We start from the raw sequence: 51,210 nt of genomic DNA, 5'->3' as shown, positions 1-51,210 counted from the left end.
TTAAAAGTTTTTTTTAGTTATTTAGTAATGCACAAATTTAGGTGTTTGTCAAATTAATTTAGATGCGTTTACCCTGGTTACCGCTGGGGCAAGTTAGACCTTTCGGTGAGAGAAATTGTCTGTATGAATTGCGGCACTCTTCACGACAGAGACGACAACGCCTCAAAAAATATAGAACAAGTCGGGGTAGGGCATATCCACGACTCAAAATGGGCAGGGAGGGAGTGTAAGACCTCAATTGAGGCAGTTCCCGATGAACTGTCAACCCGTCTAAAGTACGAACAGTTAACTCTGTTCGACTGGTAGGGAATCACCGCGCCTTCAGGCCGGTGAGGATGTCAAAAGATTGTTAAGATATCTTAAAGAGCGGATAAATCCTTACCAATGCCAGAATCTCCAGCCACAGAACCAGACTCGCAACCAGAAGCGCGCTGTGTATTGGTTTGCCAGTATCAATCTTGCCTGAAAAATGGTTCAGCAGCAGTGCTAGCTGCTTTTGAAGCTCAACAAGTTGCCGGGGTAAAAGTGGAGGCCTGTAGCTGTCAGGGACAGTGCACCACTGGCCCGACTGTGCGAGTTACCCCAGACGAAATTTGGTATTGTCGAGTTAAACCGAGTGATGTAGTGTTAATTGTGGAAGAGCACCTCAAAGGGGGAAAACCTGTAGAGGCGCTATTTAATCCGAGAATTCATGCGCGTTATTATTATTAATATTGACTTGATTCGGTGAAACTTCCAATATCGGGCGCATCTAATTTTAATAGTTATTGTTAAGGAACTGGCACTTTGAAAATCCAAGGAATTGCGCTTAGTTTGTTAGTGCTGGTGCTTGGGCGTCCGTCGGCGGTTGCTGCTCAAACTTCGGCGGTTGCTGGGGATATTTGTCCTGGGGAATTGGGGGCGCAAGTAGATGCGATCGCCAACCGTCCCGAATTTAGCCGATCGCGCTGGGGCATTTTGATTCAACCTCTATCTTCTACTGCTACTCTCTACAGCCGCGACGCCCAAAAATATTTTATTCCAGCATCAAATGCCAAGCTGCTAACCACAGCCGCTGCTTTGCAGAAACTCGGTGCAGATTTTCGGATTAAGACTTCGGTTTACAGCGGCGAAAATGGCAGTTTGTACGTTGCCGGCAGGGGAGATCCGAGCATTGCTGAGGCTCAGTTGAAATCTTTGGCGCAGCAGTTGAAGCAGCGGGGAATCAGTCAAGTTAACCAGTTGATTGGCGATGACAGCTATTTTCAAGGCAGTGCAGTCAATCCGAATTGGGAATGGGAAGACGCGCAAGCTGGCTACGGCGCGCCGGTTAACAGTTTAATTTTCAATCAAAACGCGATCGACCTTCTTTTGTCCCCGCAGGCTCTGGGGCAACCTCTGAAAGTTACTTTTGCCGAACCAAAGCTGGCAAATCAGTGGCAAGTTCAGAACAATTCAGTAACAGTCGCCCAAAATGAATCTGAGTTTATTGAAATTGGTCGTGAGTTCGATCGACCTATAATTCGAGTCAGCGGACAGTTGCAAGTTGGTGCAGAACCTGAATCAGCTTATGTCGCAGTTGTCAACCCCGCTAATAATTTTTTGCAGTATTTTCAACAAGCCCTGGCGGCTGAGGGAATTCCTGTTAAACAGGCTTTAGTTGCATCGGCTTCTCGCAATTTAAATCAAGAATTAGCGACTGTTGAATCACCGCCGCTGGCGGAATTGGTGAAAGAAACTAATCGCGAAAGCAACAATCTTTATGCAGAAGTTTTATTGAGATTGCTGGGAAAAGTTACAGGCAAGATGCCTGTGCCACAAGAGGATACAGGTGAAAGCGGTTTGAAAGAGTTAAAAACAGCTTTAACTCAATTAGGAGTAAATCCCAACAGCTACAGATTAGCCGACGGTTCCGGCTTGTCTCGGCACAATTTAATTAGTCCCGAAGCCTTGGTGCAAACTTTGAGATTGATGGCCAATTCACCTGCTGCATCTATTTACCGCCAGTCACTGCCGATCGCTGGCGAGAGCGGCACTTTAAAAAATCGCTTTAAGATTACACCAAACCGCGTAAATTTGCAAGCAAAAACAGGAACTATGAGCGGAGTTTCGGCGCTGTCGGGATATATCGAAGTTCCAAATTATGAGCCACTGGTGTTTAGCATTATCGTCAATCAATCTGACCTATCGACTGCAAAAATGCGATCGGCAACGGACGAAATTGTGCTATTATTGAATCGCCTGCGCCGCTGTTAAAACAATACATTTAAGGCGATAAACTTGCAGTCAGTAGTTACACCTAAAAAACCGGACACCCCAAAACCCTACAAGTTTTAAGTTTCATTAGATTGCGCCGACGGGGATCGAAAAGCAGCTACAATAAAAGTAGAAAAATTAACACCATTGGGCCGTTTCAGCCTGCTACCAGTCGGCGGGTTGTGTACTTCCCGAAAATAAGTCTAACTTTCCAACTATGAATTCTTTCGATTCCGAACAGCAACACATCTTTGTCGAAACCAATAACATCCGCCTGCACTGTGTTTCTCAAGGAGAAGGCGAGCTCGTTCTCCTCCTGCATGGGTTTCCAGAGTTTTGGTACTCTTGGCGTCATCAAATCCCTGCTTTAGCGCGTCATTTCAAGGTGGTAGTGCCGGATTTGCGGGGCTACAACGATTCCGACAAGCCGGAAAGCGGCTATGATTTAGATACGCTGAGCGCGGATATTCGCGGTTTGATTTCGAGCCTCGGTTATACAAAAGCTCACGTTGTAGGTCATGATTGGGGAGGGGCGATTGCGTGGCACTTAGCTCAAAAATTCCCCGAACAACTCAACCGCTTGGCAATTTTAAACGCTCCGCACCCGCAGCGATTCGTGCAGGAAATGGCGAGCAATATAGATCAAATCCGCCGCAGTTGGTACGTTTTGGCGTTTCAGGTTCCCGGCATTCCCGAATGGTTGATCCGGCACAACTTAAAAGATTTTGTTCACAATGTTTTCCAAGGACAAGCTGTTCGCAAAGGATCTTTTAGCGCTGAGGAAACTAAGATTTATCAGACTGCTTTAGAAAAGCCGGGAGTATTAGCCGCCGCTATCAATTATTACCGGCAGATGTTTCATCCGCAGAGGCTGTGGCATTTGGCGGAGAAATTAGAACCTGTGACAGTGCCTACTTTGGTGCTTTGGGGAGAAGAAGATGCGTTTTTGAGCCACAAACTTGTAGAAGGTTTAGACAGATTAATTACGGCTCCGTTTAAGTTGAAATTAGTTCCTCACTGCGGTCACTGGATTCAGCAGGAAGCGCCGCAAACGGTGAATCGAGAATTGCTGAGTTTCCTGAGAAATTCTTCTCGTTCTGTGGCTTTGGCATAGAAAAAAATTAACGCTTGCAAATAAGAACGGGCAAGATGCCCGTTCCACAAGAAGATTGAATTTTTGTGGAACGGGCATCTTGCCCGTTCTTAATATCTGACGCACCCTACTTATTGATCAATACGCTTGGGTTAAAACTGTTTATTCCTCGGAGATCCCCCTAAATCCCCCTTAAGAAAGGGGACTTTGAGTAAGTTCTTGTTCCCCCCTTAAGAAGGGGGGCTAGGGGGGATCGGGCTTAACTGAAGCGTATTGACTTATTGATCAGTCCCAGAGCAAATTTTCTTGGATCAGCAGTGCAATCATCGCAGTTCTGGAACAAACACCGAGTTTGATAAAAATCCGCCTCACGTAAGTAGCAACCGTCCAGTGACTGATATTTAAATTTTTGGCAATACATTTGTTGGGCAGCCCTTGGGCTACTAATTGCGCGATCGCTCTTTCGCGTGGACTCAGGCTAATTTCCGGTTTGTAACTTTTGCTTTGCATACTTTTGCAGTGAGGTAACAAGTTAAAATCTAATCAATGAATGGTTGAATTCCGAGTTTTTCTCGATCTTCAGATAAAGGATTTTCCCAATCAGATGCAACGTCCCAATTAATTAACTGAGTGGCTAATTTTCCGTGTTTTAAGCCTTTGATAATTTGTCCGATCGCGCAACTTAACCCGCCGATGGGTCTAACTAACACTAAAATCGCACAAGAAGGACGAAATACTTGAGCGCGAGTAAACGCTTGAAGTACCAATTCATCTTCTGTTGAAGCTGAAAGACCAGTCAGAACCGGTTAAACGTCGTGGTTTCGCACCAATCCAGTCTCCCGATGCGATCGGCTCAAAGCCTTGTTCGTCTAGAAATCGCGCCACTTCGCACCCTAATGTTCCTGCTGGCAGTTGGCGCAATTTTGCCAAGTCTATTTCAAAATGTCGATCGCTCTCAATTTGAGGATTAATTGTTTGAGCCATCTTTAATATAACTCCTAATTGACCGTCAGCCATAATTCATTCTCCCTTCAACAATGATTTAAGTTTCGAGCCAATTAATTTGTGTTTGTCAAGTTCATTTTTGCGCTGAATCAAGACGATTTTTTTTCCCGACTCAGCTTAGAAACCGTACTTTCTGTCACAGCAATTGGCTTTCAGGAGCTTTTACATTTCTTTACAAACATTCTTAGATGTGAAATCTGCTATCTGTAAACATCGCCCTAGTGTTTGGAATCCCAACTTGACCCACCGGGAAGTACCCGTAAAATCTACAGTATTTAGCGGTGATTGGAACTCCCTTACTTACGTATATAAATTTATTCTGCTGCTAATTATTAGAACTTGCAATGAGTCAGAAGTGGAAGCTTGCAGGCATGGTGATGCAGGTGCATACAAGTGAAGAGAGTAGAAGGGAGCTGAAGCAAGGTGAAGTTATGTATAGTTGATGTTTGGCAATTACGCAGTAGTGTCAATCCCCCGTAGTTGCCGAATTTGTAGTCGCAATCATGGGGATGGCCCGTATATAGTTAGAATGTTGCTCAAATGAGTGTCACTCATTTGAGTGACTGGTCAAATATCTTCACCAACAGCTACAAATAAAGTAGAGATTAATATCATACAAGGTGTTGCTGTGAAAAAACTATCCATTTTGTTATCCACAGGAGTTCTGTCATTAATTTGGTGCGGTGCTGCTAGCGCTACGACTTATGTTAATCCCAACGGTAAAACTACTTTAAACCTGTCAGAAAAAGGGAACAATCGCAGAGGTTTTTACTTGACCAAAGTAGGCAATCGGGAATTTTTGGGCAATATTCAAATTACCCGTTCCGAAGGAGCAGCAGGCTCTTACTATTACAATGGGACTTTCAAAGACAGTGCAGCGGGCCCTGGCAGAAAAATGGTTTGTTCTGGGGATATTACCATTGTTAGGCGTCAAGTTAGAAGGAACAGCCAATTGGGAGCCGAAGTTACTTGGAAGGTGAAAGGAGGAGAAAATTGTCCTTCTATTGGCCAGACATTTAAAGTAAATTTAGTCGAATCTTTACCGCGTCCTAATGCAAGTGGCGACTATACTTCTAGCAATTCTAATACTTGGTTGACTGAAACTGCTGGTTCTGGAACTTGGCCTGCTTGGCGAGTCACGTCGCGAGATGGACAACTCAACTGTCGCAAGACTCCAAACGGAGCAATTCAACAAATTTACCGCGCGGATAGAGATACAATTGCTGCTGAACTCAGGGGAGTAAATGCGATTACGATGGCGAACGGTCAACCCTGGTTGCGGACAAGACAAAACTGTTATGTGCGCGCTAATTCTCAATACGTTCAGCCAGTTTCTATGCCTGAGTAAGTGTTTGTAAATTGGGAGCATCTCAATGAAAGCAGCCAGCCCCAAAATTGGAGTTTTGAGGCAAGAGGCAGAAGTCAGAAGGAAGGAGCCAGAAGAAGTGTTTTTACAAATATGAGTTCCTCCCAGTTCCGCTGTCATAGCCACGCGGCTCACGAAAAGACATGAATCCAGTTTACAAGGAGTATTTTGAAAACAATTCTGTTGGGATAAGGAATGAGAATTAAATAACTTCCACTCTTGAAAGTGGGATGGGCCTAAGATCCCGTCCACTCATGACGGGCTATAAGAGCCCATCCCACAATAACAATTAAAATTATAAGTTATTTAATTCGCGATCCTAAGCTGTTGTGGATTTAAATTGTATGTCAAAAAACAATAAAACTCTTGTGGGGAGTAGGGGTTGGGCGTCCCGCCCGCCTCGAATATGCAATTTAAATAAAAAGTCCGCGTTATTTTGTGGCTGCACTACTAAACAATCAATCACTGCATAACAATTGCCATGCAAAGGAGTACCCTCTCATCCCTGTTTATCCTGCAAAACTTACATAGCGTGACAAAAGTTACGCTCGCCCGTTAAATAGAAACTCGCTATCATCATAAAATGAAAATTAAACTGCTCAAAGAATCGCCGACTTTCCTGTTAAACAAAAACACCGCACCATAGCTACAGCCTGCTAAGGAGGATGTCAATCAGAATAGCGGTATCGACAAGAGATAATCGTTAGATACTCGTCATCCACAGCATAAACTAATCGATTCGTATCATCAATTCGCCGCGACCAAAAAGCAGCCAAGTTCTCCCTCAGTGGTTCTGGCTTTCCCATCCCCTCAAACGGCAATCGGATTGTTGCCTCAATTAGCTTGTTAATTCGTTTTAACGTTTTCTTGTCTTGCCCTTGCCAATATAAATAATCGCCCCAAGCCTCATCCGTCCATGCTAACTTTCTAGTCATCCAACAAATTTCGCTCCACCACTTTCCCCTGCTTAAACTGAGCAATAGAACGCTCCAAATGGGCAGCATTGGCGGGAGATTTGAGTAAATGAACTGTTTCCAGCAAACTATTAAATAACTCTAGCGACATCACCACGGCATCCTCCGCATCCCGTCTAGTGATGATGGTATAGTCCGTATCTTCCACTACTCTGTCTAAAACAGCCTTGAGGTTATTTCTCGCTTCGCTAAAAGAAACAATATTCATGTAGTTGACACTTGTACTACTTACTGTACAAGTATAGCAATCCGCAATATATTCGGCAATCCCGATCTCATATGATGTCCGGTCAATTTACTGGTTCTATGGCTGTGTTACTGGTTTAAGCTGTTGTGCATTTAAACTGCACAGTAAAAATTTGGTCAAGTTCTTGTGGGGAGTAGGGGTTGGGCCAGAAAGCCCGCACAAAAAATGCAATTTAGATGTCGAACAGCTTATATCAATTGGGCTCTTCATCGGAATGATATAAACGGAGGACACGGCAATGCCCGTTAGTGTCAACTTAACGTTAAACCCGCAGTCCGACAGGGGTTAAAACCCCTGGCGGACTCGTGGGATGACTAACGGACTTGGCGGGCTTTTACCTTAAGTTGACACCAATGGGCTTTTGGAGTGTCCCTACCACGATCGATTGTAGGGAGACGGCACTGCCGTGTCCTCGCTTGTCATTCCGGTGCTTAGATTTCTTCGTCCAAGCCATCTACATCATCTACATCATCTACATCATCTACATCATCTACATCATCTACATCATCTACCTCAATAGGAGCGACAGAATTAGCAGAAACCAGAGCACCAGTCTCAAGTTTCTTTTTAACTAGCTCCTCAATTTCATTTTTGAAATCGATGTTTTTCTCCATGTGCTGGATCACTTTGTCTCGTCCTTGAGCTATGTTCTCTCCGTTGTAGCTATACCAAGAACCTTTTTTGATGATTACTCCCATTTCGTCGGCCAAGTCAGTCAGACAGCCTAAAGTAGAAATGCCTTTGCCAAATACAATGTCAAATTCGGCAATGCGGAAAGGCGGAGCAACTTTATTTTTAGCAACTTTAACTTTCGTGCGGTTGCCGTATTCTTCTGTACCTTTTTTCAAGCTTTGAATGCGGCGAATATCGAGCCGCACGCTGGCGTAGAACTTGAGTGCGTTACCGCCGGTTGTTGTTTCCGGGTTGCCGTAAGTTATGCCGATTTTCTGCCGCAATTGGTTGAGGAAAATGACGGTACAGCCGGATTTGCCGATGTTGCCGGTGATTTTCCGCAAAGCTTGACTCATCAAGCGGGCTTGCAAACCCATGTGGGAGTCGCCCATGTCGCCTTCGATTTCGGCGCGGGGGACGAGGGCGGCTACGGAGTCAACTACTACGATATCGACGGCGACGGAACGCACGAGTTGATCGACTATTTCTAGGGCCATTTCGCCGGTATCCGGCTGGGAAACTAAGAGATTTTCAATATCGACGCCTAAAGCTGAGGCGTAGGTGGGATCGAGGGCGTGTTCGGCATCGACGAAGGCTGCGATACCGCCGGATTTTTGGACTTCGGAGATCGCGTGGAGAGCTAGAGTGGTTTTACCGGAACTTTCCGGGCCGTAAATTTCAATAACTCGACCTTTTGGCAAACCGCCGCCCAAAGCAATGTCCAGTGTCAGGGCTCCGGTGGGAATGGTTTCTACCTTCATGCGAGTGGAGTCTCCCAATCGGACGATCGCCCCTTTGCCAAAGCTGCGCTCGATTTGGGAGAGTACGGAAGTTAGAGCTTTTTGCTTTTCTGAGTTTTCAGTGGAAGTTTTTGACGCATCTTTGCTTTTTGCCATTTGCGGTACGCGGGTAGACCCCTTGCGGAGCTTGTTGATTAACTGTACAACACGTATGTTAGCAGTTATTTTTGGGGTCTGGAGGTTCTGGGAGCATTTGGTTGAAGATTCTTGATTTTGGGGTGGTTCAGCCTGCTCCAGGCTTCAGAAGGCCCAAGATGTAGAAGATATTTAACTGGTTCCCAGGCTCTGTGTGGGAACCGATGTAAGCGAGGCTCTGCCTCGAAAAGCTTACATTAAAATTGGAGGCAGAGCCTCCGGATCTGTGTTACCAGGAAGAGCCTGGTAACAAGTAATCGCCACAATTAGGACAAGCATGGCATCTACAACACATCAAGACACATCTGTCAATAGCAAAAATTCCGGCTGGTTGATTAACTTATTGGCGATCGGCATTTTACTAGGTATCGGATTTCGGTTTTTTGAGATCGATCGCAAACTGTACTGGCACGACGAAGCTTACACATCAATCCGCGCCGCTGGTTTCACCCGCCAAGAAATCGACGATGAACTATTCCAAAACCGCATTTTTCCCGCACCTGAATTGCAAAAATATCAGCGGATTAAACCGGGAAGTACGGAAGCAGACACAATTCGTTCTTTAGCACTCGAAGACCCGCAGCATCCGCCTTTGTACTTTCTCATGGCTCGTTGGTGGATGCAGCAATTTGGCAGTTCTCTAACAGCATCCCGCACTTTGCCAGCAATATTGAGTTTGCTGTCGCTGCCTTTGATGTACGCTTTAGCTCAGGAACTTTTCGCCTCGAATTTGGCTGCGTTATTAGCAACAGCACTTTTGGCTTTATCTCCCTTTGACATATTGTTTGCTCAGACAGCAAGGCAGTACAGTTTGCTGACAGCCACAGTTATTGGCAGCAGTTGGCTGCTGCTGAGAGCAGTGCGGTTGCGGGATTGGAAAAATTGGGTATTTTACTCGCTGGCGATCGCTCTTGGTTTCTACACTCACCCTTTCTTCAGTTTAACACTCATCGGACACGGAGTTTTTATAATTTCTTACTGGTTGTTTGTCAAAAAAACAAAATTGCGAGGTCATGTAACTAATTCCCAATTTTTTTTAGCAGTAACAGCCGCTTTAATATTGTATTTTCCGTGGATTTACGTGCTGGCAACCAACCTGGAACGAGCATCAGCTACGACTGATTGGACGCGAGTATCTCCGGGTTGGCTGTATCTTGTCAAATTGTGGACACTCAGCTTTACAGCTTTATTTTTTGACTTCGACTTCGGGTTTGATAATATTTGGACTTATCTGCTGAGATTGCCATTTTTGCTGTTAATTGCGGCAGCGATTTACACAATCTGCCGCCGGACTAGCAGTTCAACTTGGCTGTTTATTGTAACATCAATTTTTATACCTTTTTCGATCCTGGCGTTACCGGATCTAATTCTAGGCGGCAAACGTTCTGCCGTCAGCCGCTATCTGATTTCCTGCTTTCCAGGAGTGCAGCTAGCAGTTGCTTACTTGCTCGCTTGTTACCTGAAAACTCAACAGCGGTTTTGGCAAGTCATTTTAGCCTTGGTATTTACAGCAAGTATAGCATCCTGTACGGTCAGCGCTTTTTCTGATACTTGGTGGAGCAAAGACTTGAGCTATTTTAATGCTGAAGTTGCGAAAATTATTAACAAAGAGGCGGTAGCTAATCGATCGATTAAAGATACAATTGTAATTAGCGATCGCGGCAACGACTTTACGAACATGGGAGATTTGCTGTCTCTGAGTTATTTGCTCGACAAAGATGTAAGGCTGATGCTGCTGAGCCATTCGCCCGATATGGAGCTGCTGAACAAATATTCGGCTCCCCTAGTGTTCCGCCCTTCGGAAAAATCGATCTCGGCATTTAAGCGAAATCAACGGCGGTTAGAGCCTATATTGGAATATGCCCGACTTTTTCGAGCGCGGCGAGCTTCTTAGAGCAGATTGGCAGAAATGGACGATCGTCCCGGTATGGTGCGTTAGTGGATTTTAGATTTTAGATTTTAGATTTATTCCACAGATGAATCTGGGAGATTAAACTTTAGTCTAAAATTTTTGGATATTCACAATAGGATTACGTGGCACGGTATCGGTTTTTGGGCGGGAGCAGAAAAAACTGTTTGAATTGCTTCAAATATTTCGACTGACGCACCTTAAATCACTATTTGGGCATTTTTGTCAATTCTCCCGGTAAGGTGCGTCAGACAAAAAACTGTGTGAGTTGTCTCAAATATTGGGGCTGACACACCCGACATCATCAGCAATAATTATTTGAATACTTAGGATAAAATGCAATGCAAGAGTTAAATAATTCATCTTCCGAATCCGCGCAGAAGTTTCGCAATCTTCAGACAGAATTACGGGAACGTTGGCGAGCAGTCGAAGAATTCGACAGCGGAGATTGTGACATTATTATCATTCCTTCTCTCAGCTTAGATCAGCAAGAAATGCAGAAAGTTGAGGGTGCTTACCACTACGAAGAGCGGCATTTATTTTCATTGATTCGGCTCCGAAATCCCCGCACGCGCTTAATTTACATTACCTCGGAGCCCTTGCACCCGATGATTGTGGATTATTACCTGCAATTGCTGCCGGGAATTCCATTTTCTCACGCGCGCGCTCGGCTTGTGCTATTCAGTGCTTACGATGCTTCTGCCAAATCCCTCACCCAGAAAATTTTAGAGCGTCCCCGCTTAATGGAGCGCATTCGTCAAGCAGTGCGGCCGACAAAATCCTATATGGTTTGTTATAACTCGACGCCCTTAGAACGCGAGTTATCTGTTCAATTGGGGATTCCTTTGTGGGCTAGCGATCCCGATCTGTTATACTGGGGAACAAAAAGCGGTAGCAGGCAAATTTTCAAAGAATGTGGCGTGCCTTATCCTGACGGTTCCGAGTTGGTTTGGAATGCGGAAGATTTAGCGGAAGCTGCTGCGGATTTGTGGGCGCGACAGCCGCATTTGCAGCGGATAGTAATTAAGCTAAATGAAGGTTTTTCGGGGGAAGGAAATGCAATTTTAGACTTGAAGCCGATCGCAGGTAAAGCACCTACAGAAAGAGCGAAGGCAATTGGCGAGCACTTGCATAATTTGCGCTTTCAAGCAAAGGGCGAAACCTGGGAAAATTTTAGCAGCCGCATTCCCGAATTAGGGGCAATTGCCGAAGCATTTATCGAAGGAGAAGAAAAGTTCTCGCCCAGTGTTCAAGGCAGAATTGTCCCCAGTGGCGAAGTAGAAATCCTCTCCACTCACGACCAAATTTTAGGAGGCCCAGACGGCCAAATTTTCTTGGGTTGCCGATTTCCAGCGGACGAATCTTACCGGCTGGCGTTGCAAGAATTGGGATGGAAAGTCGGGAAAAATTTAGCCGAAAAAGGTGCTTTAGAGAGATTTGGAGTAGATTTTCTCGCGGTGCGCCAATCAGACGGCAAATGGGATATGCAAGCAATAGAAATTAACTTGCGGAAAGGAGGCACAACTCATCCGTTTATGGCGCTGAAGCTGTTAACAAATGGTCGGTACGAACGTTCGACAGGATTATTTTACAGCCTGCAGGGCCGTCCCAAATATTATGTCGCTTCGGACAATTTAAAAAAAGAGCGCTATCGGGGATTATTACCGAACGATTTGATGGATATTATTGCTGACAATCAACTGCACTTTGACAGCGGTACTGAGACGGGCAGTGTGTTTCATTTAATGGGTTGTTTGTCGGAGTTTGGCAAATTGGGAGTGACAACTATTGGCAATTCGCAGCAAGAAGCTGAGGATATGTATAACAAAGTTGTGAAAGTTCTCGATCGCGAAACGTCAGGCGATTTTAGATTTTAGATTTTAGATTTTAGATTTGATCCAGTCATATCATGTCCGATCGATTAACCATAATATCCCGACCGGGGCGGGTTTTTGAGATTGTCAATTATTGACGATTATGGTTGGTGAACCCGCCCCTACCTAATTTCGGGTGATCGACCGGACATCATATCAGTCAGCTTAGAGCCCCCACTTCGCAGAAGTTGTCGGGGATCTAGCTAATTTTTAGCGGGATAAAGGGGCGTGGGGTCGATCGAACCTGTGCGGTTTAGCGGCCAAAAACGCACAATTGCCCTACCAATGATATTTTGCTTGGGTACAAAGCCCCAGTAATGACTGTCACAGCTTGCGTTGCGGTTGTCGCCGAGCACCAAGTAAGAATTTGGGGCTACAACTACAGGCCCGTAGGGATACTGTGGAATTTCTTCAATATATTTTTCCTGTAGCGGCTGCTTGTTAATAAAAACTTTTCCCTCTCTGACTTCTACAGTGTCCCCTGGAAGTCCGATCACTCGCTTGATATAGGCATCTTTGATCGGTGGTGGCTGTCCCGTGCACAAACTAGCCTGGTCAGGAGGCATAAATACGATAATATCTCCTCGCTGGGGCTCTTGGAATCTATAGCTTACCTTATCTATAATTAATCGATCGTTAATTTGTAGGGTTGGGAGCATCGAGCCGGTGGGAATGTAGCGTGCTTCGGCAACCAGGGTGCGGATACCAAAGGCCAAAAATGCTGCTAAGCCGATCGTCTTAATTCCTTCGATCCAAGGATTTTCGGTGTCTTGCGGAGGTTTTTCGTCGGCTGACTTGTCTAGACGAGTCATAGGGTATTGTAGTGACTGAGCTGGATACGAATTATAAACTTAATAATGCTTCCATGCTAGCACGCTGTTTACTGAATTAAGGATATCTTATGACTACCCAATCAAGTTTGTTAATCCGTCGCGCTCGCATTCTTTTGCCCAATGGTGAGTTTTTGGTAGGAGATGTACAAATATGCGATGGCAAAATTGTCCAAGTTGCTGCGGAAATTGTCGAATCTGGCGATCGAGAAATAGATGCCAAAGGCTTAACTCTGTTGCCCGGAGTAATTGATCCCCAGGTACACTTCCGGGAACCGGGTTTAGAACACAAGGAAGACTTATTTACGGCTAGCTGTGCTTGCGCTAAAGGCGGCGTGACATCGTTTTTGGAAATGCCGAATACGCGACCTTTGACCACAACCCAAGCTGCCTTAGATGATAAACTAAGTCGCGCTGCCGAGAAGTGTTTGGTGAATTACGGCTTTTTTATTGGTGCAACGCCGGAGAATTTGCCGGATTTGTTGAATGCGAATCCGACTCCGGGAATTAAGGTGTTTATGGGTTCGATGCACGGGCAGTTGTTGGTGGATGGAGAAGCAACTTTAGAGGCGATTTTTGCAGCAGGCGATCGACTAATTGCCGTGCACGCAGAAGACCAAGCTAGAATCAACCAGCGTCGTCAAGAATTTGCTGGTATTACCGATATTGCAGTTCACTCCCAAATTCAAGACAATCAAGCAGCTTTATTGGCAACTCAACTAGCAGTAAAACTTTCTAATAAATATCAGCGCCGATTGCACATTCTGCACCTTTCAACGGGGGATGAAGCTGAGTTTTTGCGCCAGGAAAAACCGAGTTGGGTGACAGCAGAAGTGACACCGCAGCATTTGTTGTTAAATACCAGTGCCTATCAAAAAATTGGCAGTTTAGCTCAGATGAATCCGCCTTTGCGCGAGCCCCGCGATAACGAAATACTTTGGCAAGCTTTACTAGACGGCGTAATTGATTTTATCGCCACTGACCACGCGCCGCATACATTAGCAGAAAAAGCTCAAGATTATCCGAATACGCCGTCGGGAATGCCCGGTGTCGAAACTTCTTTGCCTTTGATGCTGACGCAAGCAGTAGAAGGAAGATGTACAGTGGCGCAAGTTTCTCATTGGATGTCGGCGGCAGTTGCTAAGGCTTATAAGATTCCGAATAAAGGGCAAATAGCACCGGGTTTTGATGCAGATTTAGTCTTAGTTGATTTGGAGAAATACCGCCCGGTGGTGGGCGCAGAGATGGCGAGCAAGTGCGGCTGGAGTTCCTTTGAAGGTTGGAATTTAACTGGATGGCCAGTTGTGACTGTTGTGGGAGGAAAAGTTGTTTTTGAGAATGGTAAATTGGATACAAGTGTGAGGGGAGAAGCATTGACATTTGACGCTGAGTAAGCAGCCACAAGACTTGTCCGACAAACCCAGTTCGCGATCGCGATCCGACTCTCAGAAACCGGGTTTTTTAACCGAGATTAAAGGTCGGAACGAAGTATTTTGGTTGAAAAACCCGGTTTCTGCCTCCAGGACGGAAACCAAAAGTTGTGCTACAATTATCAGACTATATTCCCTTATTATCAAGGCGATATTACCAATGCTTCTCCAAGAACTTGAAACACAACTCCTGGCCTTAACTCCGACTGAGAAAGCTGAAGCCATCCTGCTTTTAAGCCAAAGTTTAAACAATAGCTGGCCAGGAATTACCAAAACTCCCGACGTGTGTGGCGGCGATGCTTGCATTGCCAAAACTAGACTTCCCGTTTGGCTGTTCGTGAGTTTGCGCCGTCAAGGTTCAAGCGATGCTGAACTTCTACAATTTTATCCCCAGTTGAATGCTGCAAACTTAGTAAATGTCTGGACTTATGCTGATGCACATCTGGAGGAAATCGAAGAAGCAATCTGCAAGAATGAGGAAGCCTGAGTCATGCTGAAGTTGTATGCAGACGAACAATTTACTTTGCCTGTTGTGCAATTGCTGCGCGCTTTTGGTCACAATATTCTGACTGTTCAGGAAGCAGGAAAAGCAGGACTTGGGATTCCAGATCCAGAGGTCCTAGCATTTGCTATAAGCAAAGATAGAGCTGTTTTGACATTAAATCGGTTTGATTTTATCGGACTGCACAACCGATAGCCTGACCACTCTGGTATTATTGTTTGTATTATAAATTGGAATGTATAAATGTTGGCAACACGCATCAATGATGCTATTGCTGGTGAGGAAAGTTTGAGAGGTAAATTGATTCGTGTCAATCGTCCGCCACAGTAAGTTCGCGCTGAGATGTTACACCATTCTCTCTTAACAGGCTTTTCGGCCTGTTCCACAAAGAGTGAATTTTCTTGTTGTGGAACAGGCCGAAAAGCCTGTTGCTGAAAAGGCTGAGTGAGAATGGTGCAACATTTAAATTCGATCGCCTTTTCTCAAATTTCCAATTGCCAATTCAATAACTCGCCATTCCCAAGAACTTCAATTTGCCGCCCGTTATCTAGATAACTCAAATAAATTTGCAAATAATTTTCTGGTTTGTACTGCAATCTTTCCGCCCATTCGATCGCCACAATTCCCAAATCCCTTTCTAACCCGTCCCAATAACTTTCTAAGTGCAAAGCCTCCGCTTCGGCGGGTTCCAGTCGATACAAATCTAGATGGTACAGCGGAATTCGCCCTCCAAAATACTCGTTAATCAGGGTGAAAGTAGGACTCTCGATCGAGTCTGAGATTCCTAAACCTTCAGCGATGCCTTGAACCAAGGTAGTTTTGCCCGCACCTAAATCTCCTTGTAATAAGATTACAGTGCCTGGGGGGAGCGATCGACCTAACGCAGCACCAAACTTGCGCGTAGCCTCAGAATCTGGAAGAGAAAGTATCATCTTAGTCAGTAGTCAGTAGTCAGCAGTCATTAGTTAATGGTTAACTGTCAACAGTCAACAGTCAACAGTCAACAGTCACCAGCTTAAATGTTCTGGGCGCGGCCGTACCAACGCAGCAACATCCCCGCCAACCTTTGAGAATTGTGGCGAATTAAACCCGTATTTTCATCTTCATCCATGACATTGGCGATGACAACTCGCCGCCCCAATTGCGTTACGGCTTCTCGATCGAGCACAACCGGATAAGAATCCTCCTGAGAATAGCGGATCAAAGCCTTTGCAGAAGGGACTTTTCCTTGAACTACTACAGCATCGAACAGCGGCCTGCCGCAAGCGCGATCGATCGCCCGAATGTGATCCGCAACTGTATAGCCGTCAGTTTCCCCCGGCTGAGTCATAATATTGCACACATAAATGCGCGGAACTTCGCTGTTGGCGATCGCATCAGCAATTTCCGGCACCAACAAATTCGGAATGACACTCGTATAAAGACTCCCCGGCCCAATAATCATAAAATCCGCTTCCCGAAGTGCTTGGGCCACCTTGGGCAACGCCGGAGGATTAGCAGGAGTGCAGCCAATTTTGATGATTTTTCCGTTAGCTTTTGTAATGCTGGACTCCCCCTCAATCCTGCGGCCGTCCGCCAGTTCCGCCCACAAAGAAACGTCGCTCAGAGTAGCCGGCAGCACCTCTCCCCTAACTGCTAAAACTTTAGAACTCGCGGCGATCGCCTGTTCCAAATCTCCAGCAATATCGCTCATCGCTGTCAAAAACAAATTCCCAAAACTGTGACCCACCAAACCGTCACCAGCCCGGAAACGATATTGAAATAACTCAGTCAATAACTTTTCCTCGTCGGCCAAAGCAGCCAAACAATTGCGAATGTCTCCCGGCGGCAATACCCCAATTTCCCGCCGCAGCCGCCCGGAAGACCCCCCATCATCCGCCACCGTGACAATAGCAGTGATTTTGGCGCTGTAATCCTTCAATCCCCTGAGCAAATTAGAAAGACCCGTACCGCCCCCAATTGCCACAATTTTCGGGCCGCGGTTCAAGCGGCGGTGGTTGAGGAGTCGATCGACCAATTCCTCATTCCCTTCGGGCATCAGCACTTGGGTAATAGAGTTCAAACTGCGAGTTTGTCCCCACAGAATTAATAAAATCCCGCCAGCAATCACGATCGGGCCCGACACGTAATTAGGAACAACTTCCGCAATCCACGCCAAAAAATTTCTCAATAATTGCAATAAGAAGAAAATGGGAGTCATCCCAGTCCAAATCGCTAAACCCAAAGTGGCAAGTACCACGCCGCTAGCACTGATCAGCAGCCAGCGTTTCACTAACAGTCCGGGGGCTAACCACTTAAACCACTGGTGAACTCGCCCGTTCCGCAAAGAAGGGGGGTAAGGATTTCTGGATTGGGCAAAAACCTGCTTGGCTTTAGCCAAGACGCGGAGGGCTTTAGGAAGTGAACTAATTGACATGGTTAATTAGTCTTAAGGGTATTGGAACAGCTCGATCTGACAAATTTACAATACAAGAGAGTTTTGATTCTGGCAGTCAATTTAAGTAATTAGTGATTAGTCATGAGTCATGAGTCATTAGCTAGACTGATGACTGATGACTGACAACTTATTGATAACATCCTATGGCTGAGCCGCTAATCGAACTCAAGGGGGTAAGTAAGTCCTTCGGCCAGAACCCGATCCTCGATCGAGTGGATCTGAGGATTTATCGGGGAGAGGCCCTGGCAATTATTGGCCCTTCCGGGACGGGGAAATCTACGATTCTGCGGATAATTGCGGGTTTGTTGGCCCCGGATGCCGGTGAGGTTTTTGTTCAGGGACAGCGCAGAGTCGGATGGGTGGACGACGTGGCAGATCCGATCGGAATTGGGATGGTGTTTCAGCAAGCGGCTTTGTTTGATTCGCTGACGGTGGAGGAGAATGTCGGTTTTTTACTTTACCAGCATTCTAAGCTGCCGCGCCGCCGCATTCGGGAATTGGTGGAGGAGAAGTTAGAGATGGTGGGTTTGCCGCGAATTGGCGAACGCTATCCGGCGCAGTTGTCTGGGGGAATGAGGAAGCGGGTAAGTTTTGCCCGCGCTATCATGGCGAATCCTGATAATGACAGGGATAATCCAGAGGTTTTGCTGTACGACGAACCGACGGCGGGTTTAGATCCGATCGCTTCGACGGTAATTGAAGATTTAATCAGGGACTTGCAGGCGGCCCAAGGTGTTTGCAGCACTTATGCGATCGTCACTCACCAAGACAGTACCATCCGCCGCACTGCCGATCGCATCGTATTTCTCTATCGAGGCAAAGTGCAGTGGGAGGGAACTGTCAATGACATTGCATCGACAGATAATTTACTTATCCGACAATTTTTTAGCGGCAGTGTTACTGGGCCAATTCAAGCGCTTGGATAGTCAGCCAATTTTAGATTTTAGATTTTAGATTTTAGATTTTAGATGGAAATGACTGATGATGAATGACTAATAACCAATGACCAATGACTGAGGAGGTAATATGCGATCGCGAACTGTAAGAGAAGGTTCTGTCGGGTTCTTAATTTTAGTAGGAATCGGTTTATTTGGCGGCTTAGTGCTCTGGCTGCGGGGCGTGCAGCTAGGGAACCGCAGCTACAAATTCGCCGTAGAATTTGCCAGCGCCCAAGGAATGCAAATAGGCACGCCCATCAGGTATCGCGGGGTTGCAGTCGGTAAAATTACCGCCCTCCAACCGGGTTCCAACGGCGTAGACGTGACGCTGGAGATTGCCCCCGGTACTTTAGTGATTCCCAGGGATGTTACGATCGAAGCGAATAAATCCGGTTTAATTGGCGAATCGTCGATCGACATTACCCCCAACTCGATTTTGCCAGAATCATTAGTTACCGCCAATCCCGTTAGTGCCAACTGTCCCCCAGAGATTATCTGCCAAAATTCGCGCTTAAAAGGTCAAGCTGGAGTCACTATCGACGAACTAATTAAATCCACAGTCCGCCTAGCTAATTTCTACACTGACCCCGCGCTGTTTAACAATATTAAATCTCTAGCAGAAAATACAGCCAACACAGCGAAAGGTGCAGCTAAACTAACGCAAGATTTATCTAAATTAACTCAGACTGCCCAAGCGGAAATAAAAACTTTAAATCAATCGGTAAGGGGAGACATTGGAACATTAAATCAATCTGTAAAAACTGAAATAGCCAGTTTGAATCAATCATTAAAGGGGGAAGCAAGCAGCTTGAATCAATCATTAAAGGGAGAAGCAAGCATCTTAAATCAATCGCTCAAGACGGAAATATCAGCAGTCGCCGCTGATGTTTCTAAAGTAGCAGCTACGGCGGACACTTCCACAAAAGCCGTATCTGCCGCTGCGATAAATTCTGCTAATTCAGTAACTCAAGCAGCCAATCAAGTTACCTTAACAGCCAACCAACTCAATTCTTTAGTAACAACCAACCGCGCCAGTTTAGTTTCAACTCTGAATAACATCAATCAAAGCAGTCAGGAACTGCGGGTAGCTGTCAGCAGTTTGAGTCCGACAATTAATCGTATTAACCAAGGACAATTGCTGAACAATTTAGAAGTTTTATCAGCGAATGCAGCCCAAGCTTCTAGTAACTTGCGAGATTTATCCAGCCAAGTAAACAATCCCGCCACTTTGCTATTATTGCAGCAAACCCTAGATTCTGCACGAGCTACATTTCAGAACGTGCAGAAAATTACTTCCGACGTGGATGATTTGACAGGAGATCCGGCTTTCCGCAACAACATTCGCAGGTTGTTCAACGGATTGGGCGGCTTGTTGGGTTCGACAGAACAACTGCGACAGCAAGTTAAAGTCACTCAAACATTAGCCCCCCTTTCTGAGAAAGTAAATGCGAGTAAAACGGCCAGAAATCAATCATTAGAGCCGGGATTTCCCAGCTTGCAAAAACAGCCCAAATTGCCTGTTCTACCTTCTCAAACTGCAAGATCAGCAGAACCAGTGGCTCCAGAAAATACTCCTTAAAACAGGGTATCATTGAATAACCGCAATTATTGCAAGATTCGGGAGTTGCTTTAGTTAGTAATGTGGGCCTTTCGCACCCCGATTACAGCTAGTTAATAAAGTGCGCCTTTCGCACACCGGCATTAAAGTTATTGTCCAAATCCTATTAACAAAAAACTCTTTCCATCCAAACAAGAAAACCAATGACGCAAACATTATCGAAACCAGTCGAAACCCAAACGAAGTATACTGTAACTTGGGAAAAATTGCCAGACGACTTTAAATTACCCGACGAGCCTGTGGAAAACATCAACCAACCACTTTTAGCCGCGGGACTCCGAGAAGCCTTGGATCTGGCAGGATTTATCCTAGCTTCAATGCTAATAGCTTCTAACTTTGGACTCTGTGCCAAAGTCAACGACAAAACAGTAGTAAAAGCCCCTGATTGGGTGTACGTTCCCTCGGTATTGCCAGCAGAACCAGGAGAAGTTCGCCGCAGTTATACGCGCAATGCTGAGGGAGAAGTACCCGCAGTAGTGATGGAATTTTTATCGGATACTGACGGTAGTGAATATTCAAATAAACCGACATATCCTTACGGGAAATGGCGGTTTTACGAGCGAATTTTGCAGGTACCGATTTATGTAATATTTGAACCGAAATCGGGAGTGTTGGAAGTGTACAGACTCTCGACATCGGGAGAATATGAACTGCAAGAACCGGATGCTAATCAGCGATTCTGGATAGAATCAATGGGTTTATTTTTGGGGGTTTGGGAAGGTGAAAAATCTCAGAGAACGGGTTATTGGTTGCGCTGGTGGGATGAGAATGGCAATTTGCTGCTGTGGGGTGCGGAACGGGTGGAACAGGAACGCCAGAGGGCCGAAGAGGAACGCCAGAGGGCCGAAGATGAACGGCAGAGAGCCGATCGACTAATGGCATACTTGAGAAGCCAAGGTATCGATCCTGATGGCATTTGAAGGTGTGGAAGGTCGATCGACCTTTGGGCCCTTAATCCAATCCCATTTTGATTGCACAATCGAGTCAGCAAGGGCGTTTGAGATTAAAAATAACCATAATTAAGGAGCGCTCGGCTCGACTGCAACAACATTAGAAGAAAAATTAGATCGGCTTTCTGATGAATTAGCCTCAGCACTAGAAGCGGAACGCCAGCGCGATCCTGAACTCACATCTTTGCTACCGCGTTACCGAGCTCGGTTTGGCGAATTGCCTGAGAGTAACGGCTAAAAAGTAAGGGTGCGATCGCGCTTCATCGATCTCGATCGCGTGTTATTGTCACCTAAATGTCATTGACAAATCTCAGATTTTGTGTTGTGGCTAGAATTGATCTCAAATTTTAAATCGGGGAAAGGCGATCGTTTTGCGATCGAACTTGGGCATTCTAGAGATTAGGTGCTTCTTGAGTGCCTGAAAAACAGCGACGCCAAGAGTTAGCAATGGAAAGCACACAGAAAAAATCTAGTGATAGTCAGGTTCATCGGAGCGATCGAATTAAGCAGATTTTTGCGTTAGTATCAATGGTTGGCTTTGCTGGTTCTACGATTTTTGGTATGGTGAGTCTGTTCGGCAGCGGTTTGAGCAGCCAGCACCAACAAAAATCAGCTCCGGTAGCAGTTTCTCAGGAATCTTTGCTGGCGGCCCAGGAACGGGGGTATATGGGGGTTTTGCAGCGAGAACCGCAAAATCAGACGGCTCTGGAGGGGTTGGCCAATGTGCGGTTGCAGATGAATAATCAGGTGGGGGCGATCGAGCCTTTGGAGAAGTTGGTGAAGCTAAATCCTGACAGGGCGGATTATAAGGTATTGTTGGGGCAGGCGAAGGGGAAATAGTAGGCGATCGGTTAATCAAGAATTGGCGAAATCTCAATTTTATTATCTATCCTAGGTATCAATAATGTCATCAAACAATTTCTTTTCTATTATCATCCCTACACGCCAGAGACATGATACATTAAAACATTCGATTCAGAGTGTACTTAATCAAACTCATAAGGAGTTTGAACTGGTGGTTATGGACAATTTTAGTAGTGCAGAAACTGCCGAAGTTGTAGCTTCATTTAATGATGAGCGAATCAACTATTATCGCGCAACTGAAAGACTCTCCATGTCTGACAATTGGGAATTGGGGTTATCTCACGCTACAGGAGAATACATTACTGTTCTCGGAGATGATGATGCTTTAATGCCAGATTGCCTCGAAATTTGTTTAAATCTTCTCCAGGAATATGACGTGCAGACAGTGGCTTGGTCTCGGGGCACTGTATATTGGTGGCAGAGTGCGATCGTCCCTTGGCATAAGAATAAATTGTACGTTCAGTTGCAGGATCAGGTAGCTGTAAATTTTCAAGCAAGACAAAAATTAAAGCAGTTCTATAATTTTGAAGTTTCTTATGGTGAACTCCCCATGCTCTACAATGCTTTTATTCCTAGAGCTTTAATAGAAAAGATTAAATCTGTTCATGGTAAATATTTCATGTCATCTATTCCCGATGTGTATTCGGGTGTGATTAATGCCTATTATTTAGAAAATTACTTATATTCTTTTCGCCCTCTTTCAGTGGCGGGCAATTCTGGACATAGTACGGGAACTTCATCGTGCTACCCCAGCTTGGATGGGAAACCATTTAAAGATTTTTTAAACGATGCCAAAAAAGATACCAAGAAACTGCTGCACGATAGTTTAGTACCATCAATCAACCCATTTATGGCCATTGCTGACGTGCAAGTTAGAACCAAAGAGTTATTTTTTGCGGAGGATGAAGAAATTAAATTTGATATTTTAACTGTCGTAAGGGCTGGTGCTTCAAGTATCAATATGGATATTGGCGAGTACGACACTCGTTTGCAAGAAATTGAAGAATTGGCTAAAAAACATAACATTACCCCTTCGCAGTTTAATATTCCTGAAAGACAGACGCATCAACCCCAAGCATATCAAGGTCCCATGTCGGACGGAAATGGCTCAATAGGTACCTGGGCGATTAATGGAGAGCAAGCGGGAATATCTAATGTGGCTCAAGCGGCGAGGCTGGTATGGGGAATGTTACCTGATTTAAGCTTTTTTAGGGTTAACTACCTGTCTAAAGAGTACAGAAGTGATCTCTACCAAAACCTGAACTTAAGAGAAATTAATTTAATCGTATTTCCCGACTGGAATCAGCCGGAACCGTCTTTAAATGAGGAGTTTGCCCAGGTAATAAGAGCGATAGCAACTCACCCAGACAAAGATAAGATGACTCTGCTCGTAGACAGTAGCCAAATTTCTGATGAAGATGCTAATCTTGCTTTATCTAGTGTGGTGATGAACCTGTTAATGGAAGAGGACTTAGATGTCTCCGACGGGCCTGAAATTTCAGTGATTGGACTGTTGAGCGAAATTCAGTGGGAAGCTGTGAAACCTCGCCTGCATGGTAGAATTGTGTTGCAGTCTGCTGAAAATAAAGAGGCGATCGCCAGAGTACAAGCCCAACACATTCCCACTCGTGAGCTAGACAGCTTAATTATCAGCAACTCCCCTAATGAAATCAGTTCTCCTTCTTAAGGGTATCCTGCGGTGGGCTAGCTCCAAAAAGCCTAGTTCCCGCTTGCTCATATAATTCTCTAGAAAGTGGGTGCAAAAGATTGTATTCTAAAACATTTTTCACAACTAGCAGCAATAAGCCAGAATCTACCTCAGAGGATTGATCCGACTTCAGAAGCTTGATTACGCCCAAAGAATCGAGTTCAGCTTCTGTATAGATCCCCATCCGAATAGACAGGTTAATCAAATGCAATAGATTATTAATGTCTGTCGGATTGATTTGCCGTAGATGATGGCGGATTGTCCAAGTAATTCCATAGTCTCCGAATTTTCCCCGTCGCTCCGCTTCTGTTTGCAGGACTTGCATTAAATCCTTTGTCCACAGATCGACTTGTTCGCTATCTCCTCCCGTCATCCCCATCAGCCATGTCGCCTGAGCTTCTATCTCTTGTGCGTCTAATAGCAACGCCAACCCCAAATACCAATAGTGAAACCTATTATCGGGTTCAGCTTCAATAGCCTCTTCGTAGAGATGGGCAGCTCGGCTGTAATCTCCTTGAAGTAAGTTTTGATAAGCTTGATTCTGGATAGTTTCTGCTTGAGTCAATCCAGTTTTTTGTAAAACTTCAAAGGGCGTCAAATTTTCGATCTGTGCGATTAAGGTTTCTCGATACGCTTTCAAATGCGCCCTCAGTCTTTCTTCCTGCTCCTTTCCTGCCACATAACGGGATTCTTTTGTAAACTGACCTGATTCTTTGACAAAAACCATATCAACCTGAAATAAAGCTAAGTCTGAATAACGACAAGCAAGATTGACAAGATCATAGGCTACAAAACCTTGCTCTTTCATAAAGTTTATAACATTAGCCATCTTATCAAATCTAGCTGTTACATATAAATTAACTTCTACAATTACCAACTCTGTATTTTGAAGAGTTTGAGTTGCACCTGCTAGGACATCTAGTTCTCTACCATCTACATCAACTTTGATTAAATACGGCCCTTCTAACTGGCGAGTTTTACAAATTTCATCCAGAGTAACGGCCGGGATTGTCCTTAGCTCAAAATTTTCGGAGCTAGCCTCACCATCCTCTGAGATGTAAGAGTGGATAAAGTTGCTCAGATTCACTTGAAGAGGCACAAGTCCTGCCTCTGTGGAAGCAGCTGCAATTATATAGTCGGCTCTTTCAAGATGTTGACAGATTTTTTTTAGATATGGTTCGTTCTCGGCTATGGGTTCGATCAGGAGATATCTGGATTTTGGAAAAGCATAATAAATCTCAAATGTACCTAATCCAGCACCTACGTCAATAACCGTTTCCGGATCAAAACCCAACTGCTTTGCATTCAATAATGACCCCAACATTGAACTTCTAGGAATGTGATTATTCGTCATAGTAATTTTTTCCTCTGTTATGCCTAGGGCAGCATTCAATTGCCAGCTTCTACGTAATTTCGCCACATCTGCTCGTATGCTTTCTCCATCTCTAGCGTAAATTGCTTGCCATCCCACAATGGAGCCGTTTGTCGTGACTGCCGCAGTTTCCAGGATATATGCTGCCGCAGAGCCGCATCTTTCCCTAAACGAATTCCCCATTCTATATACTCTTCATCTGTCCAAGCAATGCCTTCGTTAATCCCAGCATTCATCATCATTGTGTAGCTGTTGCGAGCTGCAAACTGCTCTCCAACTTTTGTCACTAAAGGAACACCCATCCACAAAGTTTCTAGAGTGGTTGTAGCACCATTATAGGGATAGGTATCCAAAACTACATCAGCGATACTAAGGTTGGCTCGGTGAACTTCTGACGAGACTACCTCTGGCACAAATCGTAATCGATTAAAATCTATACCCTCTTCTTGTGCTAAGTCATTAAAGAGTTTTTTAATAGACTCTTCCTCACCTGCTCCTTTTATTATGAAATAACTATTAGGGACTTCACTGATAATTTTCATCTGGAGCCGTGCTGTATCAGGATGCCGTTTGTAACCTATCTGAGCACTAAGGTATATGACCGCATCAGTAGGAATATCTAACTGCTCGCGTCGCAGTGTTGGTATCCCCACTTCAAAACCATCTACTGCTATATAAGTTTGAGGTAAACGCCATATCTTTTCCGAATAATAATCCTGAGCTGATTCTGGTAAAACATAAGGATCGGCAATAAAATAATCAATTGTAGGTAGCCCTGATGCGTCCCATCCTAGCCATGTTATTTGCACCGGTGCAGGTTTAAGCGCTATCACTTCATAGCTAACATCTGAGGTGAGGCTGTCAAGATCAACTAGAATATCAATTTCATCTTGAGAAATTTGCTCAGCGATTTCAGTACCGACAATCCCGCACCTATATGCTTTAGACACTTGATTTACGTACCATTCTTGTAGCGGGTCCTGCATATTCCTATAATTAATTAAATAGGCATGCAGTTGAAAACGCTCCCGATCGTGGTACTTGATCAGCCATCGAGCTAGCGATCCCACCGCGTGGGTCGCGAGGCAATGAGATAAATAACCGATCTTCAAAGGTTTGGTTAAACTACTAATATTTTTGCGATGAGTAAACTGGCGCTGCCTGTATAGTTCTATCTGCTTTTTAGCAGAGTTTTGAATATTGACTTGGCATATTTGAGCTAATTGGTTACTGATTTTTCTGTATTTTTTGGGTTCATCTCTAAAGTAAGGGAAAAAGAAGGGGGTAAGAAACAGGTTATGAGCTGTAATTAAGTCCAATGAAATTGGCTGTTCAGCTATCAATGATTCTTGTAGAGATTGGAGGCGGTTAACGACTGAGACAGCTTCTTCCCAATATCCACCGGCGCTCATTAACCCCCGAAGGACTAAATGCGTCGCATAGATTTTAACTGGCAAAGATTCTGCTAATGAATATAAAATTTTAGCGGTCTTTATCCCTTCATTATATTGACCTGCATTCTGGTAAAAAACACTTAAAAGACAGATAATATCTAGATTGTTTGGATCTAAGCGTAAACACAATTCAGCAAAGTGTACTGCTTGCCTGGAGTTTTTCCACAAAGTTGCCAGTCCAAAAGCCGTTGGTATTACAGAGTTAATATATAGTTGGCAGTCACAGACATGAGTAAGGCATGCTTCTGCCAATTCCAAGGATGATGGGTGCAAAGGAGCGTATTCTAAAATGCTTTTTAACACCTGCATCAATACCTCGAAGTTTATTTCTCCAGATTCTTCTGATTTAAGAAGTTTAATCACTCCTAGAGAAGTCAGTTCCTCAGCCGTAAAAGTCCCCAGCCTGACGGAAAGCTCAAGCAAGTATAACAGGTTGTTAATATTTGTGGGAGCAATCTCCCGGATGTGGTGCCGAATTGCCCAAGCAATCGAGTCCTCTTTCAAAGCCTCCCTGCGTTCTGCTTCTGTTTGCAGAACCATTATCAGCTGCTCAGTCCATTGCTCAATTTGTTCTGGCTCACCCTCTGCCATGCCTAACAGCCAAGTAGCTTGAGCTTCTAGCTCTTGCTCGTGCAATAATAGCATTAGCCCCAAATTCCAGTAGTGAGACTTTGTATCTGGTTCCGTAGCAATGGCTTGCTCATATAGGTTGGCAGCCAGAGTGTACAGTCCTTCAGTTAAGTATTTATGTGCTTGTTCTTCCAAAGCTGCTAAATCTGTAGACGAGGTGTTTTCTAAAAATACCACCATAAGTAAGTCTCCTTTTTTATCCTTATTGTTATGATCTTGCCGCACTAAAAATTATGGCAAAGAACATACCTAAACAAAATAACTATTTAGTGATAATTTGGCTACAAGAGTGGGTAGCGTTCAGAACACTACCCATTGTGTTGCATCAACTTTTGATGAGGCCTGCAGGAACAATTCTAGCTTTAAAGGCTAGATTATCAAGCCTACTTAGAAACTTCCGTCCATGCGGGACCTGTACAACCCACACTGGCAGCGGCAACCGTTGCATAGCCCGTTACAGCTCCTGCGCCGGCCGCAGTTCTTTCGCACAATACCGCCGCAGTGGTTCTTTCAGTTGCTCCTACAGGCTGAATTAAAGCTACTTTTCCTGCGTATGCTTTGAGCGCTTCCCCTATGGGTTGTGCGACATTTCCCACCTCAGTAGCATTTGTAGCAGGTGCTACAGGATCGAGCGCGTAGTTATAGTTTTGAGTCTGCGTTTTAATGCCAAGATTCAACTCGCCAACAGATGTGGCAAATCTACCACTCTCTGCGAAGGTAGCTTGTTGAGACCTGTTCATGGAACCGATATACTGCTTAGCTTCTGACTGCTTAGCTTTGTTGGCTTGGTTCAAGAAGGAGGGTAAGGCAATGGCAGACAAAATGCCAATGATGATGATAACCACCAGCAGTTCAATTAGGGTGAAACCCTTATCCCGCTTCTGATTGAGGTGTTGTAGAAATTTAGCTTTCAATTCAGTTTTCATCTGTTATTTCTCCAAATCGCGTGAGATGCTTGATTTTTGACTCCTAATAGTAACTTACCCCTTTTCAATAACTTTCATATCACTCACTAACCAAATTTTTTAGCACCCTCAAACCGAACGCTCGAAAAGTATGTATAGAAAGACTTCTAGGCTACTAAGGAGTTCTTTAACTTCTTCAAAAGCTTTTTCTGGCTTAGCTTGCTCAAGAGTGATAGGATGTAGGGGTCTGAGTTTGAGCCAACGCTCTACAAGACACATGACCGACTGTGGCGGATCTGTTTCCCACAAAGGTAGTAGGCAAGCCGCCATCATACTATCTACCGTAATTGGTACTCGCGTAGGCAGACTTACGTAGCGACCGATCTCGAAAACTTTCTGATTAGTGATAGCATTCACTAGATCGTTTTTTAACTGAGGTGTTCTGAGTTGAGGGTGCAGATAAACTCGAACTTGCTGCCAGTCAGATTTCGTCCACTCATACACCTCTCTAAAAGAGTGAGCTTGATTAGGATGACCACACCAAAAGTCAATCAAGCGGTTGACCGGGTGCAATAACTCAAATAGGTGTAGTCGGATCTCAACAGGGAGATCCGGCAAGCTCATCGCCAAAAATGCGGGCAAGTTTTCGGGATTTTTGAACAAGTCTGCTAACTCCCATTGTCGCCAATTCACCATGCTGATGAATTCTAAATTCGCTTCCCTTAAAGCTGCAAAAACTTCTGGAATCGTGTAGCCTTTATCGCCTTGAAGGAGATAGTTGGCCAGCAGCCATTCTTCATTTTTTTCTACTGGCAAATTCCAAGTTCTTGCCTTGATCGCTACATTATCTTGTAATTCTTCTATAATTTCTTTAGCGATACCTATTTCCATTTCTCGGGGGTTTTCTTCTAATAAACCCATAATTTTAAATACTTTTTGAACTGCATAATAAGAAGCGCGTTGGAGAGAACTATGAAGGTTAGCGCGAATGATGCCATCGGGCTTTAAAACGGCTTGCATTGCCTGAAGACCGACCACAGGATCGGGTACTAAATAAAGGACATCATCACAGTTGATATAGTCAAACTTTAAACCTAAATCGGGTAAATCCTCAAGGGGTAGAGCATAAAAATCAGTGTTATTGAAACCGTGATATTGTAACCGCTGTCTGGCCAACTTGACCGACTCCTCAGATATATCTACTCCTATAATTTTTGCCCCCGGATTTGCTTCTGCTAACATCAGAGATTTGTAGCCACTGCCACAGCCCGCATCTAAAATAACTTTACCTTCAGTATCTATAACTTTTTGATTTCTTAAATAGTAAGCTGTTACCAGATTATGAATATAGAGAGATTGATAGTCTGTTTTGGGAGAGTGGTCGAGGGGAATTTTAGGGTAAGGAGCTTGGTCAAATTGTTGACGAATTTTCTCGATTAACTCTGATTCTTGGTTATCCATTCTCAATCAAGCCTAATATTACCAAATTACCTGGTGGGACATTCCTCTTCTAAAATAGAAAGGTATTCGAGCCGCGCCGTCTGGGGCAAAATCTATGGCCCCTCAATTTTCCCACCTGCTGCCATATTGTATCACCAAAGACCTATTCTATAAACACCAACACCGCATTTATCCTGAAAGTATTCCCGATCTCGATCGCCCTCTCCTCGCCATTAAGTACGGCGGTCCCATTCTATCCATACCCTCAACGGCTGCGATCGCTCTAATCGCCGTGTTTACCCGTACTATTATCCTTGCCGCACTGCTAAGCTGGCGATCGCCCCAACCTACTCAAATCAAGTTAAGCATAAAAAATAGGTGCGATCGCCCTAACCAGAAATGCCTCTCCTCAACTCCCTCATCGCTTCCACACTCGAAGCCATCAGCAAGCAGCGACACAATAAGTTAATATCTAAATCTGGCAAAACAACACTTAAATAAATTTTTTCATAATCCTCAGAACCCAAGCGATACATAGCCAATACACCATCCTCCCAGAACCAGACTTCAGAAACTGCCAATACTCGATAGCGCTGCAATTTTTTGACATTACCGCTAGTGAATATAACTTCGATACATAAATCTGGGGAAGAATTTGGGGTTATGCGTCGGCCAATAAAGTAAGATTCATCAGCTTGTGCAGACACTACCCCTTCCTTTTCTTTGGTAAAACTTCCCGTCGGTGAAAACTCAATTTCATTTTCGGCGCAGTAGATAGCCAGCAGCGTACAAATTGTCCGACTAAAAAATTCATGTTCTGGGGAAACTGCCAAGATTTCTACCTCTCCTTTGTAATAAAACAACCTGATGCCAGGGGAGTCAGAAAACCCCTGTTCAATTAGCTTGAACTGTTGCCAGCTAATCCCGGAGTGAATGAACCGTTGGTCTTGTGGCTGTAAAAGTGTCTGTGTCATCATGCGAACCTCAATCAAGTTCTGGGTTTAAAACAACATTCATCGCCTCTTTCCTGTTAAAAACTCTAAGGCGCGATCGCACCCCCAACACAATACTTGCGATAATAGTCTTAATCCTTAATTATACAACCAACTACCACGTCCATGAACACCAACATCAGCCCCATCCTCAAAGTATTCACCCTATCCGCCGCCCTTTCCCTAGCCATCAAGTACGCAGGGCCTAGCTTATCCATACCCTCTACCGACCTCAACGCCCTAATTGCCGTCTTTACCCCCAGTATCATCTTAGCGGCCATACTCGGCTGGCGATCGCGCCAACAGCAGCAGTAGAGACGGAATCAAAAAGTGCGCTCTACACTAGGTCTAAAGACTGTGTTTTAGCCAAAATCTTAATTCCCCGTACAGCTTATCACAAGCAAAATTGAGGCACTCACCATGATTCAAATTATACCTGAATTAGTAACATTCGATGAATTCATTGACTGGTATCCTGAGAATTCAGGATGTCACTATGAACTACACAACGGAGAAATTGTTGAAATGCCAAAAGCAACAGGCAAACATTCTAAACTGACAGGTTGTCTTGTAGCGGATCTATACTTTGAAATCCGAAGGCTACAACTACCCTACTTCATCCCCAAAGAATGCGTCATCAAACCCATGCGCGAGGAATCGGGATATGAACCAGATATCATTGTACTTAACGAACAAACCATTGGAAACGAGCAACGATGCGAGAAATCATCAATTATTACAATGGGTTCATCAGTCCCCCTAATCGTCGAGGTAACTAGCACTAATTGGGGTGATGATTATGCCCTAAAGCTTGAGGAATATGAGTCAATGGGTATTCAAGAATATTGGATTATAGACTATCTAGGATTGGGCGGCAGACGGTTTATTGGCAACCCCAAACAACCCACTTTTTCGGTTTACCAACTAATTGACGGCGAATACCAAGTCAAACTGTTCCGAGGGGGCGAGTGTATTGAGTCCCCAACTTTGCCAGAATTGAAGCTGACAGCGCAGCAGGTGTTCGCCAAAGGAAATTGAGGAGGCTGCTTATACAGATGTCCGAGTAGGGGTATCTGATTAAAGATGCGATCGCGCGCATCTAAGGTATCTTATAGAGGTGCGATTCATCGCTTCAGGGCTGCAGAGCCATTACCAAGCAGCAATTCCCAATACCCTATTCCTCAATCTAAAATCTAAAATCTAAAATCTAAAATCTAATGAAGCTAGGACAGTGGATGGGCTTATTAGCCCTCATCGCATCTTGTTACATCCTGTGGCAAATCAGGCAGGCCCTACTGCTGCTGTTTGCCGCCGTCGTCTTGGCCACGGCCTTAAACAGACTAGCACGCTACTTGCAAAAATTCGGACTCAAAAGATCGATCGCTGTACTCTTATCAGTTAGCTTCCTAATCCTCGTATTCGTAGGCTTATTCCTGATAATTGTACCGCCCTTTACCCAACAGTTTCAACAACTGACCCAAAGAGCACCTCAAGGAATAGAAAGATTAAATCAGTGGATAGATCAATTTGAAGGTCGTTTTTCTGGACAATTTGATCAGCGACTGCCAAATCTTGATGTTAACGACATCATCCAACAACTGCAACCCCTATTCAATCAACTCGTCGGCAGTGCCGGAGCATTTGTCGGCAACACATTAGGCGTTATCCTCAGCTTTTTGCTAGTCATAGTTTTGACATTGATGACATTAGCAGAACCTCTCTCTTACCGCAAAGCATTTATACAACTTTTCCCCTCTTTTTATCGGCGGCGAATCGATGGCATATTAGATGAATGCGAAATAGCACTCGGTCGATGGGTAATCGGCGCTTTAATTAGCATGAGCGTCATCACTTTCCTGAGTTTAATTGGTTTGTCAGTATTGCAGGTGCCCCTAGCTCTAGCCCACGCTGTTTTAGCCGGCTTGCTGAACTTAATACCAAATATCGGGCCTGGTTTGAGCGTCATTCCCCCAATGACGATCGCACTTTTAGACTCTCCCTTACAATCAGGTTTTGTGCTCATCCTCTACTTTCTAATTCAACAATTTGAAAGCAACCTCCTCACCCCTTATGTTATGGCGCAGCAAGTAGCGCTACTGCCGGCTGTTACCTTAATAGCTCAAGTATTCTTTGCCACCTTCTTTGGATTTTTAGGCTTATTGCTAGCCCTCCCCCTCACCGTTGTCGCTCAAGTTTGGATTAGGGAAGCCCTAATTAAAGATATTCTCAACCAGTGGAGTGCCAGTCCTAAAACCTTAGCAGCAATAGATTCTGCTATCCATGAAGAATATGAATCTATAGAAGTCAGCGAAAGCCGACGAGAAAAGTTGCCAGAACACAAACCCGACATCTCAGATAATGTAGAAAATGACGCTCCTGAAAATCAATAGTTAAGGTTTGTAATGACTTCAGTTCTTATTCATTCCGAGTTACAGGACAGAAGTATTCACTACAAACTTAGGATAATTGTGATACGAACACCCTCAACTAAGGAATGAGAATTAAATAACTTCCACTTTTCATGTTTGTTGTGGGATGGGCGTCCCGCCCGTCATGAGTGGACGGGCGGGACGCCCATCCCACAAGAAAAAAGGGAAATTATTTAATTGACGATCCTAACTATCTTAAAGCCTCGCATTTTCTACCGTATCTCTGCCGGCGCTAAAAATCTGTTGAACAGTCAAATTCAACTGCCCAAATGTGGGCGACACAACCCGCTCGCTCCCGCGAAACAGACTGACTTGATACTCACCCTCAACCAACTGGCAAACAGAAAAAGTAGGTTGTTTGGGATTGCCAATATAGCGTCGTCCGCCAAGTCCCAAATAGTCGGCAATCCAGTATTCAGAAATGCCCAAAGCTTCGTAATCCACCAATTTGTAGCCGTAATCATCCCGCCAATTGGTACTGACAACTTCGACAACTAGCCGGACAGAACTACCCATTGTAATGATAGATTCCTTTTTCCACCTCGGTTCGCTGTCCGTCCCTTGCCTGTCCAACACGATCGCATCCGGTTCGTAACCAGATAACTCATACCATTTTAGATTTTAGATTTTAGATTTTAGATTAGCCATGAGTTACTGGATATGGGTTTGGAGCTTGTCGGCAGTGACATTATTTTTTTGTGAAACTGGTATCATAATTGGTGGCGACAACGCATTCCTTGGGCAGGAAGTAGGGAAGTCCTAGTCGTCTGACTTCAAAGTTGAGTTCAGCGACAAGGAAGCCGGCTACTTCTGAATGTTCTCCGGTTGCTTTAGGCATCTCAACAATAGCTCCATTGTGCAGTTCGTAACGGTTTACCGAATTTTCAGGATACCAGTCAATAAATTCATCAAAGGTGACTGGTTTTAATATCGCTTGAGTCATGGCTATCGCCCTTTATTTGATTTATGATATTGTTATTGTATCCGTTATAATTTACATCGGGCATCACGATCGAGAACAGGCAAGATGCCTGTTCCACAATAAAATTAACTCTTCGTGGAACAGGCATCTTGCCTGTTCATATAAAAATATAGAGAATGGTGCAACATCTCAGTGATAATATATTGCTTTTATCTCAAACAACCAGCTCGATCGACCATCCATCAATCTAAAATCAATCCCAAATCAAAATCACTCCAAAATCAATCAATTCAAAATCTAAAATCTAAAATCTAAAATCTAAAATATATGAGATCGATCGACGAAATCAACGATAAAATCAGCCAGGGCAAAGCCACAGTCTGGACGATCGAAGAACTCAAAACTAGAGTTCAAGAAACCAGCATTACCCAAGCCGCCAAACAAGTCGATGTGATTACCACCGGCACCTTCGAGCCGATGGAATCCTCCGGTGCAATCATCAACCTCGGCCATACCGATCCGCCGATAAAAATCCGCCAGTGCTGGCTAGACGGCGTTTTAGCCTACTCCGGCTTCGGGGCAGTAGACCTGTACCTGGGAGCCACCCAAGTAGCCGAAGACGGCGAAGAATCGCGCGAACGGGGCGGCGGACACGTCATCGAAGATTTAATAGCCGGTAAACCCGTACAGTTGCGAGCCTTGGGACAAGTAACAGACTGCTACCCCCGCGCCTCATTTGAAACCACGATTACCCGCGATACAATCAACCAGTTTTATTTATTCAATCCCCGCAACGCATATCAAAACTTTATTGTTGGCGTCAACGGGGGCGATCGCCCGCTGTTCACCTACCTCGGCCCCCTGCAACCAAACCTCGGCAACGCCGTCTACTCGAACCTTGGAGCCATGTCCCCCCTGCTCAACGACCCCGACCTCGAAATCATCGGCATCGGCACCCGCATCTTCCTAGGAGGCGCCACCGGCTACATCACCTGGGAAGGAACCCAGCACTTCCCGCTGCAAAAACGCCAGCCCAACCGCACCCCCATCGGCCCCGCTGCCACCCTCGCACTCATCGGCGACGCCAAACAGATGAACTCGAAATGGGTGCGCGGCTGCTACTTCAAAAACTACGGCCCATCCCTGATGCTGGGAGTCGGCATCCCCTTTCCAGTCTTAAACGAAACAGTCGTCGCCAACTGTGCAGTATCAGACAAAAAAATAGTAGCGCCGGTGGTAGATTTCTCTATCCCCCGGCGCGTTCGTCCCACATTCGGTTTAGTCAGCTACGCTCAATTAAAGACTGGCCGCATTCTCATTGAGGGCAAACCAGTGCGGGCTGCCCCCCTTGCGAGTATGTTTCTCTCCCGGCAAGTAGCATTGGAATTGAAGCAGCAAATTGAAGCGGGTCAATTTACCCTCACGGCCCCAGTTGCTCCCCTACCCACCGACAGAGTATTTCTCCCGCAAGATTTGTGGGGCGCCCAAGTCCGGCTCGAATAAAGGATTTTAGATTGGCGATTTAGCGGTTTTAGATTATTTGTGGACGCACAAGGTTTTAGAAACCGGGTTTCTTGTCGCCAGCTTTGCCTAAAAGCTTAGCTTTTTGGTCAAGAAACCCGGTTTCTGATCCTCGCGGTGCGTCCTGGATTCTAGATTTTCGATTGAAGAATTTTAGTAAAAAACTGCACGCATTGGAAACTGATGCACTCACCTAAAATCTAAAATCTAAAATCTAAAATCTAAAATTGGTTCATTCCTCGATCGGCTTAGGCTTCTTAACCGGCTTAGGAAGAGGTTCCTTCGGGACAGGCGGTGGTGCTGCTGCTGCGGACTTGATGGTAGGACGACCTACTGCAGTACCGTCACCGCTCGGCTTAGGAGTAAACGGACGCTTCCCTCCTCCTTTGAAGCCACCGGGCGACTTGCTGCCAGGGGGGAATTTCCGCTTTTTAATCGGCAGGGCACCAATATTATTAGCCTGCTCAATCATCAGACTGTCAGCTTTCAATTTGACGTGGAAATCCCAAAAAAACCCGATCGCCTTTGTTGCTAAATCTCCCTTGAGTTTCAGTTTAAAAAACTTCATCTTGTCGTCATTCTTGCGGGGAGCTTGCTTGATTTTGACGATGACATACTTTTCTTGGTCTTGGGATTGATAAATCACCTCACCTCGAATCGAAAAATAGCCATCTTCAACATCAGGTTCCGAGGAAGGCAAAGATGCGGTAGATGCTTCGCCGCCAGCCTCAATCTCCGCTGCTTCCTGATTTTCCTCATCAGAGGACGGTTCGGGAGGTTTCTTGAGCGTTTCCGGCTCCCAAACTCCCATAATCTGGGCGTGCAAGTTGCCGTCTTCTTGTCTGGTGCGCGGATAGACCACCCACAGGTGTTCTTGTTCGAGATCCAGATGATTTTTGACTAAACTCATGACTCTACCCAGCAAAACTGCGTCGATGGCAGTTCCGTCGGCCGATATCAGCATACCCCGGGTGAATTGCTCTTCTGATGGCGTGTAGCGGCCCCGCACCAAACCAACAGCTCGGTACTGTCTGGGTTCGCTGGGGGGGGGAATGGGATGTTGGCGCATGACGGAGGGTATGTCCTCAGCGGCCTCACTTTCGTTAGCGGCAGGCTCGGCGTTTGCCGGCGGTGCGACTGCTAGGGCTGGAGTATCGCTGACAGGTGTCGAAGACGCTGCAGGCGCCGGGGGTGCAGGAGCATTGCTGGGCTGGTCTTGTGGCTTTGTTTTGTCCTTGTCAGGGGCAGAACTGTAGCGTGGTCGTTGCAGCTTATCCTTGGACGCTGGGGCGTCTGTTGGCGCTGGCGGTTGATTTTGGTCAACAGGTGCAGCCAACGCCGGAGACACCGAACTTTCGTCTGGTGTCTCAGGAATGGAATCTGTATCTTTAGGCGGATTGACGGCCAGTTCGCTTGGCTGAGCCTTGCGATTTGAAGTAGATTTGGACGATTTGGAAGACCGGTTGGGAGAGGGGTTCATAAAAACTCCTTGCAGCGGAGACACATCCCTTAAGGGAAATTAGGAATAAACTGAAGAAACTGCTTTAAAAACTACTAGCACCTGACAGGCGGGCTTGCACCCGGAGGTCTGGTTGTGACCCGTCAACGCCAACTTTCAACGCTACGAATGCCGATCGGTTCTCTGGCTGCTAAAATCCTTGCTCGCAAGGACTTTGGCAGTTGCTGACCGATCGATCGCCGATCGCGCCCAGGTGGAGTTGCTGGCTAATAGCATTTAGGATATTCAGCTTGCCTATTTTACTTAATCCAATTACCTAACGGCCTGATCCGCCATATTTTCGGTAATTTTTAGCTTGACCAGACTAAATTGGACAGACACCGCAGTCCTTGGGGCTGCGGGTCCCAGTGTCCAAAATTGTTTAGCTAGCATGGAGTTGTGGGTCTGTTACCATATTAGCTGCAAGTAAAAGGCTGCTTTGTCGGTTGGGACTTTGAAGTTAAAAACGTTTACGTTTGCACCGATCGAGCTAAATGGCAGATGCCCCCGGGCGATGCGTTAATTCTTAGAAAATAGTAGATTTTAAGCTGGGATAGTTGAATTATGGAAAAAGCAAACAAGCGTCGTGGGTTGATTACTGTGGTGGTGGTGCTGTCGCTCATCGCTTTTTTGGGATTTTCCCTTGTGCCAATTTTAAACAGTATTCTCCAGGCCAGCCAAGCGCAAAGTCAGTCAACTCCAACGCCTACTCAGACGGCGCAGTCTGGGGAGAAGCAATCAGAGTTGCTGCAAGCTCAGGCGAGGGGGTACGAATTGGTTTTGCAGCGGGAACCTGACAATGTAACGGCTTTGCGGGGATTGTTGCAGGTGCGACTGGAGTTGATCGGGCAAGGAGTGGGTGACATTAAGGATGCGATCGCTCCTTTGGAAAAGTTGGCTGCGCTGAATCCTGAGACTACTGAATACGGGATTTTGCTAGCTCAGGCTAAGGAACGCACGGGCGATCGCGAAGGGGCTGCTCAGGCTTACAGGTCAATTTTAGCCTCTAAGCCTGGGGAAATTAAGGCTTTGCAGGGGTTGGTGAATTTGCTGCTGGTGCAGCAGCGGCCGGAAGCTGCGATCGGACTGCTGCAAGATACGCTGAAGGCGGCTCCGGCTGCAAATCTGGCGAAACCGGAAAGTGTTGATGTAACTTCAGTGCAGTTGATTTTGGGGCAGGTTTATGCTGTGCAGAAGCGCTACGAGGAGGCGATCGCGATTTATGACGAATCTGCTAAGGCTAATCCCAAAGATTTTCGCCCGACTTTAGGAAAGGCGATCGTGCTGAAGGAACAGGGCAAAACAGATGAAGCAAAAACGCTGTTCGATCGAGCTACTGAGTTAGCTCCTCCTAACTATAAAGACCAAATAAATCAGTTAGCTAGTGGCACTCCTTCGCCTTCTCCTGCTGCTGCGGCGACTCCCGAACCGGCTGCTTCTCCTAGTCCTGAAGGCGCGCTACCGAAACCTTAAGGAAAGTTTTAAGTTTGGAGTTTTGAGTTTTGAGTTAAAAAGTTTAAAATTCACTCATGCGCCTACGCTGTGAGAGTCACGAACCAATCTTAAAACTCAAAACTACTCAGGAATTACCAATTACCAATGAGGCCAGACTTCTGCTCGAACTATGACTGTTTTAAGCGATGGGTTTCCGTTGGGAAAAATGATAATTATGCAAAAAAGAGCGTCCAATCCGACTATTAAAAGCACTCGGCCCATAAGGTGTTGGCAGAGAGTTGAACTGCTGCTGCAAAACTTCTTCCTCTTCTGTGTAGTGACATTTTCCTTCTAGTTGATCGAGCATTTCCAGTACCAAGTCATTAATCTCCTCTGGCGTATTATCCACCACTTTAATACCCCACGAGTAAAGAAGTTTGCTGTTATCGTTGAAAAAGAAGCGAGGAGCTAGTGCTTCTTCAAAGGTGAGATAGCGTCCTTCAACTTGAGACCAAGCGAGCTTAGGAATAAAGATATCTTGCTGACTTTGTACTGAACGTGCTGAAATCGGCCACATATTTGTTAGAACAGAGGGGGTTCCAAACAGACTGGGCATACAGTTTAAACCAGAATTAGTGCCAAGGTAGAATCGGCAGGAAGCGCACAGAAAAACATCCATCCAATCGCTTTTTACAGTAGTGTGAGCGTAATCAATTACCTGCGAGCTAGATGGCAAGGGTTTCATACTTGGATCGCCCATGCGGATCACCCAGCCACCACGCGCTACAATCGATTCGATCGCTAATAAGTAAGTATTAATATCAGCACTCCGGTAACTGATCGTTCCTTCTCGTCGGAAGCCATCTTCTCGAACGTGGAGACACACAAACCAGGCATTTTTAGGCACTCCGAGGTCTTGCAAACAGTTCCATCCTCTCTCATAATCTGATGGCGATAACGTCAGCAGTGGCGGGTTTCCCTCTGTTTGCCACTGTTTTTGAACTGTTGAGAAGGCGTAACCTAGATCTACCATCTCTCCGCTGGGCTGTTTGATATGGTACAGAGTATATTCCAAACACCGCATAGTCTTTGCTAATGGCAGCAAGCGCTTAATCAGAGAAGCGTCGGTGATAATGTGGAGATAGCGCCGCCAGTAGTTGAGCAAACAGGGATTGATGACTTGTTCGGGAGGCGCTAAAAGAATTGTGTGGTATTTAGGTCGCCAGCCGAGAATACCCATCTTAATATAAATATCTATATTGAGAGCTAGGTGTCCGATCGCTCCCAACCAAGGCCAGTTTGTGAAATATTCCGGCGTTATGAAGCGAATACCTAAATTTCCCAAGGGATGCTTTTCAAGCTGGGAGTTATATATGTCGATCGCACGTTCGGTAGAGTTGATTGATTCGTGTAATTTGCCAACATCGTAAAAATTCCAGCTCTTTTTCATGTGAGCTTCTACTAGCTTGAGGTAAGCTGCTGTCCAATTGGGTTTTATGGCGATCGCTCTTTGGTAAATCTCAATTGCTGCTTCTAATTTACCTTGCTGTATCAGTAAGTTTCCGAGGTTAAAAAGTGCCTCTTGCTCTAAAGAGGGTTTGTTTTTTTTTTGCTGAGCCTCATCTATGTCAGCTTGTTCTATCAGTAAGTTGACTAGGTTGATATGTGCTGCTTCTAAGTCAAAGTTGAGGGCTATCGCTTTTTTATAGCTGTTAATTGCCTCTCTCCGTCGGTTTTGCTGTGTTAATATTTTACCTAATTGGCAGTAAAGTTCAGCATTTTCTGGTGCGAGGTTAATGGCTTTGTCGGTTGTGGCGATCGCAACTTCCAACTGCCGCTGTTTTGTCAGGATTTCTGCTAAATTGCGGTAGTCATCCTTAACTGATGGATTGAGATTAATAGCCTGACTGTAACAATTGTCTGCTTCATCCCACCGCTGCTGTTTTACCAACGAGTCCGCAGCTTGACAGTACAAGGCTGCTGCTTCTTCGCTGCGGCCCAGTTTGCATAGGGCTGCCCCTAAGCTGCTGTAAAATTTATAAAAATCTGGGGAAAGCTCAAGGGCGCGGCGGTAGGAGGCGATCGAATCATCCCACCGACAGAGTTTTGCCAAGGCTTCTCCTAAATTGTAATAAGACCAAACCGAATTAGGGTTTAGTTGAATAGCGCGATCGTAACAAGTAACTGCTTCCTGCCAGCGATCGAGTTTAGCCAACGCTTCCCCCAAGTTGTGGTGAGACAAATAAAAGTTGGGGTTTTGGTCGATCGCTTGGCGGTAAGAGGCGATCGCCTCCTCTAATTTCCCTTCCTGTTTAAGTTGGTTGGCTGCCTGAAAATAGCTTGCTGTCATCAATTACCGGATTATTAACTTCTGTTTCTGGCAATGAGCCTTTCATCAATCCATCTAGAATACAATGACAAATGCACAGATGAGTAATTTCTGCAAATCCATAGGCCATTGTCGGGACAAAAAAGTTAATGTCTCCTAATTGACGCAGGGGATTATCTGGCTTAAAAGCTGAAAGCGTGATGACATAGCAGCCCATTTTAGCTGCTTGACGGGCCCCTGCTAAGATGTTACCTGATTGTCCAGAACTGCTAATCGCAAATACGATATCTCCCGCTTGGGCAAAGGTGGCAATGGGTTTGCTGAAAACTTGTTCGTAGCCGAAGTCGTTGCTGATGCAAGTCAGGAGAGCACCGTCATTGAAGGCGATCGCCGGAAAGCCTCCATTTCGCCAGTAGTCGATCGCCTGGTGACTTGCTACGGCTGCACTGCCGCCATTGCCAATAAAAATTACTTTTTTTTGCTGTTGGCTTTGTTGAGATACTAAAGCTGCTGCTTGACTAATTGCTTCGGAAAAGGAAAGATGCTGAGATTTTGTGTCAGTCGCTTCAAAACTTTCGCTTAAATTTCCAAGTTGGCGGAAGTAATCGGTGGCAAAGGGAAGTTGTGAGGGAAAGGTTTGCATTTAATTTTTCGGTTTTGGTTTGTATCCCAATTTCAAAAAAGAATATAACACTGTGGATATCCCCCTAAATCCCCCTTAAAAAGGGGGACTTTTGACTTAACTCTTGTTCCCCCCTTGGGAAGGGGGGTAGGGGGGATCGACAAGGGTGTTGCATAACTACTTTTGAGAAGTGGTTTTAGTTAATGAGCCATGCCCCATGTTAAATTTTTAGTGCGGAACTCCTGCCAAGCTGCGGTTAGTTCATCAGAGGCGATCGCCTCTACAACTTGGGGCAGCATCCGAGGGATTTTAGGCACTAACAGCACTTGAGTCAATTCCTCAAATCTAAATAGTTGGAAGGCTTGCCCCTCTGTTAAGGTTAATTTGCTAGTTGGTACTGTCAAGGGAATACCAAAAATATAGGTGGTGCAAGGTCGATCGGGTGCTTCCCATGTCAGCAGGTATTTGGGTTCGGGCGGTATCCAGCAAAGTTCTTCTTCGATTTCTCGCTTCATAGCTTGGGCTGGAGTTTCCCCTTCATCAACAGTACCGCCGAACAGTCCCCAATGATTCGGGGCTATGATTTCAGGTATGTTGTCTCGCAGTTGCAGTAACAGGCGAGCTCCTTGATAAATAAATGCTTTTGCAACTTGCAGATTAACTCGATCGGCGGTGTTTTGAACCATAAGTTTAGGTTTTTCCCAAATAGTCAAACCATGCTTTTGTGGCTTCCTGAATAGAATCAGGCGTCCAGACTGGTGCTTCTCGCCACAGGTTGATGTTTGCCAACATCTGGGCAACTCCTTCGGGGAAAGGAACTTTTGGCTCCCATCCCAAGAGAGTTTTAGCTTTGGTGATGTCTCCCCAAGTGCAGTCTGGTTCTCCGGGACGTTTTGGGATGTGGACGATGGGGCCGCCTAATAGTTCCACTAATGTTAGGACACTTTGGGGGTTGCCAGAGCCGATGTTGATAATTTCACCCGTTACATCCGATGCTGCTGCGGTGACAAAGGCTTCTACGACATCGCTGACGAAGGTGAAGTCTCTGGTTTGGGTACCGTCTCCCACGAGGGTGAAGGGTTTTCCTGCTAATTTTTGAGCTAAAAACACGCCGAAGACGGCACCGTAGGCCCCTGTAGTGCGCGATCGGGGCCCGTAGACGTTAAACAGCCGCAGGGAAAGGGCGGGGAGTTTGTAAACTTTGGCCCAGTGCATCACCATTTGCTCGCCTAAATACTTAGTCAAGCCGTAGGGATGTTCGGGCTCGCAGGGATAGGTTTCGGGTGTGGGATATTGATCGGGGATGCCGTAGCAGGTGGAGGATGCGGTGTAGACGAAGCGCTGGATTTGAGCGTGGCGGCAAGCGTCTAGCAGGCTAAAAGTGCCTTGAACGTTGGAGTGGTAGTATTGGCTGGGGTTTTCGATCGACGGAACTAAGTCGGCCAGCCCTGCTAGGTGAAATACCCAGTCAATTCCTTCGAGGGTAGCGGGGGTGATGGTGGCTGCGTCTTGCTCGATGAAGGTAAAATTTTTATGCGTTTTTGCTTGTTCTAGGTTGGCGAGGCGACCTACAATCAGGCTGTCGAGGCCTGTGACGGTGTGGCCGAGGGAAAGCAGGCGATCGCACAGGTGGCTGCCGATAAAGCCGGCGGCACCTGTTACCAAGCAGCGTTTAGAATTAGTCAATCGGTTGCTCCAAAAAATACTTTTATTACTCTATTTTAACAATGAAGAACTTTATAACTTGCTGATGAAGGACATAAATACTTCACGCATGGAAGTAAATTGCATCCCTGTCGCTCTCAAGAACTTAGTAGAGTCCAAATAGCTTTTTTCAGTCCGTCTATCAGCCAACTTTAATTCTTCTTGAGACTTACAAACAATTGCCACATCAGCTACATTTTTTTCCAATGCTAATACAAACTGTTTGGCTAGTTCTTCTCTGGGGAAGAATACTGGGTTAGCCATATTATATAAGCCTGAAATTCTCTTTTCACAGCTTAAGACTACAGCCTTTGCTACATCTTTTACAAATGTAGGAGAAAAGACTTGCTCAGCAATACAAATTATAGGTTGCTCGCTTTCAATCTGTTTATACCACTCCGAAAAAAGGTGATTTTCATAGGGATCTTCCCCAACAATTTTGCTCAACCGCAATATGAGACTTTCGGGAATACTTTGGTGAATGTATTTTTCTACTTCAGCTTTTTGTCTGCCATATTCATTAACTGGATTTGGTGGATGTGCCTCACTGTAGTAGCCATGCGTTCCTTCATAAACAGCATCGCTGGAAATATATACAGGTTTTATCCCCATAGCTTGCAGATCGCCAATCAGTTGACAGGTCTTCTCCACATTAACTTTGTAACTCATTTCGCGCTCTATAAAACAGCGGTCTATCTGGCACCTACTTGAAAATATTACGCCAAAGAGAGCGTCATTATTACTCAGAAAAGACGGAGATATTTTATCACCTATACGATGTTCTAAGAGGTCAAACTTAATCAGTTCAGGATAATTAGATTTGGTTTGCGTCCCTACAACTTCATATCCCTGAGATTTTATATATCTCAAAGTATGTCTGCCAATAAATCCAGAAGCACCGATGAGCAAAAATTTCATAAATTTGGGGATTGTAGATAATTTCTAAGGTGTTGCGTGAACAGGCGACTTAACCACCACCTCTGGTGTCCAAATACTGCACCCCTGACACATCTGAATCTTATTCCGCTGCTTGTTAGCGTGGAAAGACCGTACTTTGGTGAACTCTTCCCCGTTCCAGATTTCCTTGATAGAATGATTTGAAAAATCACCCATAAGTTCCTTAACATTGTAATCTATATTGCACATCGGTACTTTTCCATCAACTTGGATTACCATTGAAGAAAAAGGGAATATACAGGGTTTATCGGCGTACTTTGCTATCGTGTCTTCTGCTTCTCCAACAAGCTGATTTCCCCAAGTATGGGCTGGTTTAGCGTATACGTCATCTTGCTCAGAAATTTTTGAATTCCAGAAAGACGACCATTCCTCAAATTCGTGTTGGTTTGATTCCATCAACACCATCCGAATTCGGATACTCATGGGTGAATTTCTTTCGTTGCGGATGCGAATTAAGCTGAGAATGTTCTCCAGTACAACATCGTAGTTCAATCGGAGGCGTATAGCTTCATAAGTATTTTTCGTAATCCCATCAATAGAAATCATAATGTCGTCTAGGCGAGCATCAATCAGTTGATGCACGAGTTTAGGGATAAGGAGTTGTGCATTTGTTGCAAATGTTACCTTTTTAATGCCTACATCTTTCAGCATTTTGACTCTCTGCGGCAATTTTTTGTCCAACGTCGGTTCCCCATCCCGATTGAGACAGACAGTATCTACCCACTCGGCATACTCGGCGACTTCATCTACAAATTTGTCGTACAAGGTATCGCTCATCATCACATCTTTGACTTTCTCCCAGTCATTGATGGTACACATAGTACACCGGGCGTTGCAGGCGTTTACTGTTTCGATTTCAAAAAACTTGGGAAATTGTAAAACTGATTCTAGGTTGTCAATGTTGAGCCTTTGAGCAAGTTTTTGATTTTCGGTGGTTTCAGGAAATATTACGTTGACCATTTTAGCCTCTCCTATTTTTTTCTGACTTGTGTAAGTTTGAATCTATTGAAACTTGAGTGAGTTAAAGATATTCAATAAAACTTTAAAACTCCTACAAAAGGCTCGAACTAGCATAGTGTCTATCAAATGGGACTTTAAATTCCTTTTCTATCTGTTTCCGCATAATAACAAATAATAATATAGCCATAGATGAAAAAGAAGATGTATTTTGTAAAACTTCCATTAAATCATAGCTGTAGGGAACGAGATCGCCATTTTTTTGATTAACATTCAGGTACATACCTATCATTCTGTAATTATTTGCCACTGCCAGAGTTTCAAAAAAAAGTGGGTTGTAGTTATAAAAACCGTGATTTAAATAGCCATAAAAGGGAACCCCATGAATCATCACTCCCCCCACTCCACATAAATTGTGAATATTTTCAAAAACATTAACCTGATTAAAACAATGTTCAGTTGTTCCGTGGTTTGTAACACAATCAAATTGCTCTCTATAACCATAGACCTCAGAAATATTCTTGTTAAGATCAAAAACAAGAGCACCGTAGCGACCATCTGCATCTATGCATTTATAGGTTTGAAATCCCAGGCATCTATACAAAATCTCAGGATTAATTGGATAGCCTGTCGCCTGCCAGCTAAAATTTGCTTTGAGCAAATTTGCTGTGTACTCCTGCTCCATAATATCCTGAGAACCGAGTTCTATAACTGTCTTTAGACCGTTAAATAAACCCTGCTGGTGTAATTCTACTGTTATCCTCAATCCGTGAATGCCATATCCCATAATTAATTCTCTTTATTTACTGTATTGAAATCCCAGAATTCACTTACCGTCATCGACGGACACCTACCCCAAGTGCTATTAGATAATGAGCCATTGGATAGAAGCCGGTATGGACAACTTCATCATTCATAGAAAAAATGAATACATTGTGGAAATATTCTTGCATAGCAGCTTTCAGAGTTTCAGCAGACTTTAAGTTAATGTGACCCTCCTGACTCCACTCGGAGGCATAGGGGGCAGCCGTGATATTGGGAGTACCGACGATGAATGCCCCGTTAGGTTCCAGTACCTTACAAATATTCTGCCAGTAGAGATACTCTTTTTCAGGCTCAATGTGCTCTATCAAGTCTAGGGAATAAGCTGCTTCATAATTTCCGCTGGGGGCTTGCTCAGTAATATCCACTACCGAAAACTTGCAATTCAATCCTTCCGCTTGTGCGTGCTTGGTTCCCCATTCGATAAATAAAGGGTCAAAATCGACACCTTGAACAAACTCTACAGTTTGGAGCAGTAGGCGCATCCCATATCCGTCGCTGCAACCGATTTCTAGAACTCTGGATTTGCCTGCTAATATTTTGGAGCAGAATTTATACCTTGCCAACAGGAATGTTAAGCGTCTGGGATCAGATCGCCAGCTATGGCTGGCGTAAGGGCCCATTTGTACTGACCCCTTTTCCTGCAACGTATCGAACTGAATCTGATACTGGGCTTCTTTACTTCGTGTTTGTTCGTTCACTAGGAATCTCCTGTTAATTATGTTTTATTGTAGGACAATACTTGGGACAGTTTTTGATTGCCAAGGACAGAATTAGGGATTTATAAATCAATATTTTTGTTAACTCCCTCCTGTTCACGCTGAGCAAAAACTGCCTTCCCAAGATTGTAATGAGCTTCTGCATAATTATGCTTTAGGTTGACCGCTCTTTGGTAGCTTTCAATTGCTTCGCCTAACTGCCCTTTTTTTTCTAAAGCTACTCCCAAGTAGAAATTAGATTCAGCATTATTAGGGTCAATTTTAAGGGCTTCTAAATAGTATTCTATCGCACCATCTAAATTGTTCTGGCTAGCCAGTAAATTACCAACTTTTGTATATTCATTTACAAAATCGCAGGCAATTACCAATCCACTTTGCTGCTGAGATAAATACTGATTTTTTTGCAAAAGGCTTACTTTTAAATACTGACCATCATAGGGCATAGAAAAGGTTTGGTCTGTCATTTTTTGCAAAACTGCGTACAATCCTATCTCAGGTTGACCAGCATCGCAGCACAAAGACTTCATAAGTTTTTCTGTATATGGAGTTAAACCGGGCAAGCTGTATGCGGATAGATCGCTAGACTTATAGCTACTTAAATATAGACCAATCAACTTATAATTATTGGCGGTTGCTAGATTATAGAAAAAAGAAGGATTGTAATTATAGAAACCATGATTTACATACCCTTGAGCAGGCAATACATGAATCATTATCCCTCCCACTGAACACAAATTATGAATATTGTTCCAGCACTGAAACTGATTAAAACAATGTTCTGTAGTCCCATGATTGGTGACAAGATCAAATTGTTCGGAAAATCCATGATCTTCTTGAATATTTTTATTTAGATCAAAAACTAGAGCATTATGAATCCCATCTGCATCTATACATTCATAAACTTCAAACCCCATACTTTGATAGAGAGTTTTCGCAGTAATTAAAGTACCAGAATCAACCTTGAATGCGAACAAGGCATCAAGTAAGTAGGCAATTTCCTCTTGTCCAGAGGCAATATCTTGTGACCCCAGTTCAATAACTCGCTTGAAGTTGCTCAAGTATTCATGTCGGCGTAAATATTCGTACAGATGCAAGGTTGGACTGCCAATTCCCATGATTTCCTACTCTTTATTTTTGTAAATTTTATGGTAAACATTGAAATCTTAACAGTGCTATTTTAGCATATATTGAAAAGGTTAGCATACTTTTTCAAGAAAGCCTGTCCTATGCGGCTGCCTCTGTAGCTGCCATAAGTAGTAGCCAACGTGTGAAATTTCTCCTGAAGGCTGTCATCTTCACGGCTGTAATTTATTTTTCCCTCCTGATAATTCAACATTTCTAAAACCACATCATTGATTTCATCCGCTGTATTGTCCACTACTGTTAAACCCCTAGAATCATAATATTTCCTAAATTCAGCATAAATTATTGGAGAGCTGAATATTTCCACAAAGGTTAGATACCGCTTTTCCTCCTCCAAATAATAAAGCTTAGGAATAAATATATTTTTCGGAAAGCTGGGGGGTAGCCCGATTGGTATCCAGTTTGTCAGAGCACAAGGAATGCCAAAAATAGGAGGAAGCCAACTCATACCTGAACTTGTACCTATCAAAAACTTACAGGAAGCACAAAGAAAAATATCCATCCAATCACTCTTAAATTCGCTATGAGCGTAGTCTATTAATTTATCCATCTTTGGCAGAGGCTTCATGGTGGAGTCGCCCATACGGATTACCCAACCGCCGCGTTCAGTGATAGATTGAATTGCCAGCAAATAACTATTAATATCTGCATCACGGGTAGCAGGATGTACTTTATTCCAATTTATGTGGAAACCAGATTCTCGAACGTGGAGGGAAATAAACCAAGCATTTTTTGGCATTCCCAATTTTTGCAAGCAGTCCCATCCCCCCTCTGCGTCTGAATCTGACAAACTTAATAAGGGCGGGCGCTTCTCTGCTTCCCACTGCTGATAAACCATCGCAGCCGTTTGAGTAGAGTTCATTAATGTCTTTCCACTAGGTAAAGTGGCCGCCCAATAAAAATCTGTCACGTAGTCTACTAAAGACGCAGAAATAGGTATTTGTGATGGAGCGGATATGAAGTCGATGTAAGGCTTCCAGTAATTCAGCAAGGCTCGGTTAGGTACTTTAGTATTTTTATCCACCAACATCATGGTTTTTTGCTTGGGTCTCCATCCCAAAATTCCCATCTTCAAATATATATCTAGGCAACAAATGTGACCAAGGGCTAGCAGCCAACTATTAGGGTCTAAAAATCGTATGCCTAAGCTACTTAGTTGATGCTCTTCAGCTAACTTACGTTGCTTTTCTATTCCTTCATGCCATGCTTGATTTGCTTGATCTATGTCCCCACTTATAAATAATTGAGTCCCCATTGCTATATATATGTGTATCCAATTGGGAACCAGAGCCATTGCCTGCTGAAAACTTTCAATACCTCTATTCTTTTCTCCATACTGCAAAAAAGATGTTCCGAGCCCCAAGTGCAATTCTACCAAATTTTCATCAATGGCTATTCCATTTTGATAGTAATCAATTGCTTCTTTCAGATAACCTTTTTCTAAAAAGAAATAAGCAATTTGTGAGTACAGGCTTGCTGAAGCAGGATGAATAGAGATTGCTTGTTGAAAGCTCTGAATAGCTGCGTTTAGTTTATCCTGCTTTAACAGAGTATTTCCGAGGTAGATATGTGTTTGTGCCACTTCAGGCTGAATAGCGATCGCTTGCTGAAAGCTCTTGGTTGCATCTTCGAGATTGTCTTTTTTGAAAAGACTATGGCCAAAAGCCAAGTGCGCTTCCATCCAGTCTCCTCGGATCGCTATCGTCTGCTGATAACTTGCAACTGCTTCATCTAATTTTTGCTGCTGTAACAGGGAATTTCCCTGGTTGTAATGAGCTTCGGCCAATATCTGACCGCGAGATATGGCGATCGCTTGCTGATAATTTTCAATAGCCTCATCTATTTTATCCCTCTGTGCTAGTACCTTGCCCATCTGAAGCAATGCTTCCCCCAATCGCTCGCGAGAGTTGCCAGAGTCAGGGTTAAGTTCAATTGCCTGGCGGTAGGTGGCGATCGCTTCTCCCAAGAAAAACGAGGTGATAGAGAAAATTAACAAAGATGTAAATTCTGGTGACTGCCTAAATCCGGCAACAAGTTCCTGGCGAGTCATACCATTGCATAGATGCTGGAGATACTGCTTTTTGCCCATAAAATCCGGCTCACGTTGCAGGTAAGTATGATAAACTTTTTCTAAAAAAGCTTCGTTGAATAAAGTAGACGTTGTCTGCAAAAATGATTCATCATTAAGATAATAAAGCTCTGTATAATACTTTTTATTGCCAACTGACTTAGATAAAATTTCTTCTAACTTGTATTGTTCTAAGTAGAGACTCAAGTTGCCCGATTCAAGCTCAATTGCTAATTGATAAAATATTTTCCCGAGTTTACTGTAAAAAATATGATTTTTTGGCTGTAAAGCAATAGCACGGCGGTACTCCACAATTGCTACCTCCACATGACCTATTTCTACCAAAACTTCTCCCAGATTGTGGTGAGTCCAAGCTGAGTTAGGGTTTAGGTTGATAGCACAATTGTAAGCCGTAATTGCCTCTTCATATCTCCCCACTTTTGCTAAAACTTCTCCCAAGTTGTGGTAGGAAAAATAAAAATTGGGATTTTCCTCAATGCAACGATAATAAAAGACGATTGCCTCCTCTAATTTACCTTCCTGCTTTAGTTTGTTTGCGTCGTGAAAATATTTAACTGTAATCTTTTCTTTCATTTTTAGTCTCTAAATTTTTGGAAGAAAGTTTCTCTGTTTATTTTTGAGAATTATTGCTCATTCAAACTTATGCATGATTAGGAATATGATAACAATGAACAATAATTCTGTAACCACCCGTACTGTAAATACCCCAGTTGCTAAACTTGACTGCATATTTTTCCTGTATTTCCTGCCAAGCTCTCCTTTCACCAAATTTTGGAGAGGCTCTGTTACAATTCCAATCATCAAAGAATATGACAGTTCCTTCTTGTACAAACTTACGCCCAAAACAAGCATCTAATACCTCGATAGCCGACTGATACAAATCGCTATCTATGTGGATCATACTAAACTTTGTTTGGGTTGGTATTTGAGAAAGAGTATCCTTAAACCAACCTTCATAAATCCTAATTCTTGATTCGGGAAGATATTGCTTACATATTTTTAATACTTGCTCTTGGCTACTGCCTTTACAAGTTCCTGGTCCCCAAACTCCTGTCTTTACATGAGGGGAGTCTTGATCGGGCTGAGCTTCTGAATAGGGTAAACCTTGAAAACTATCAAAAAGATGTAGTTTCATTTGAGACAATTTGAGAGTTATATTATAATTACTATCATTTCTTGACAAAGCAAAGGCCAAGAATTTAGCTGTATTCCCAAACATCGTACCAAATTCAGCTATATCGCCTTCAACATCCGTGCCCGCTACATATTCAACCCCTAAAGCTAGAGCTTTATATTTCTCAATTTGAGACAGGTTATTTAAGTTGAACCAATTTTCCCAAACTTCAGGTGGAATTTGTTGTATTTTTTGCTCTGCTTGTATTATAAATTCCGGGTTTAATCGCCTTACATGCCCATAGGCTGCTACCGCTTCTTCCTGCTGATTTTGTTGGGCTAAAACATTGCCTAGTTTCGACCACAGTTCCCAGTTCTCTGGCTGGATTTCTAACAGGCTTTTGTAAACTGGTATGGCGTCGGGATTTAATGCTATCACCCGCTGATAGGCCGCGATCGCTTCCTCCTGCTGTTTATACTTGGCGTGTACGTTCCCTAGTTTCGACCACAGTTCCCAGTTCTCTGGCTGGATTTCTAACAGGCTTTTGTAAACTGGTATGGCGTCGGGATT

Annotated in this window: 46 protein-coding genes and 1 pseudogene; 20 read left to right on the top strand and 27 right to left on the bottom strand. The window is 44.4% G+C overall.

Annotated features, from left to right (window positions below):
• Positions 1–105 precede the first annotated feature (105 nt).
• The 4 genes from QUA50_RS12180 (at position 106) to QUA50_RS12165 (ending at position 3,349) form a co-directional block, all read left to right on the top strand.
• Positions 106–306, top strand: a complete 201-nt coding sequence (locus QUA50_RS12180; protein ID WP_445243158.1) for a hypothetical protein — start codon at positions 106–108, stop codon at positions 304–306.
• A 78-nt stretch (positions 307–384) separates the two neighbouring features.
• Complete coding sequence (locus tag QUA50_RS12175) at positions 385–711, top strand: (2Fe-2S) ferredoxin domain-containing protein (RefSeq protein ID WP_333264456.1); 327 nt, start codon at positions 385–387, stop codon at positions 709–711.
• Positions 712–792: 81 nt separating this feature from the next.
• Positions 793–2,235 (top strand): D-alanyl-D-alanine carboxypeptidase/D-alanyl-D-alanine endopeptidase, encoded by a 1,443-nt coding sequence (gene dacB / locus QUA50_RS12170; RefSeq protein ID WP_445243160.1) that lies wholly within the window; start codon positions 793–795, stop codon positions 2,233–2,235.
• Positions 2,236–2,452: 217 nt separating this feature from the next.
• Complete coding sequence (locus QUA50_RS12165) at positions 2,453–3,349, top strand: alpha/beta hydrolase (RefSeq protein WP_333264450.1); 897 nt, start codon at positions 2,453–2,455, stop codon at positions 3,347–3,349.
• A gap of 264 nt (positions 3,350–3,613) precedes the next feature.
• Here QUA50_RS12165 and QUA50_RS12160 read toward each other — a convergent pair whose 3' ends face one another.
• From QUA50_RS12160 to QUA50_RS12150, 3 genes are read right to left on the bottom strand one after another with little or no spacing between them, the layout of a single operon-like run.
• Positions 3,614–3,838: a helix-turn-helix transcriptional regulator gene (locus QUA50_RS12160; protein ID WP_333036912.1), complete on the bottom strand. Its 225-nt coding sequence runs from the start codon at positions 3,836–3,838 to the stop codon at positions 3,614–3,616.
• Between the two features lie 29 nt (positions 3,839–3,867).
• Positions 3,868–4,095, bottom strand: a complete 228-nt coding sequence (locus QUA50_RS12155; protein WP_333264447.1) for a hypothetical protein — start codon at positions 4,093–4,095, stop codon at positions 3,868–3,870.
• Position 4,096: 1 nt separating this feature from the next.
• Entirely contained in the window at positions 4,097–4,345 is a 249-nt protein-coding gene (locus tag QUA50_RS12150; protein ID WP_333264445.1) for a hypothetical protein, read from the bottom strand.
• Between the two features lie 616 nt (positions 4,346–4,961).
• Here QUA50_RS12150 and QUA50_RS12145 point away from each other — a divergent pair.
• Positions 4,962–5,681, top strand: a complete 720-nt coding sequence (locus QUA50_RS12145) for a hypothetical protein (protein ID WP_333298692.1) — start codon at positions 4,962–4,964, stop codon at positions 5,679–5,681.
• A 686-nt stretch (positions 5,682–6,367) separates the two neighbouring features.
• On the opposite strand, the gene QUA50_RS12140 is transcribed toward QUA50_RS12145, so the two are convergent.
• The 3 genes from QUA50_RS12140 to recA form a co-directional block, all read right to left on the bottom strand.
• A complete protein-coding gene (locus QUA50_RS12140; protein WP_333264440.1) occupies positions 6,368–6,634 on the bottom strand; it encodes a Txe/YoeB family addiction module toxin in 267 nt (88 codons plus the stop codon).
• Complete coding sequence (locus QUA50_RS12135) at positions 6,627–6,881, bottom strand: type II toxin-antitoxin system prevent-host-death family antitoxin (RefSeq protein ID WP_333264437.1); 255 nt, start codon at positions 6,879–6,881, stop codon at positions 6,627–6,629. Before QUA50_RS12135 ends, QUA50_RS12140 begins: the two co-directional genes overlap by 8 nt.
• 470 nt (positions 6,882–7,351) lie before the next feature.
• Positions 7,352–8,488 (bottom strand): recombinase RecA, encoded by a 1,137-nt coding sequence (gene recA / locus QUA50_RS12130; protein WP_333264434.1) that lies wholly within the window; start codon positions 8,486–8,488, stop codon positions 7,352–7,354.
• A 316-nt stretch (positions 8,489–8,804) separates the two neighbouring features.
• Here recA and QUA50_RS12125 point away from each other — a divergent pair, with 316 nt between their 5' ends.
• Positions 8,805–10,421 carry a glycosyltransferase family 39 protein gene (locus QUA50_RS12125; protein WP_333264431.1) on the top strand — a complete coding sequence of 539 codons (1,617 nt, stop codon included), beginning with the start codon at positions 8,805–8,807 and terminating at the stop codon, positions 10,419–10,421.
• Between the two features lie 356 nt (positions 10,422–10,777).
• Entirely contained in the window at positions 10,778–12,313 is a 1,536-nt protein-coding gene (locus tag QUA50_RS12120; protein ID WP_333264428.1) for a peptide ligase PGM1-related protein, read from the top strand.
• Positions 12,314–12,513: 200 nt separating this feature from the next.
• On the opposite strand, the gene lepB is transcribed toward QUA50_RS12120, so the two are convergent.
• Positions 12,514–13,122, bottom strand: a complete 609-nt coding sequence (gene lepB, locus QUA50_RS12115; RefSeq protein WP_333210444.1) for a signal peptidase I — start codon at positions 13,120–13,122, stop codon at positions 12,514–12,516.
• 89 nt (positions 13,123–13,211) lie between these two features.
• Here lepB and QUA50_RS12110 point away from each other — a divergent pair, with 89 nt between their 5' ends.
• The 3 genes from QUA50_RS12110 to QUA50_RS29265 all read left to right on the top strand — a co-directional run bounded on the left by QUA50_RS12110 (position 13,212) and on the right by QUA50_RS29265 (position 15,267).
• On the top strand, positions 13,212–14,534 hold the full coding sequence (locus tag QUA50_RS12110) for a dihydroorotase (RefSeq protein ID WP_333264426.1): 1,323 nt from the start codon (positions 13,212–13,214) through the stop codon (positions 14,532–14,534).
• Between the two features lie 196 nt (positions 14,535–14,730).
• On the top strand, positions 14,731–15,057 hold the full coding sequence (locus QUA50_RS12105) for a DUF433 domain-containing protein (protein ID WP_333264423.1): 327 nt from the start codon (positions 14,731–14,733) through the stop codon (positions 15,055–15,057).
• A gap of 3 nt (positions 15,058–15,060) precedes the next feature.
• A complete protein-coding gene (locus tag QUA50_RS29265) occupies positions 15,061–15,267 on the top strand; it encodes a DUF5615 family PIN-like protein (RefSeq protein WP_445243159.1) in 207 nt (68 codons plus the stop codon).
• Between the two features lie 287 nt (positions 15,268–15,554).
• Here QUA50_RS29265 and tsaE read toward each other — a convergent pair whose 3' ends face one another.
• Positions 15,555–16,004, bottom strand: coding sequence for a tRNA (adenosine(37)-N6)-threonylcarbamoyltransferase complex ATPase subunit type 1 TsaE (gene tsaE, locus QUA50_RS12095; RefSeq protein WP_333264420.1), 450 nt, complete (start codon positions 16,002–16,004; stop codon positions 15,555–15,557).
• 83 nt (positions 16,005–16,087) lie between these two features.
• The gene (locus QUA50_RS12090; protein ID WP_333264417.1) at positions 16,088–17,488 is read right to left on the bottom strand and encodes a gluconeogenesis factor YvcK family protein; all 1,401 of its coding nucleotides are present in this window, start codon (positions 17,486–17,488) and stop codon (positions 16,088–16,090) included.
• Positions 17,489–17,652: 164 nt separating this feature from the next.
• Between QUA50_RS12090 and QUA50_RS12085 the strand changes: the two genes are divergently transcribed.
• The 5 genes from QUA50_RS12085 to QUA50_RS12065 all read left to right on the top strand — a co-directional run bounded on the left by QUA50_RS12085 (position 17,653) and on the right by QUA50_RS12065 (position 23,566).
• Positions 17,653–18,435, top strand: a complete 783-nt coding sequence (locus QUA50_RS12085) for an ATP-binding cassette domain-containing protein (RefSeq protein ID WP_333066584.1) — start codon at positions 17,653–17,655, stop codon at positions 18,433–18,435.
• Between the two features lie 100 nt (positions 18,436–18,535).
• Entirely contained in the window at positions 18,536–20,026 is a 1,491-nt protein-coding gene (locus QUA50_RS12080; protein WP_333264415.1) for an MlaD family protein, read from the top strand.
• Positions 20,027–20,208: 182 nt separating this feature from the next.
• On the top strand, positions 20,209–20,985 hold the full coding sequence (locus QUA50_RS12075; protein ID WP_333264412.1) for a Uma2 family endonuclease: 777 nt from the start codon (positions 20,209–20,211) through the stop codon (positions 20,983–20,985).
• A gap of 477 nt (positions 20,986–21,462) precedes the next feature.
• Positions 21,463–21,855: a tetratricopeptide repeat protein gene (locus QUA50_RS12070; RefSeq protein WP_333264409.1), complete on the top strand. Its 393-nt coding sequence runs from the start codon at positions 21,463–21,465 to the stop codon at positions 21,853–21,855.
• Between the two features lie 64 nt (positions 21,856–21,919).
• A complete protein-coding gene (locus QUA50_RS12065) occupies positions 21,920–23,566 on the top strand; it encodes a glycosyltransferase family 2 protein (RefSeq protein ID WP_333264407.1) in 1,647 nt (548 codons plus the stop codon).
• Here the strand turns inward: QUA50_RS12065 and QUA50_RS12060 are convergent.
• The 5 genes from QUA50_RS12060 to QUA50_RS12040 form a co-directional block, all read right to left on the bottom strand.
• Entirely contained in the window at positions 23,550–24,941 is a 1,392-nt protein-coding gene (locus tag QUA50_RS12060; RefSeq protein ID WP_333298691.1) for an FkbM family methyltransferase, read from the bottom strand. The two genes, QUA50_RS12065 and QUA50_RS12060, sit on opposite strands and share 17 nt — an antisense overlap.
• A 35-nt stretch (positions 24,942–24,976) precedes the next feature.
• On the bottom strand, positions 24,977–27,223 hold the full coding sequence (locus QUA50_RS12055) for an O-linked N-acetylglucosamine transferase family protein (RefSeq protein ID WP_333264401.1): 2,247 nt from the start codon (positions 27,221–27,223) through the stop codon (positions 24,977–24,979).
• 203 nt (positions 27,224–27,426) lie between these two features.
• Positions 27,427–27,969, bottom strand: coding sequence for a type IV pilin-like G/H family protein (locus QUA50_RS12050; protein ID WP_333264399.1), 543 nt, complete (start codon positions 27,967–27,969; stop codon positions 27,427–27,429).
• Between the two features lie 108 nt (positions 27,970–28,077).
• Positions 28,078–29,409 carry a class I SAM-dependent methyltransferase gene (locus QUA50_RS12045; RefSeq protein ID WP_333264396.1) on the bottom strand — a complete coding sequence of 444 codons (1,332 nt, stop codon included), beginning with the start codon at positions 29,407–29,409 and terminating at the stop codon, positions 28,078–28,080.
• Positions 29,410–29,777: 368 nt separating this feature from the next.
• Positions 29,778–30,362, bottom strand: a complete 585-nt coding sequence (locus QUA50_RS12040; protein WP_333298689.1) for a Uma2 family endonuclease — start codon at positions 30,360–30,362, stop codon at positions 29,778–29,780.
• A gap of 144 nt (positions 30,363–30,506) precedes the next feature.
• On the opposite strand from QUA50_RS12040, the gene QUA50_RS12035 reads away from it, so the two are divergent.
• The 3 genes from QUA50_RS12035 to QUA50_RS12025 all read left to right on the top strand — a co-directional run bounded on the left by QUA50_RS12035 (position 30,507) and on the right by QUA50_RS12025 (position 32,770).
• Complete coding sequence (locus QUA50_RS12035; RefSeq protein WP_332984302.1) at positions 30,507–30,695, top strand: hypothetical protein; 189 nt, start codon at positions 30,507–30,509, stop codon at positions 30,693–30,695.
• Positions 30,696–30,800: 105 nt separating this feature from the next.
• Positions 30,801–31,418, top strand: a complete 618-nt coding sequence (locus QUA50_RS12030; protein WP_333264390.1) for a Uma2 family endonuclease — start codon at positions 30,801–30,803, stop codon at positions 31,416–31,418.
• Positions 31,419–31,597: 179 nt separating this feature from the next.
• Positions 31,598–32,770, top strand: coding sequence for an AI-2E family transporter (locus QUA50_RS12025; RefSeq protein ID WP_333264387.1), 1,173 nt, complete (start codon positions 31,598–31,600; stop codon positions 32,768–32,770).
• A 234-nt stretch (positions 32,771–33,004) separates the two neighbouring features.
• Here the strand turns inward: QUA50_RS12025 and QUA50_RS29260 are convergent.
• Positions 33,005–33,752, bottom strand: a pseudogene (locus tag QUA50_RS29260) (Uma2 family endonuclease).
• Positions 33,753–34,058: 306 nt separating this feature from the next.
• Here QUA50_RS29260 and QUA50_RS12010 point away from each other — a divergent pair.
• A complete protein-coding gene (locus QUA50_RS12010) occupies positions 34,059–35,234 on the top strand; it encodes a homocysteine biosynthesis protein (protein ID WP_333264385.1) in 1,176 nt (391 codons plus the stop codon).
• A 250-nt stretch (positions 35,235–35,484) separates the two neighbouring features.
• Here the strand turns inward: QUA50_RS12010 and QUA50_RS12005 are convergent, their stop codons facing one another.
• Complete coding sequence (locus tag QUA50_RS12005; protein WP_333264382.1) at positions 35,485–36,732, bottom strand: hypothetical protein; 1,248 nt, start codon at positions 36,730–36,732, stop codon at positions 35,485–35,487.
• A gap of 582 nt (positions 36,733–37,314) precedes the next feature.
• Here QUA50_RS12005 and QUA50_RS12000 point away from each other — a divergent pair.
• Positions 37,315–38,223: a tetratricopeptide repeat protein gene (locus QUA50_RS12000; protein WP_333264379.1), complete on the top strand. Its 909-nt coding sequence runs from the start codon at positions 37,315–37,317 to the stop codon at positions 38,221–38,223.
• 160 nt (positions 38,224–38,383) lie between these two features.
• Here QUA50_RS12000 and QUA50_RS11995 read toward each other — a convergent pair whose 3' ends face one another.
• From QUA50_RS11995 to QUA50_RS11945, 11 genes are all read right to left on the bottom strand, one after another.
• A complete protein-coding gene (locus tag QUA50_RS11995; protein WP_333264376.1) occupies positions 38,384–40,534 on the bottom strand; it encodes a TIGR04372 family glycosyltransferase in 2,151 nt (716 codons plus the stop codon).
• Positions 40,497–41,156 (bottom strand): SIS domain-containing protein, encoded by a 660-nt coding sequence (locus tag QUA50_RS11990; RefSeq protein WP_333264373.1) that lies wholly within the window; start codon positions 41,154–41,156, stop codon positions 40,497–40,499. Before QUA50_RS11990 ends, QUA50_RS11995 begins: the two co-directional genes overlap by 38 nt.
• A gap of 179 nt (positions 41,157–41,335) precedes the next feature.
• Complete coding sequence (locus QUA50_RS11985) at positions 41,336–41,821, bottom strand: NUDIX domain-containing protein (protein ID WP_333264371.1); 486 nt, start codon at positions 41,819–41,821, stop codon at positions 41,336–41,338.
• 4 nt (positions 41,822–41,825) lie between these two features.
• Positions 41,826–42,821, bottom strand: coding sequence for an SDR family oxidoreductase (locus tag QUA50_RS11980; RefSeq protein ID WP_333264368.1), 996 nt, complete (start codon positions 42,819–42,821; stop codon positions 41,826–41,828).
• Positions 42,822–42,872: 51 nt separating this feature from the next.
• Positions 42,873–43,757, bottom strand: a complete 885-nt coding sequence (locus tag QUA50_RS11975) for a sugar nucleotide-binding protein (RefSeq protein ID WP_333264365.1) — start codon at positions 43,755–43,757, stop codon at positions 42,873–42,875.
• 24 nt (positions 43,758–43,781) lie between these two features.
• A complete protein-coding gene (locus tag QUA50_RS11970; RefSeq protein ID WP_333264362.1) occupies positions 43,782–44,756 on the bottom strand; it encodes a radical SAM protein in 975 nt (324 codons plus the stop codon).
• Positions 44,757–44,847: 91 nt separating this feature from the next.
• The gene (locus tag QUA50_RS11965; RefSeq protein WP_333264359.1) at positions 44,848–45,540 is read right to left on the bottom strand and encodes a hypothetical protein; all 693 of its coding nucleotides are present in this window, start codon (positions 45,538–45,540) and stop codon (positions 44,848–44,850) included.
• A 49-nt stretch (positions 45,541–45,589) separates the two neighbouring features.
• Positions 45,590–46,276 (bottom strand): class I SAM-dependent methyltransferase, encoded by a 687-nt coding sequence (locus tag QUA50_RS11960; protein ID WP_333264356.1) that lies wholly within the window; start codon positions 46,274–46,276, stop codon positions 45,590–45,592.
• 80 nt (positions 46,277–46,356) lie between these two features.
• The gene (locus QUA50_RS11955; protein WP_333264353.1) at positions 46,357–47,409 is read right to left on the bottom strand and encodes a tetratricopeptide repeat protein; all 1,053 of its coding nucleotides are present in this window, start codon (positions 47,407–47,409) and stop codon (positions 46,357–46,359) included.
• A gap of 62 nt (positions 47,410–47,471) precedes the next feature.
• The gene (locus QUA50_RS11950; RefSeq protein WP_333264350.1) at positions 47,472–50,099 is read right to left on the bottom strand and encodes a TIGR04372 family glycosyltransferase; all 2,628 of its coding nucleotides are present in this window, start codon (positions 50,097–50,099) and stop codon (positions 47,472–47,474) included.
• A gap of 67 nt (positions 50,100–50,166) precedes the next feature.
• Positions 50,167–51,210, bottom strand: a 1,044-nt coding sequence (locus tag QUA50_RS11945; RefSeq protein ID WP_333264347.1) for a TylF/MycF/NovP-related O-methyltransferase, incomplete at its 5' end; no start/stop codon positions are given.

The organism is Microcoleus sp. M2_D5, assembly GCF_036701935.1.
Classification (GTDB): domain Bacteria; phylum Cyanobacteriota; class Cyanobacteriia; order Cyanobacteriales; family Microcoleaceae; genus Microcoleus.
This window is presented reverse-complemented; position numbering and strand designations above follow the sequence as displayed.

Excerpts from the sequence above, each read along its gene's own strand:
- QUA50_RS11970 (WP_333264362.1), bottom strand. The coding sequence starts at position 44,756 with ATGGTCAACGTAATATTTCCTGAAACCACCGAAAATCAAAAACTTGCT.
- QUA50_RS12090 (WP_333264417.1), bottom strand. The coding sequence starts at position 17,488 with ATGTCAATTAGTTCACTTCCTAAAGCCCTCCGCGTCTTGGCTAAAGCC.
- QUA50_RS12025 (WP_333264387.1), top strand. The coding sequence starts at position 31,598 with ATGAAGCTAGGACAGTGGATGGGCTTATTAGCCCTCATCGCATCTTGT.
- QUA50_RS12040 (WP_333298689.1), bottom strand. The coding sequence starts at position 30,362 with ATGACACAGACACTTTTACAGCCACAAGACCAACGGTTCATTCACTCC.
- QUA50_RS12080 (WP_333264415.1), top strand. The coding sequence starts at position 18,536 with ATGCGATCGCGAACTGTAAGAGAAGGTTCTGTCGGGTTCTTAATTTTA.
- QUA50_RS11950 (WP_333264350.1), bottom strand. The coding sequence starts at position 50,099 with ATGAAAGAAAAGATTACAGTTAAATATTTTCACGACGCAAACAAACTA.
- QUA50_RS12055 (WP_333264401.1), bottom strand. The coding sequence starts at position 27,223 with ATGGTGGTATTTTTAGAAAACACCTCGTCTACAGATTTAGCAGCTTTG.
- QUA50_RS12085 (WP_333066584.1), top strand. The coding sequence starts at position 17,653 with ATGGCTGAGCCGCTAATCGAACTCAAGGGGGTAAGTAAGTCCTTCGGC.
- QUA50_RS12125 (WP_333264431.1), top strand. The coding sequence starts at position 8,805 with ATGGCATCTACAACACATCAAGACACATCTGTCAATAGCAAAAATTCC.
- QUA50_RS12105 (WP_333264423.1), top strand. The coding sequence starts at position 14,731 with ATGCTTCTCCAAGAACTTGAAACACAACTCCTGGCCTTAACTCCGACT.
- QUA50_RS12175 (WP_333264456.1), top strand. The coding sequence starts at position 385 with ATGCCAGAATCTCCAGCCACAGAACCAGACTCGCAACCAGAAGCGCGC.
- QUA50_RS12010 (WP_333264385.1), top strand. The coding sequence starts at position 34,059 with ATGAGATCGATCGACGAAATCAACGATAAAATCAGCCAGGGCAAAGCC.
- QUA50_RS12000 (WP_333264379.1), top strand. The coding sequence starts at position 37,315 with ATGGAAAAAGCAAACAAGCGTCGTGGGTTGATTACTGTGGTGGTGGTG.
- lepB (WP_333210444.1), bottom strand. The coding sequence starts at position 13,122 with ATGACTCGTCTAGACAAGTCAGCCGACGAAAAACCTCCGCAAGACACC.
- QUA50_RS12165 (WP_333264450.1), top strand. The coding sequence starts at position 2,453 with ATGAATTCTTTCGATTCCGAACAGCAACACATCTTTGTCGAAACCAAT.
- QUA50_RS11975 (WP_333264365.1), bottom strand. The coding sequence starts at position 43,757 with ATGAAATTTTTGCTCATCGGTGCTTCTGGATTTATTGGCAGACATACT.
- QUA50_RS12060 (WP_333298691.1), bottom strand. The coding sequence starts at position 24,941 with ATGACGAATAATCACATTCCTAGAAGTTCAATGTTGGGGTCATTATTG.
- QUA50_RS12135 (WP_333264437.1), bottom strand. The coding sequence starts at position 6,881 with ATGAATATTGTTTCTTTTAGCGAAGCGAGAAATAACCTCAAGGCTGTT.
- QUA50_RS12045 (WP_333264396.1), bottom strand. The coding sequence starts at position 29,409 with ATGGATAACCAAGAATCAGAGTTAATCGAGAAAATTCGTCAACAATTT.
- tsaE (WP_333264420.1), bottom strand. The coding sequence starts at position 16,004 with ATGATACTTTCTCTTCCAGATTCTGAGGCTACGCGCAAGTTTGGTGCT.
- QUA50_RS12050 (WP_333264399.1), bottom strand. The coding sequence starts at position 27,969 with ATGAAAACTGAATTGAAAGCTAAATTTCTACAACACCTCAATCAGAAG.
- QUA50_RS11965 (WP_333264359.1), bottom strand. The coding sequence starts at position 45,540 with ATGGGATATGGCATTCACGGATTGAGGATAACAGTAGAATTACACCAG.
- QUA50_RS12150 (WP_333264445.1), bottom strand. The coding sequence starts at position 4,345 with ATGGCTGACGGTCAATTAGGAGTTATATTAAAGATGGCTCAAACAATT.
- QUA50_RS12065 (WP_333264407.1), top strand. The coding sequence starts at position 21,920 with ATGTCATCAAACAATTTCTTTTCTATTATCATCCCTACACGCCAGAGA.
- QUA50_RS12035 (WP_332984302.1), top strand. The coding sequence starts at position 30,507 with ATGAACACCAACATCAGCCCCATCCTCAAAGTATTCACCCTATCCGCC.
- QUA50_RS12005 (WP_333264382.1), bottom strand. The coding sequence starts at position 36,732 with ATGAACCCCTCTCCCAACCGGTCTTCCAAATCGTCCAAATCTACTTCA.
- QUA50_RS12070 (WP_333264409.1), top strand. The coding sequence starts at position 21,463 with ATGGAAAGCACACAGAAAAAATCTAGTGATAGTCAGGTTCATCGGAGC.
- QUA50_RS12110 (WP_333264426.1), top strand. The coding sequence starts at position 13,212 with ATGACTACCCAATCAAGTTTGTTAATCCGTCGCGCTCGCATTCTTTTG.
- QUA50_RS12030 (WP_333264390.1), top strand. The coding sequence starts at position 30,801 with ATGATTCAAATTATACCTGAATTAGTAACATTCGATGAATTCATTGAC.
- QUA50_RS29265 (WP_445243159.1), top strand. The coding sequence starts at position 15,061 with ATGCTGAAGTTGTATGCAGACGAACAATTTACTTTGCCTGTTGTGCAA.
- QUA50_RS12140 (WP_333264440.1), bottom strand. The coding sequence starts at position 6,634 with ATGACTAGAAAGTTAGCATGGACGGATGAGGCTTGGGGCGATTATTTA.
- QUA50_RS12160 (WP_333036912.1), bottom strand. The coding sequence starts at position 3,838 with ATGCAAAGCAAAAGTTACAAACCGGAAATTAGCCTGAGTCCACGCGAA.
- recA (WP_333264434.1), bottom strand. The coding sequence starts at position 8,488 with ATGGCAAAAAGCAAAGATGCGTCAAAAACTTCCACTGAAAACTCAGAA.
- QUA50_RS11985 (WP_333264371.1), bottom strand. The coding sequence starts at position 41,821 with ATGGTTCAAAACACCGCCGATCGAGTTAATCTGCAAGTTGCAAAAGCA.
- QUA50_RS11955 (WP_333264353.1), bottom strand. The coding sequence starts at position 47,409 with ATGGGAATTGGCAGTCCAACCTTGCATCTGTACGAATATTTACGCCGA.
- QUA50_RS12075 (WP_333264412.1), top strand. The coding sequence starts at position 20,209 with ATGACGCAAACATTATCGAAACCAGTCGAAACCCAAACGAAGTATACT.
- QUA50_RS12120 (WP_333264428.1), top strand. The coding sequence starts at position 10,778 with ATGCAAGAGTTAAATAATTCATCTTCCGAATCCGCGCAGAAGTTTCGC.
- QUA50_RS11990 (WP_333264373.1), bottom strand. The coding sequence starts at position 41,156 with ATGCAAACCTTTCCCTCACAACTTCCCTTTGCCACCGATTACTTCCGC.
- QUA50_RS11995 (WP_333264376.1), bottom strand. The coding sequence starts at position 40,534 with ATGACAGCAAGCTATTTTCAGGCAGCCAACCAACTTAAACAGGAAGGG.